This is a genomic window from Lactiplantibacillus sp. 3062 (assembly GCF_055413545.1).
On record NZ_JBVAYE010000003.1, the window covers coordinates 288,358 to 346,028 of the forward strand.

The 57,671-nt window shown below is 45.1% G+C and carries 58 protein-coding genes, 1 tRNA gene, 1 other RNA gene and 1 other annotated feature (2 of these 61 only partly in view); of the genes, 10 read left to right on the forward strand and 50 right to left on the reverse strand.

Annotation, left to right across the window (positions count from 1 at the left end):
- The 10 genes from holB to ACWQAU_RS07385 form a co-directional block, all read right to left on the reverse strand.
- Positions 1–952, reverse strand: the 5' portion of a protein-coding gene (holB, locus tag ACWQAU_RS07340; protein ID WP_003640966.1) for a DNA polymerase III subunit delta'. 68 nt of this gene lie to the left of the window's left edge; only the first 952 of its 1,020 coding nucleotides appear in the window; the start codon lies at positions 950–952; its stop codon lies off the left edge, out of view.
- Between the two features lie 16 nt (positions 953–968).
- Positions 969–1,298, reverse strand: a complete 330-nt coding sequence (locus ACWQAU_RS07345) for a cyclic-di-AMP receptor (RefSeq protein ID WP_003640965.1) — start codon at positions 1,296–1,298, stop codon at positions 969–971.
- Positions 1,295–1,960 carry a dTMP kinase gene (tmk, locus tag ACWQAU_RS07350; protein ID WP_003643941.1) on the reverse strand — a complete coding sequence of 222 codons (666 nt, stop codon included), beginning with the start codon at positions 1,958–1,960 and terminating at the stop codon, positions 1,295–1,297. Before tmk ends, ACWQAU_RS07345 begins: the two co-directional genes overlap by 4 nt.
- Positions 1,961–2,357: 397 nt before the next feature.
- Positions 2,358–2,609, reverse strand: a complete 252-nt coding sequence (locus tag ACWQAU_RS07355) for a YaaL family protein (protein ID WP_003640957.1) — start codon at positions 2,607–2,609, stop codon at positions 2,358–2,360.
- A gap of 14 nt (positions 2,610–2,623) precedes the next feature.
- Positions 2,624–3,223, reverse strand: coding sequence for a recombination mediator RecR (gene recR / locus ACWQAU_RS07360; RefSeq protein ID WP_003637790.1), 600 nt, complete (start codon positions 3,221–3,223; stop codon positions 2,624–2,626).
- Between the two features lie 15 nt (positions 3,224–3,238).
- Positions 3,239–3,547 carry a YbaB/EbfC family nucleoid-associated protein gene (locus ACWQAU_RS07365; RefSeq protein ID WP_003640956.1) on the reverse strand — a complete coding sequence of 103 codons (309 nt, stop codon included), beginning with the start codon at positions 3,545–3,547 and terminating at the stop codon, positions 3,239–3,241.
- Positions 3,548–3,568: 21 nt separating this feature from the next.
- Positions 3,569–5,266 carry a DNA polymerase III subunit gamma/tau gene (gene dnaX / locus ACWQAU_RS07370; RefSeq protein ID WP_003644909.1) on the reverse strand — a complete coding sequence of 566 codons (1,698 nt, stop codon included), beginning with the start codon at positions 5,264–5,266 and terminating at the stop codon, positions 3,569–3,571.
- 385 nt (positions 5,267–5,651) lie between these two features.
- Positions 5,652–5,738: signal recognition particle sRNA small type (gene ffs / locus ACWQAU_RS07375), an RNA gene on the reverse strand.
- Positions 5,739–5,791: 53 nt separating this feature from the next.
- Positions 5,792–6,298, reverse strand: coding sequence for a tRNA adenosine(34) deaminase TadA (gene tadA / locus ACWQAU_RS07380; RefSeq protein ID WP_003640954.1), 507 nt, complete (start codon positions 6,296–6,298; stop codon positions 5,792–5,794).
- Positions 6,299–6,300: 2 nt separating this feature from the next.
- On the reverse strand, positions 6,301–6,909 hold the full coding sequence (locus ACWQAU_RS07385) for a class I SAM-dependent methyltransferase (RefSeq protein ID WP_079111771.1): 609 nt from the start codon (positions 6,907–6,909) through the stop codon (positions 6,301–6,303).
- A gap of 222 nt (positions 6,910–7,131) precedes the next feature.
- Here ACWQAU_RS07385 and ACWQAU_RS07390 point away from each other — a divergent pair, with 222 nt between their 5' ends.
- The 4 genes from ACWQAU_RS07390 to ACWQAU_RS07405 all read left to right on the forward strand — a co-directional run bounded on the left by ACWQAU_RS07390 (position 7,132) and on the right by ACWQAU_RS07405 (position 11,361).
- The gene (locus ACWQAU_RS07390) at positions 7,132–7,362 is read left to right on the forward strand and encodes a redoxin NrdH (protein ID WP_003640952.1); all 231 of its coding nucleotides are present in this window, start codon (positions 7,132–7,134) and stop codon (positions 7,360–7,362) included.
- A gap of 138 nt (positions 7,363–7,500) precedes the next feature.
- Complete coding sequence (gene nrdE, locus ACWQAU_RS07395; protein ID WP_003643938.1) at positions 7,501–9,666, forward strand: class 1b ribonucleoside-diphosphate reductase subunit alpha; 2,166 nt, start codon at positions 7,501–7,503, stop codon at positions 9,664–9,666.
- 27 nt (positions 9,667–9,693) lie between these two features.
- The gene (gene nrdF / locus ACWQAU_RS07400) at positions 9,694–10,704 is read left to right on the forward strand and encodes a class 1b ribonucleoside-diphosphate reductase subunit beta (RefSeq protein WP_003640950.1); all 1,011 of its coding nucleotides are present in this window, start codon (positions 9,694–9,696) and stop codon (positions 10,702–10,704) included.
- Positions 10,705–10,785: 81 nt separating this feature from the next.
- Positions 10,786–11,361, forward strand: coding sequence for an LOG family protein (locus ACWQAU_RS07405; RefSeq protein ID WP_003640949.1), 576 nt, complete (start codon positions 10,786–10,788; stop codon positions 11,359–11,361).
- Between the two features lie 174 nt (positions 11,362–11,535).
- Here ACWQAU_RS07405 and mprF read toward each other — a convergent pair whose 3' ends face one another.
- Positions 11,536–14,139 carry a bifunctional lysylphosphatidylglycerol flippase/synthetase MprF gene (gene mprF / locus ACWQAU_RS07410; RefSeq protein WP_003640948.1) on the reverse strand — a complete coding sequence of 868 codons (2,604 nt, stop codon included), beginning with the start codon at positions 14,137–14,139 and terminating at the stop codon, positions 11,536–11,538.
- A gap of 303 nt (positions 14,140–14,442) precedes the next feature.
- On the opposite strand from mprF, the gene ACWQAU_RS07415 reads away from it, so the two are divergent.
- Complete coding sequence (locus tag ACWQAU_RS07415) at positions 14,443–15,111, forward strand: sunset domain-containing protein (RefSeq protein ID WP_027821465.1); 669 nt, start codon at positions 14,443–14,445, stop codon at positions 15,109–15,111.
- Positions 15,112–15,123: 12 nt separating this feature from the next.
- The gene (locus ACWQAU_RS07420; RefSeq protein WP_027821466.1) at positions 15,124–16,101 is read left to right on the forward strand and encodes a DNA/RNA non-specific endonuclease; all 978 of its coding nucleotides are present in this window, start codon (positions 15,124–15,126) and stop codon (positions 16,099–16,101) included.
- Positions 16,102–16,465: 364 nt separating this feature from the next.
- Here the strand turns inward: ACWQAU_RS07420 and rplL are convergent, their stop codons facing one another.
- The 17 genes from rplL to ACWQAU_RS07505 all read right to left on the reverse strand — a co-directional run bounded on the left by rplL (position 16,466) and on the right by ACWQAU_RS07505 (position 31,454).
- Positions 16,466–16,834, reverse strand: coding sequence for a 50S ribosomal protein L7/L12 (gene rplL, locus ACWQAU_RS07425; protein ID WP_003637775.1), 369 nt, complete (start codon positions 16,832–16,834; stop codon positions 16,466–16,468).
- Positions 16,835–16,895: 61 nt separating this feature from the next.
- Positions 16,896–17,399, reverse strand: coding sequence for a 50S ribosomal protein L10 (rplJ, locus tag ACWQAU_RS07430; protein WP_003643933.1), 504 nt, complete (start codon positions 17,397–17,399; stop codon positions 16,896–16,898).
- 29 nt (positions 17,400–17,428) lie between these two features.
- Positions 17,429–17,542 (reverse strand) — a sequence feature (ribosomal protein L10 leader region).
- 55 nt (positions 17,543–17,597) lie between these two features.
- A complete protein-coding gene (rplA, locus tag ACWQAU_RS07435; protein WP_003640943.1) occupies positions 17,598–18,287 on the reverse strand; it encodes a 50S ribosomal protein L1 in 690 nt (229 codons plus the stop codon).
- Positions 18,288–18,387: 100 nt separating this feature from the next.
- Entirely contained in the window at positions 18,388–18,813 is a 426-nt protein-coding gene (gene rplK, locus ACWQAU_RS07440) for a 50S ribosomal protein L11 (RefSeq protein WP_003640942.1), read from the reverse strand.
- Between the two features lie 101 nt (positions 18,814–18,914).
- Complete coding sequence (locus tag ACWQAU_RS07445) at positions 18,915–19,802, reverse strand: alpha/beta hydrolase (protein ID WP_003640941.1); 888 nt, start codon at positions 19,800–19,802, stop codon at positions 18,915–18,917.
- 27 nt (positions 19,803–19,829) lie between these two features.
- Positions 19,830–20,378 carry a transcription termination/antitermination protein NusG gene (nusG, locus tag ACWQAU_RS07450; protein ID WP_003643932.1) on the reverse strand — a complete coding sequence of 183 codons (549 nt, stop codon included), beginning with the start codon at positions 20,376–20,378 and terminating at the stop codon, positions 19,830–19,832.
- 104 nt (positions 20,379–20,482) lie between these two features.
- Entirely contained in the window at positions 20,483–20,668 is a 186-nt protein-coding gene (secE, locus tag ACWQAU_RS07455; protein WP_003640939.1) for a preprotein translocase subunit SecE, read from the reverse strand.
- A gap of 11 nt (positions 20,669–20,679) precedes the next feature.
- Positions 20,680–20,829: a 50S ribosomal protein L33 gene (gene rpmG / locus ACWQAU_RS07460; protein WP_003637768.1), complete on the reverse strand. Its 150-nt coding sequence runs from the start codon at positions 20,827–20,829 to the stop codon at positions 20,680–20,682.
- A 61-nt stretch (positions 20,830–20,890) separates the two neighbouring features.
- Positions 20,891–21,454: a sigma-70 family RNA polymerase sigma factor gene (locus tag ACWQAU_RS07465; RefSeq protein ID WP_003644973.1), complete on the reverse strand. Its 564-nt coding sequence runs from the start codon at positions 21,452–21,454 to the stop codon at positions 20,891–20,893.
- 545 nt (positions 21,455–21,999) lie between these two features.
- Positions 22,000–22,545, reverse strand: coding sequence for a YacP-like NYN domain-containing protein (locus ACWQAU_RS07470; protein WP_003640936.1), 546 nt, complete (start codon positions 22,543–22,545; stop codon positions 22,000–22,002).
- Between the two features lies 1 nt (position 22,546).
- Positions 22,547–23,332, reverse strand: coding sequence for a 23S rRNA (guanosine(2251)-2'-O)-methyltransferase RlmB (gene rlmB / locus ACWQAU_RS07475; RefSeq protein WP_050482337.1), 786 nt, complete (start codon positions 23,330–23,332; stop codon positions 22,547–22,549).
- Positions 23,304–23,714, reverse strand: coding sequence for a Mini-ribonuclease 3 (locus tag ACWQAU_RS07480; RefSeq protein ID WP_003640934.1), 411 nt, complete (start codon positions 23,712–23,714; stop codon positions 23,304–23,306). The genes rlmB and ACWQAU_RS07480 overlap by 29 nt, the downstream gene beginning before the upstream one ends.
- Position 23,715: 1 nt before the next feature.
- Entirely contained in the window at positions 23,716–25,128 is a 1,413-nt protein-coding gene (gene cysS / locus ACWQAU_RS07485; protein WP_013355229.1) for a cysteine--tRNA ligase, read from the reverse strand.
- A gap of 277 nt (positions 25,129–25,405) precedes the next feature.
- A complete protein-coding gene (gene gltX, locus ACWQAU_RS07490) occupies positions 25,406–26,896 on the reverse strand; it encodes a glutamate--tRNA ligase (protein WP_003640932.1) in 1,491 nt (496 codons plus the stop codon).
- A 325-nt stretch (positions 26,897–27,221) separates the two neighbouring features.
- The gene (locus tag ACWQAU_RS07495) at positions 27,222–28,397 is read right to left on the reverse strand and encodes a PIN/TRAM domain-containing protein (RefSeq protein ID WP_003640931.1); all 1,176 of its coding nucleotides are present in this window, start codon (positions 28,395–28,397) and stop codon (positions 27,222–27,224) included.
- Positions 28,398–28,412: 15 nt separating this feature from the next.
- The gene (gene radA / locus ACWQAU_RS07500; RefSeq protein WP_003643928.1) at positions 28,413–29,792 is read right to left on the reverse strand and encodes a DNA repair protein RadA; all 1,380 of its coding nucleotides are present in this window, start codon (positions 29,790–29,792) and stop codon (positions 28,413–28,415) included.
- A 1,125-nt stretch (positions 29,793–30,917) separates the two neighbouring features.
- On the reverse strand, positions 30,918–31,454 hold the full coding sequence (locus ACWQAU_RS07505) for a dCTP deaminase/dUTPase family protein (protein ID WP_003640928.1): 537 nt from the start codon (positions 31,452–31,454) through the stop codon (positions 30,918–30,920).
- A gap of 126 nt (positions 31,455–31,580) precedes the next feature.
- On the opposite strand from ACWQAU_RS07505, the gene ACWQAU_RS07510 reads away from it, so the two are divergent.
- The 3 genes from ACWQAU_RS07510 (at position 31,581) to ACWQAU_RS07520 (ending at position 33,988) form a co-directional block, all read left to right on the forward strand.
- Positions 31,581–31,889: a GNAT family N-acetyltransferase gene (locus ACWQAU_RS07510; RefSeq protein ID WP_463841231.1), complete on the forward strand. Its 309-nt coding sequence runs from the start codon at positions 31,581–31,583 to the stop codon at positions 31,887–31,889.
- Positions 31,890–31,897: 8 nt separating this feature from the next.
- Positions 31,898–32,581 carry a ribose-5-phosphate isomerase RpiA gene (gene rpiA, locus ACWQAU_RS07515; protein WP_027821469.1) on the forward strand — a complete coding sequence of 228 codons (684 nt, stop codon included), beginning with the start codon at positions 31,898–31,900 and terminating at the stop codon, positions 32,579–32,581.
- A 75-nt stretch (positions 32,582–32,656) separates the two neighbouring features.
- Positions 32,657–33,988, forward strand: a complete 1,332-nt coding sequence (locus tag ACWQAU_RS07520) for a C1 family peptidase (protein WP_003643927.1) — start codon at positions 32,657–32,659, stop codon at positions 33,986–33,988.
- Positions 33,989–34,177: 189 nt separating this feature from the next.
- On the opposite strand, the gene ACWQAU_RS07525 is transcribed toward ACWQAU_RS07520, so the two are convergent.
- From ACWQAU_RS07525 to ACWQAU_RS07540, 4 genes are all read right to left on the reverse strand, one after another.
- A complete protein-coding gene (locus tag ACWQAU_RS07525; protein WP_003640924.1) occupies positions 34,178–34,870 on the reverse strand; it encodes a matrixin family metalloprotease in 693 nt (230 codons plus the stop codon).
- Between the two features lie 419 nt (positions 34,871–35,289).
- Positions 35,290–35,967 carry a 2,3-bisphosphoglycerate-dependent phosphoglycerate mutase gene (locus tag ACWQAU_RS07530; RefSeq protein ID WP_021356512.1) on the reverse strand — a complete coding sequence of 226 codons (678 nt, stop codon included), beginning with the start codon at positions 35,965–35,967 and terminating at the stop codon, positions 35,290–35,292.
- Between the two features lie 149 nt (positions 35,968–36,116).
- On the reverse strand, positions 36,117–37,142 hold the full coding sequence (locus ACWQAU_RS07535; RefSeq protein WP_003643926.1) for a DMT family transporter: 1,026 nt from the start codon (positions 37,140–37,142) through the stop codon (positions 36,117–36,119).
- A gap of 432 nt (positions 37,143–37,574) precedes the next feature.
- Positions 37,575–38,537, reverse strand: coding sequence for an AEC family transporter (locus ACWQAU_RS07540; RefSeq protein WP_003643925.1), 963 nt, complete (start codon positions 38,535–38,537; stop codon positions 37,575–37,577).
- Between the two features lie 309 nt (positions 38,538–38,846).
- Between ACWQAU_RS07540 and ACWQAU_RS07545 the strand changes: the two genes are divergently transcribed.
- The gene (locus ACWQAU_RS07545) at positions 38,847–40,040 is read left to right on the forward strand and encodes an LCP family protein (RefSeq protein WP_003640920.1); all 1,194 of its coding nucleotides are present in this window, start codon (positions 38,847–38,849) and stop codon (positions 40,038–40,040) included.
- A gap of 67 nt (positions 40,041–40,107) precedes the next feature.
- Here the strand turns inward: ACWQAU_RS07545 and accA are convergent, their stop codons facing one another.
- The 18 genes from accA to ACWQAU_RS07635 form a co-directional block, all read right to left on the reverse strand.
- Positions 40,108–40,881, reverse strand: coding sequence for a carboxyltransferase subunit alpha (accA, locus tag ACWQAU_RS07550; RefSeq protein WP_027821470.1), 774 nt, complete (start codon positions 40,879–40,881; stop codon positions 40,108–40,110).
- Positions 40,874–41,677 carry an acetyl-CoA carboxylase carboxyltransferase subunit beta gene (locus tag ACWQAU_RS07555; RefSeq protein ID WP_003644983.1) on the reverse strand — a complete coding sequence of 268 codons (804 nt, stop codon included), beginning with the start codon at positions 41,675–41,677 and terminating at the stop codon, positions 40,874–40,876. The genes accA and ACWQAU_RS07555 overlap by 8 nt, the downstream gene beginning before the upstream one ends.
- On the reverse strand, positions 41,674–42,996 hold the full coding sequence (locus ACWQAU_RS07560; protein ID WP_015379847.1) for an acetyl-CoA carboxylase biotin carboxylase subunit: 1,323 nt from the start codon (positions 42,994–42,996) through the stop codon (positions 41,674–41,676). The genes ACWQAU_RS07555 and ACWQAU_RS07560 overlap by 4 nt, the downstream gene beginning before the upstream one ends.
- A 2-nt stretch (positions 42,997–42,998) precedes the next feature.
- The gene (locus tag ACWQAU_RS07565) at positions 42,999–43,400 is read right to left on the reverse strand and encodes an acetyl-CoA carboxylase biotin carboxyl carrier protein (RefSeq protein ID WP_079111770.1); all 402 of its coding nucleotides are present in this window, start codon (positions 43,398–43,400) and stop codon (positions 42,999–43,001) included.
- Between the two features lie 10 nt (positions 43,401–43,410).
- Entirely contained in the window at positions 43,411–44,382 is a 972-nt protein-coding gene (locus ACWQAU_RS07570) for a ketoacyl-ACP synthase III (protein WP_003640915.1), read from the reverse strand.
- 163 nt (positions 44,383–44,545) lie between these two features.
- A complete protein-coding gene (locus ACWQAU_RS07575) occupies positions 44,546–45,064 on the reverse strand; it encodes a PTS sugar transporter subunit IIB (RefSeq protein ID WP_003640914.1) in 519 nt (172 codons plus the stop codon).
- Positions 45,061–45,480 (reverse strand): PTS sugar transporter subunit IIA, encoded by a 420-nt coding sequence (locus tag ACWQAU_RS07580; RefSeq protein WP_003640913.1) that lies wholly within the window; start codon positions 45,478–45,480, stop codon positions 45,061–45,063. The genes ACWQAU_RS07575 and ACWQAU_RS07580 overlap by 4 nt, the downstream gene beginning before the upstream one ends.
- 70 nt (positions 45,481–45,550) lie before the next feature.
- On the reverse strand, positions 45,551–48,400 hold the full coding sequence (locus tag ACWQAU_RS07585) for a sigma-54-dependent transcriptional regulator (protein ID WP_011101067.1): 2,850 nt from the start codon (positions 48,398–48,400) through the stop codon (positions 45,551–45,553).
- A gap of 305 nt (positions 48,401–48,705) precedes the next feature.
- Positions 48,706–49,092 carry a DUF956 family protein gene (locus tag ACWQAU_RS07590; protein WP_003640911.1) on the reverse strand — a complete coding sequence of 129 codons (387 nt, stop codon included), beginning with the start codon at positions 49,090–49,092 and terminating at the stop codon, positions 48,706–48,708.
- 128 nt (positions 49,093–49,220) lie between these two features.
- On the reverse strand, positions 49,221–50,153 hold the full coding sequence (locus tag ACWQAU_RS07595) for a PTS system mannose/fructose/sorbose family transporter subunit IID (RefSeq protein ID WP_003640910.1): 933 nt from the start codon (positions 50,151–50,153) through the stop codon (positions 49,221–49,223).
- An 18-nt stretch (positions 50,154–50,171) separates the two neighbouring features.
- A complete protein-coding gene (locus tag ACWQAU_RS07600) occupies positions 50,172–50,978 on the reverse strand; it encodes a PTS mannose/fructose/sorbose transporter subunit IIC (protein WP_003640909.1) in 807 nt (268 codons plus the stop codon).
- 35 nt (positions 50,979–51,013) lie between these two features.
- Positions 51,014–51,988, reverse strand: coding sequence for a mannose/fructose/sorbose PTS transporter subunit IIA (locus tag ACWQAU_RS07605; RefSeq protein WP_003640908.1), 975 nt, complete (start codon positions 51,986–51,988; stop codon positions 51,014–51,016).
- Between the two features lie 290 nt (positions 51,989–52,278).
- Positions 52,279–53,133 (reverse strand): C39 family peptidase, encoded by an 855-nt coding sequence (locus ACWQAU_RS07610; RefSeq protein WP_053338705.1) that lies wholly within the window; start codon positions 53,131–53,133, stop codon positions 52,279–52,281.
- A 231-nt stretch (positions 53,134–53,364) separates the two neighbouring features.
- A tRNA-Leu gene (locus ACWQAU_RS07615) sits at positions 53,365–53,449 on the reverse strand.
- Between the two features lie 55 nt (positions 53,450–53,504).
- On the reverse strand, positions 53,505–54,380 hold the full coding sequence (thrB, locus tag ACWQAU_RS07620; protein WP_003643869.1) for a homoserine kinase: 876 nt from the start codon (positions 54,378–54,380) through the stop codon (positions 53,505–53,507).
- Between the two features lie 8 nt (positions 54,381–54,388).
- Complete coding sequence (locus ACWQAU_RS07625; protein ID WP_003640905.1) at positions 54,389–55,675, reverse strand: homoserine dehydrogenase; 1,287 nt, start codon at positions 55,673–55,675, stop codon at positions 54,389–54,391.
- A 65-nt stretch (positions 55,676–55,740) separates the two neighbouring features.
- Positions 55,741–56,187 carry a SprT family protein gene (locus ACWQAU_RS07630; RefSeq protein ID WP_027821472.1) on the reverse strand — a complete coding sequence of 149 codons (447 nt, stop codon included), beginning with the start codon at positions 56,185–56,187 and terminating at the stop codon, positions 55,741–55,743.
- Positions 56,187–57,671: the 3' portion of a Tex family protein gene (locus ACWQAU_RS07635; protein ID WP_003640903.1), read on the reverse strand. 687 nt of this gene lie beyond the right edge of the window; only the last 1,485 of its 2,172 coding nucleotides appear in the window; the start codon falls outside the window, past its right edge; the stop codon is at positions 56,187–56,189. The genes ACWQAU_RS07630 and ACWQAU_RS07635 overlap by 1 nt, the downstream gene beginning before the upstream one ends.

The window sequence follows — 57,671 nt, forward strand, 5'->3', positions numbered from 1 at the left end:
TATTGCTAGCTAGCTGGCGCTTGGCCGTTAAAGCTAGTTCTGTCGCCGCAATCAACTGCTCATCGCTGACTTCAGCCGTTAACCCGGCCAATTCTTTTTGGTACTGACCAAAGGTTAACGCTGTCGTTGCCACCTCAAAATGTAATTGCAATAGATCTTGGAACAAGGCCGCAATTAAATCCAACATAACCAGCTGATGGTCAGCGTCCTTAGCCAAACCAACTAAATTGACCTGCACAGCCACAAAACTCCGTGGGTCACCCTTAACAGCCTGGTCAAACCACCGCCACAATGCTTGCGCAGCTTGTGGTAACCAATCATCCGCTAGCAACGCCTGCGCCTGGGTCACGCTATTTGTCAGGCCCCGTAACATCTGCGCTTGGTTTGGCGCAATCCCGGCCTGTTCAAACGTCTGCTGTAACGCCTGCGCATTTAATGGTGGGAATTCGATCACCTGGGTTCGTGAAATAATCGTTGGTAGCATCAGTTGCTTATTAGTCGTTAATAACAAGGCCGTGACGTTACCACTTGGCTCCTCAATAAACTTCAATAAGCTATTGGCAGCACTCGCTGTCATCTTCTCCGCATCATTAATGATGAACAGTTTCCGGTTACCTTCGACCGCACTCTTAGAGAATTCAGCTTTTAAGTAACGAACCTGATCAACGTGAATTCGCTGACCCTCGGGAGCCACTGTCACAATATCAGGGTGCGACCCATTAGCAATCCGGACGCACTCCTCACAAGTGCCATCTGGTTCACCATCATTAATATGCAGGCAGAACAACCGTTGCGCAATCCAATGGGCCAGTTCTGGTTGTCCAGCGCCTTCCATCCCCGCGAATAAGTACGCGTGGGCCAGATGGTTCTGGGCGATGATGTGTTTAAATGCCGCTAATAAGCGGGGCTGTTTCGCCGCTAACGTTTGCGCAAATGACTCGGTTGTTGCCATTAATAATCATCCTTCATTAAAATTGGTGAAATTGTTCAATTGGTAGAACAAAGACCGTGGCGCCACCGACTTGAACTTCAACTGGATAGGCAGCTGCGCCATCCATCGTCACGTCTAGATTGACTGGTGGTGTCATAAACTGTTCCCGCGCATGACTCGTTTCTTTAATCATGGCTAAAACTTCATCCACACGGTCATCATCAATACCGATCATAAAAGTGGTATTACCTGAACGTAGGAAGCCCCCCGTCGTTGAGAGCTTCGTGGCCCGAACATTGGCTTCAATGAACTGGCTGCTCAACCGGTTACTGTCCTTATCTTGAACGATTGCAATAATTAATTTCATTGGTCTTCCCCTCCCTTGGATGCCACATAAGTCGGTAACTGTGACGCCATAATCTCTAAGGCCTGCGTCACAACTTGGTCCAATGGCTGACTTGCATCGACACGCTTAATACGGTCAGGATGATCTGCCAGCAATCTCAAATACGCTGCTTGCACCCGGTGATGGAAACTTAAGGCTTCCACGTCCAAGCGATTAATTTCATTTTGGCGATGTTGTTGAATGCGGTTTAATCCAACGGCAGCATCTACGTCAAAATACAACGTTAAATCTGCGGTTAGCCCCGCGGTCGCGAACTGATTCATATCATAAACCGCTTGTTCCCCAATACCACGGCCGGCCCCCTGATAAGCGACCGAGCTATCGATGTAGCGATCACACAAGACAAGTTGGTCGTTCTGCAATGCTGGTTGAATGGTTTGGACGATATGTTGTCGCCGTGCTGCCGCATAGAGTAACGCTTCCGTACGGTCGTCCATCGCCGTATTATGACGGTCTAAAATGATTTTTCGAATTGCTTCTGAGATTTGATTCCCGCCCGGTTCACGCGTCACAACTAAGCGATCCCCTAATTGTGGCTGTAATTTGGCCACAATCACGTTTAAAGCTGACGTTTTGCCGGCACCGTCTGGCCCTTCAAAAGTAACTAATTTTCCTGTCAACATTCCCAATCCCATCTATTTTCTTATATGTAGCAATTGTACTTGATTTTTGAGTACCTGTCTAATACGGTTACCACTAGTGAGGGTACTTTTTCACGATTTTTACGTGGGTCGGCTACTACCAATTGTGGTTTTGATGATTTATTCGGTGAATTGCTAAAAAGTTATGAGGTAGTACTACCCACGATTGATAAATACCGATTTTAGTTTGTTATTCATTAGTAGATACACATCTTCTATTCCAATTGCCGCACCTAGCATGTCTTAATCACAATGCATGACAGATTAACTGGTAAAATAATGCTAGGGTTCTAAATCAAAAACGCACGCCGTAGATTTACAAAAATCAACGACGTGCGTCTTTATTTTGAAACAAGTTATCTCTTAAATCACTAACAGTCTATTTATCAATGACCGAGCGCTGAATCGTCTGCCCATGAACTTGACGTAAACGTGCTTCACGATACAGATATAAATACTTAGCACGCGCTAAGGCGGTCTGCGTAACTAGTTCACTCGTATTATTATCATAGACCGCTTCTTGGTTCTGCTTCGCACGGTCCCAGTCCAACTTAGCGGCATTCAGGGTCGACAACAACTGTTCATCAAAAACTTCCTTGGGATGCTTGATCTTCTGTTTACGTTTAAACATGGTGGCACCTCCAATTACATTTCTTGGCGACCTTCAACTGCTTTGAATAAGGTCATTTCATCCGCATATTGAATATCACTACCAACCGACAAGCCGTGCGCCAATCGGGTCACTTTGATTCCCGCCGGCTTAACTAGCCGCGAGATGTACATCGCTGTTGCTTCACCTTCAGGCGTGGCATTGGTGGCAATAATGACTTCCTTGATGGCTTCATTTTGCTGTAGCCGTTTCAATAAACTGGCAATGTTGATATCTTCCGGACCTTTGCCATCAATGGGTGACAATACCCCATGTAAGACGTGATACAGCCCGTTGTATTCCTTAATCTTTTCCATTGCCATGACATCCTTGGCCTCTTCAACAACCAGAACGGTGCTTTGATCACGCGACTTATCCTTACAAATCACACACGGATCATCTTCGGTGATATTACCGCAAATACTACAAAAATGCAGGTCCCGTTTGGCCGCAATCAGCGACTTAGCGAACTCGGTGACGTCATCACCGTTCATATCAATTGTATAAAACGCCAGCCGCGTCGCAGTCTTGCCACCAATGCCGGGCAACTTCATATAACTATCAATCAACTTAGCAATTGGTTCTGGATACTGCATGTACTTACCTCGTTTTTACTGTAATCCCTTAGTATATTTTCCCATCGTACTTTGTGTCTGTTCATCGACCTTAGTCAACGCGTCGTTCACCGCAGCAACGACTAAGTCCTGTAACATATCCACATCATCAGGATCAACAGCATCAGGGTTAATCGTAATATCCTTCATCTTCTTATCACCAGTAAAAGTGACTTTGACCATGTCGTCTGGCGCCGCACCCGTGAAGGTTTGTTCATTTAAAGCCGCTTGTTCGGCTGTCATTTGCGCCTGCATCTTCTTCATTTGTTTCATCATACTTTGCATATTGCCCATTCCACGCATCATAATTATCAGTTCCTTTCGTCTTTAGTCCGGCTGTACTTCAACTAAATCACCGAACATGTTCTTAGCTTCTTCAACGACCGGTTCTTTGGCCGGTGCTTGTTGCTCTGATGTTGCACCTCCTGGCTGGTGAGTGGCCAAATAATCCTTACGAATTTGTGGCCACTGTTCTTTAGGCACACAGACAATCTTGGGTGCCTGTCCCATCAGCCGATCCAAACCATTTCCGAGTGCATCGATCAAGGTCTGGTCATCAATCGCTTTTTGATAAACAAACGCATAGTCAAACGCAACCACAACACCTTCTGAACTGGCCGCAACTGGTTGGGCCACGTGCATTAGGGCCCGCTGCGTCACACTCAAAATGTTCATCAAATCAGTCCAAACATCGCGCACCTTAATGAGATCATTCTTCGTTGCCGCTCCCAGAATAGGATAAATCTGACTGACATTAACCTTCTTAACAACCGGGCCATTACTCGACCGCGGCTTAGCCGGTGCGGGTTTAGTGACACTACCACCTTGAGAACGTAACGTTTTAACCTCGCTTTGCAACTGTTCAACTTGTTGTGCCAGTTTATGCACAGTGGGATCTTCAGGATTGACCGTTGCCGCAGCTACCGGTTGAACGGCCGCCTGACCATCCAACTGAGCTAGCTTGACCGTCAACACTTCTAAATAAACGTCGGGGTGCGTCGTGAACCGCATTTGTTGTTGAATATCGTTCAACGTCTTGACCATTTGGTACAGGACTTCAGCATCGATTTGCTTGGCAAATGCTTCAAATTGTTGATCATCCTCGCCCATCGCCACACTATCGACCATTTCAGGGGCCTGTTGATAGAGTAACACGTCACGCGTATAACTGATCAAATCTTCAATGAAACGGTTCGCATCTTTACCTTCTTGTAAGATTTGTCGCATCGTCTCTAGTGCCGGCTTCGTATCATGGTCGGTGACCTCACTGACATAGTTAGCCAGCAACTGCTTGGTCACACTTCCCGTCACCATTAACGCATCATCCAACGTAACCGTGTTATCCCCAAACGAAATTACTTGATCCAGAATACTTAAAGCATCCCGCATTCCACCTTCAGCAGCCGCTGCAATGACGCGTAGCGCTTTTTCATCATAGGTCACATCCTTCTCATTGAGGATGTACACCATCCGATCGTAGCTATCCTTAGCTGTAATCCGCCGAAAATCAAACCGTTGCGTCCGTGAAATAATCGTTAATGGAATCTTATGGGGCTCCGTTGTCGCTAAGATAAATATAACGTTAGCCGGGGGTTCTTCTAGCGTTTTGAGCAACGCATTAAACGCGCCAGTCGATAACATATGAACTTCATCAATAATGTAGACTTTATAGTCCGCTTGCGTTGGAGCATACTTCGCTTTGTCCCGAATATCACGAATCTCTTCCACGCCATTATTAGAAGCCGCATCAATTTCGATGACATCATTTAGTTGCCCCTTGGTAATCGCCGTACAAGTCTCACATTCATTGCAAGGTTCCCCATCAACAAGATGGTGACAGTTAATTGCCTTGGCAAAAATCTTTGCTGCCGACGTTTTCCCAGTTCCCCGGGGACCGGTAAACAGATACGCATGACTCGTCTGGTGGGTCATAATGGCATTTTTTAGTGTCTGGGTAATCATCTGTTGCCCGACAATCTCATCAAAGCGTTGGGGACGCCAAACCCGATATAGTGCCCGATACATGCGATTCTTCCTTTCTTACATCAGTCATACTTTGGTTATCATTACTTATTATAAGCCATTGTTTAAACGTCCTGAACAGTTAGCTTCCTGGTTGTGCTGCTTCCACTAACAATCAGTGTCGGTTATGCAAATTAAGCATCTAAGCGCACTTGCCAACGAGTCGATGCCCAGGCCTTTAACCACCTTTGTTAGGCGTTTAGTTATTCCTTCAACAAGCAGTGGCTTTAACTATCAGCCTGAAAAGCATCACCCAAATAACGTATTACTACTATAATAATAGGTAAATAAAAATAAACCAACCTATCAGCACGTTCAAAACTAGCACTCAATATTTAATTTAAATAAAAAGCTCTCAACCGAATGGCTAAGAGCTGTTACATTTCATAAAAACAAAAGGCACAAGATGAAGCAAACTTAGTGCTGCTTCCTTCCGGACCTGACACGATTCGTAAATCCACCCTTGCCTTTTGGCCTTGCGGCAAATACTATAATACATGATTTGCGCCACAATTACCAGCCATCGGCCTAATTTTTTTCAGCAGCTTCACGTCGTGCTTTTTTAGCCGCCTTTTTCCGTTTACGAATCCCACGGAAGAAGTTTTCCAACATCTCGCCGGCCGGACGTGCCAAGATGCGTTCATGAACCGTTACTTGATGATTTAACCGGGTATCATCCATCACCTGATACAAACTACGAACGGCGCCAGCCTTGGGATCACGGGCACCAAAGTAGAGTTCAGGTAGCCGTGCATTAATAATAGCCCCACTACACATCAAACATGGTTCCAAGGTGACATATAGCTGACAATCGGCTAATCGCCAACTATGCAAATATTCGCAAGCTTCCTGAATCGCAATAATTTCCGCGTGCATCGTTGCATCCTGACCATGCTCCCGTAAATTGTGACCACGGCCAATAATTTCACCCTGGTGAACGATCACGGCCCCAATCGGCACTTCGCCAATTAAGTAGGCCATCCGCGCTTCATGTAATGCTTCTTGCATCCAGTCTTCCGCTGTTGGTTCCGTCACGACTATCCCTCCTTTACACTTTGTAGGATGTAATACCCTTTGTCCTTCTTAATCACCTGACAATTACCAAAGGTCGTTTGCATCAATTTCTTCGCAGATGGTGCGCCCTGCTTTTTCTGTAAAACGACGGTGAGTGTTCCACCAACGACTAGCCGTGAAACGGCCCCCGTTAACATCGCATCCACCACTGCCTTACCTGCGCGCACCGGTGGGTTGGTGACAATCGCCGCGTAATTAGTCGCGGTCACTTGTTGATAGACATCAGACGTAAAAATATTGGTATTCGTAATTTGGTTCAAAGCAACATTTTTACGCGCTAAGCTTAGCGCTAACTCGTTCACATCGACCATATCAACCGTTCGTTCGGGTGATTGATACGCGAGCGCCATCCCAATGGGACCATATCCGGTTCCCAAATCTAGCATTGGGCCCGCTGACAAATCAGTTGGATCAAACGCTGCAAGTAGTGTTCGTGAGCCGTAATCCACGGTACGCTTGGAGAAGACACCGTTGTCCGTCGTAAATTTAAACGAGTGATTAAAAATTTCAAAATTCCATTGCTTTTCATCATGCACAATATCCGGATTGTGTGTATAATAATAGTTGGTCATATTTATTTTCCTCTAAATTTCTGGTCTATATCTATGATAACTGATTCAGCGAGTGAACCACAAATAATTTAAAAAACTTTTTAGTCGGTTAAAAGCTGACACTAACACAACATCTAGGGCTTGTGATTTTTACCACACCCTAGATGTTGTGTTTTTTGATTGTTTTTTTCACCACATGTTGTATACTAAATTTATCAGAAAAACGAGTTAGGATGATGAAAAATGAAAAAAGTTACTGTATTTACTAAAAACAACTGCATGCAATGCAAGATGACTAAGAAGTTCCTCACGGCGCACAATATTGCCTTTGAAGAGAAGAACATCAATACGAATCCTGAATACGTCGATTACCTGAAGAATCAAGGTTTCCATGCTGTTCCGGTCGTTGAAATCAATGGCGAAGACAGCATTGCCGGCTTCCGTCCTGATGCTTTAAAACAATTAGCTGTTTAGTTTGTTCACGCTTTTTTGCGTGGTTACATAGCTGGTTTACCCTTTAAAATATGATAAACGACCCACAATCATCAACCTACTGATTGTGGGTCGTCGATTTTGCCAGCCACAATTATACTGATAGAAAGAGGATTCCTTATGACCTTAAAAGATTTAAAAGACGTCACGTATTACGACTTAAATAATGAGATCAATATTCCCGTTAACAATCAGATTCCGCTCAACAAGGATCAGGAGGCACTTGCCGCTTTCCTTGAACAAAATGTTGAACCGAACACGATGAAATTTGATAGTCTTAAGGCGCGCTTTGACTACCTACGTGAACACGACTATTTGGAAACCCCTGCCATTGATAAGTATGATTTTAGCTTTATCGAAAAACTTTACGATTACTTGCGGTCGCAAGACTTCCACTTCAAGACGTTTATGGCGGCTTACAAATTTTATGCCCAATACGCCTTAAAGACGGATGATGGCGACTATTACTTGGAAAACTTTATTGACCGTGTGGCAATGAACGCCCTCTACTTTGCTGATGGTAATGAAGACTTGGCGATGGACCTGGCCGACGAAATCGTTCACCAACGTTATCAACCAGCCACCCCCAGTTTTCTCAATGCTGGCCGGGCCCGGCGTGGTGAATTGATTTCTTGCTTCTTGATTCAATCGACCGATGATATGAACTCAATCGGCCGGACGATTAACTCCGCGTTACAACTTTCTCGGATCGGTGGCGGGGTCGGTATTAACCTCAGCAACTTACGGGGTGCCGGTGATCCAATCAAGCATATCGATGGCGCTGCTAGTGGGGTCGTACCCGTCATGAAATTATTAGAAGACAGTTTCTCCTACTCTAACCAATTAGGTCAACGTCAAGGTGCCGGGGTCGTTTACCTTAGTGTCTTTCATCCAGATATTATTGCCTTTCTTTCTGCTAAGAAGGAAAACGCCGACGAAAAGATTCGGCTCAAGACGCTTTCACTCGGTGTCACCGTACCCGACAAGTTTTACGAGTTGATCAAGGCTGACGCTGATATGTATCTCTTCAGTCCTTACGGCGTTGAACGCGAATACGGGGTACCGTTCTCATATGTCGATATCACCAAAGAATACGACAATATGGTTAAGAACCCGAACATCCGTAAAACTAAGATCAAGGCGCGTGACCTTGAAAATGAAATCAGCAAGTTACAACAAGAATCTGGCTACCCATACGTCGTCAACATTGATACCGCGAACCGCGAAAATCCTATCGACGGTAAAATCGTGATGAGTAACTTGTGCTCAGAAGTGATGCAAGTGCAAACCCCATCATTAATTGATGACCAACAACAGTATGAGAAGTTGGGAACTGATATTAGTTGTAACCTTGGTTCGACTAACATTGTTAACTTAATGACCTCTCCAGACTTTGGACATTCTGTTGAAGCCATGGTGCGCGCGTTAACTTTTGTTACTGACCACTCTAACGTCGACGTCGTTCCTTCCATCCAAAAAGGGAACCGTCAAGCCCATACCATTGGATTAGGTGCCATGGGGCTCCATGCCTTTTTCGCGAAGAATCAGATGGAATACGGCAGTAAAGAAGCCGTTGACTTTACCAATATCTACTTCTTACTCTTAAACTACTGGACCTTAAAAGCTTCTAACGAAATTGCGCGTGAACGTCACGAAACCTTCGTTAACTTTGAAAAATCCAAGTATGCCGATGGTTCTTACTTTGACAAGTACACCACCCAAGATTGGCAACCAAAATATGACAAGACCGCTGCACTGTTTGACGGTATCTTCATTCCAACCAAAGCTGATTGGGAAGCCCTCAAAGAAGCCGTTATGCGTGATGGCCTCTATCATCAAAACCGGATGGCTGTCGCCCCAAATGGGTCAATTTCGTACATCAACGATACGACTGCCAGCCTACACCCAATCATCAACCGGGTCGAAGAACGACAAGAAAAGAAAATTGGTAAGATTTATTATCCCGCTCCTTACCTATCTAATGATACAATTAACTATTATAAGTCAGCATACGATACTGATATGCGTAAAGTTATCGATGTCTATGCGGCTGCTCAACAACACGTTGACCAAGGAATGAGCTTGACCCTCTTCATGCGGTCAACTATTCCAGCTGGCTTATACGAATGGAAAGATGGTCGCACTGATAAGATGACCACGCGGGACTTAAACATTTTACGGAACTACGCCTACCGCAAAGGGATCAAATCGATTTATTATATTCGGACCTTTACGGATGACGATGGCGAAGTCGGTGTTAACGAATGTGAAAGCTGCGTAATTTAGTATCTTAGATCTCTAGGAGGATAACAAATGGCAACAGACTTGGCTTACTACCAAAAACTGCTCAGTAATGGCAACTATAAGGCAATTAACTGGGATCGAGTTTCAGATGCAATTGATAAAAGTACTTGGGAAAAGTTAACCGAACAATTTTGGTTAGACACCCGGATTCCAGTTTCCAACGACATGGCAGACTGGCGTGAATTAGATGATGATCACCGGTGGGTCGTGGGACACGTTTTCGGCGGTTTGACGCTGCTGGATACGTTACAATCACAAGACGGTCTGCAAGCACTTCGCCGCAACGTCTTAACTTCACATGAAACGGCCGTACTAAATAACATCCAATTCATGGAATCTGTTCATGCAAAGAGTTATTCAACAATTTTTGAAACATTAAATACGCCGGACGAAATTAATGAAATTTTTGACTGGAGTGACAGTGAAGAATTCTTGCAAGCAAAAGCCCAATGGATCTACAAGCTTTACGATAACATCGACGAAGATCCATTGAAACAAAAAGTTGCGAACGTCTTTTTGGAAACTTTCTTGTTCTATTCTGGTTTCTATACGCCACTGTACTACTTGGGCCACAATCAATTGCCAAACGTTGCCGAAATCATTAAATTGATTTTGCGGGACGAAAGTGTCCATGGCACTTACATTGGTTATAAGTTCCAATTAGGCTTCAAAGACCGTTCTGAAAAGCAGCAGGCAGAATTTAAAGACTGGATGTTCGATTTCTTATACAAACTCTATGAGAATGAAGAAAACTACATTCATTTAGTTTACGATCAAATTGGTTGGTCTGATGAAGTCTTGACTTTTAGTCGTTATAACGCCAACAAAGCCTTGATGAATCTCGGCCAAGATGCCCTCTTCCCAGATACTGCGGAAGACGTTAACCCGGTCGTCATGAACGGGATTTCAACGGGGACTTCTAACCATGACTTCTTCTCACAAGTTGGGAATGGTTACCGCTTGGGTCAAGTTGAAGCAATGCAAGACACCGACTACGATATTGGTAATCCAGACGATTAATCAACACGTTAGTTCACAAAAATGCGGCGCCTATCCGGGCCGCATTTTTGCTAGAAAATTTTATCTTGGGGGTAGTTTAGAATGGCAATTCATAATATCTGTGTTTTTTGTGGGTCTAATTCTGGTTTAGATCCCGCATTTAGTGACAAAACGGTGGCACTCGGTCAATACTTGGCCGCTAATGATTACCAACTCGTCTATGGCGGTGGCGACCATGGTTTAATGGGGAAAGTCGCCAAAGCAACTATGGATGCTGGTGGCCGCGTTATCGGGATTATCCCGCATTTTCTGGTCGCAAGAGAACTTGCATTTAAGGACGTCACGACTTTTATCGAAACGCGCACGATGACCGAACGCAAGGAAAAGATGCTTCACCTCGCTGACGCCTTTATCGTTTTACCTGGCGGGTTTGGCACCTTTGAAGAATTCTTACAAATGCTATCTTGGAGTCAAATGGATATTCACCAAAAGCCGATTGCGCTCTACAACATCGACGGCTTCTACGACGACCTAGTCGCCATGCTACAAAAGACCGCCGACTTAGGGTTTGCCCCCGAGGCTAACCTCGACCTATTCATTAATGGGCATGATCTTGATGAAATTTTCGCTGGTTTCCATGATTTCAAACATGTGTTACCGCCTAAGTATACGAACTAAATAATCTAGCCTACGCAAAACAGCTCTAGTGCTTCTGCCACAATTAGTTCAGCCCTCATCATATTAGTCGGCTGAATTCTAAAGTCATCATAAAATGCCCCATCATTGCTTCTCGCAGTGATGGGGCATTTTGCTATGTCATTAACGATACTTACTTTATGACATACTATTCAATTATTTCAATCGTTTCAACAACCATACTGGCCGGTGCCGCTCAGACTTGTGCACCCGGGTATTAACGACTTGTAGCAATTGTAAAATGGTGAAAATTAGTGAATTACGTTTTCGGTACGCAATGTACTTCGGTTCCCACTCGGTCACATACTTCTCTTTGTACGACCGTAATCCCTGAAAACCATATAACTGGTAGCCATATTCGTAAATTAAATGAGCAATTTTTTCTTGAATAAAACTGTAGCGTGAAACCCCTACACCGGATAATGGTGCCATTCCCATATTGAAATAAGCATAGCCATCGTCACGCGCCTGTTCAAATAGGTGCACAAAGACCGTGTCCATAATGCCGGATGGCGCCGATTTGCTTGACCGCATTAAGTCAATTGAAGTCGTCTGATGATTTCCCTGCGGCATAATATTCGCAAACGCGACAATTCGGTGGTCAGGATCATAAACGACCGCTACGGGTGCCTGATTGAGATACTGCTCATCAAAAAATCCGAGCGAGAATCCTTTTTCCGTCTCACCTGCTAACCAACTATCCGAAACGGCTCGTAATTCAGCCATAACGTCGGCACTGAACGGTGGCTGCAAGATGGCAAACTCATAGTGATCACGGGTAAACTTATTCATTAGGGCCCGCTCACCCCGTAGCCGTTTACCAGCCAAACTAAAGTCTGCCAATTTAACGTGCCCTTCTTCACCAGTTTTGATAAAGTCAAAGCCCATTTCGTGTAGGCGCATCGTCAGCATCTCACTAATTTCGTAAAAGACTAGCGAGCAACCGTCACTATCTGCGTCATCCAATAACTGTTCCAAGGCAGCTTGTAATACCGCTTGATTACCGAATGGCTCTCCCATAATAATCAGTTTATCGGCCTTCTGCTGGTATAAGAAGATCAGTTGATCGACCCCATCGACTTGATAGTAATATGCTAACTTATCATTCAAATAAGCCAAGTGTGAGATTTCATTGCCGCCATAAGTTTCAATCACTTGTTTGACCCGAGCCGCATCCATCTTTTGACGCAATCGGGCGTTATAGCCACTCGCAAAGTAGCGGTACATAATAATCAAAATCATTGCCGCTAAGACTAACCCAATCACCCCAAATAACCAGAGCTTTTGTGATGGGAAGAACAGAGCTTCAGGAACCGCATGCCGATGATGAATTTGGGGCGCGTTATAGACCCCCACAATCGTATACAAGATAAAGGTCACCACATACACGCAGCTAACCCACAACGTTTGCCCCCACGAAAAAGCCAACCGATCACGATAATAAGCATGCCGCGACAAAGCCACTAGCGCTAGAATCACAATCAAGAAAATCACAAATTTCATCGAAATTGCATCATAAACGACGAGCCAGCGAATCGTATTCAAAATTGCAATCAGCAGGACAATCACCGTTGGCCAAAAAGCTTTTTTGACCCGGCCAGCAGTTCCCAACGCCACCCCAATCAGTAAGAAGGCCATAATAATACTGCTGGCCTGATTAATAAAGAAAAAGGTGTACGGATAAAACTGTAAGAAGAGTTTATTGTTATATGCAAAGTTAGGGACCGTTGACATCAACAACATCAAAAAACCAGAAAAGTAGAGAAAAACCGTCAGTACCATCTGAGCAACACGTTGTAATGCCTGCTTAGGAATACCCGCTAAGCGCACGTTTAAGCGATGGCCGGTGTCATGGATGAATAAGACCAACCCGATGGCAAACGGGATAATATAGTAGAATAACCGGTAAAATAAGAGCCATGCGACTGCGTCTGGTCGAGAAACTCCGACCGCACCGAGGCCAAAAATCATGAAAACGTCGAATGACCCAATACCACCGGGTACCATTGACACTTCACCGACAACCGAAGCAATCACGAATAACGGCACGACCGCTGCAAAATCAATGGGTAATCCCATAAAGTTTCCAATTAATAAGAAGAACAGCACACAGCCAGTCCATTCACCAAACGACCCACTCAATAACCGAACGACGTTGCCGAGCGTAAGGCCATCGAAGAATTCCGAATCGTTGACTCGTGTAAAAATAAAGATGGCTGGAAAATACAGTGCACCACCGACGAGCCAGATCCAGTAACTGCCATACATGTTCCCAATGCCAAAGCCATAGACTAGCACGAGTGAAATCATACAATATAATGACAATCCCGAAACTAAAAACAAAGCGATCTTGGAAATGGCAAACACGATTTGTTTCTTAGTGGCTTCGCGATTATAAAAGTTAGCACGCAGTGAGGCGCCCAGCACGCCCCCAAAACCACCGATATTCGTAAATGTATTGGTGATCCATCCAGCTTTTAAGATATAGCCAAGTGAATAGTGGTTGGGTAAAAACTTTGTAATCATGACGTCATACGTCAGCATTGGTGTCACTGCGATAATACCAATCACGACCATGCTTAACAGATGCCACCAGCTTTGCGAAGCAAGCGCATTCGCCAACTGCGCGCCACTGACTTCCTTCGCAATTTTGCCGACTTCCGTAATCACAAATAACAGGACAGAGAATACAAATAATGCTTTGATGATCCCCATGCGTTTATTGAGTGCCGTCCCGATTTTCTGTAACGTTGCCTTCAAAAAAATTCCCCCATTGGTGTGTTTGTTCTATTATCGCAATCTTAGCCTGTTTATACAACCGTTATAGGTCGTTAATAACCCCCACAGGTCTGATTTGTCGCCGTATTAAGCTATGAACATTTTAAATACCTGTTACTAAATTGTTCCGAATGGGTGTTAGTAGTTAGCACTAATTATGATTAATTATCGAAATTAATACCAGCATAAACCAATATTAATTGATTTTTAGTTACCAAACTTGCTTTACCAACCTTTACCGTTTATGTATAATTAAAGTGATACATAAACAAGGAGGAATTTCTTATGCACCATGCAAAAAAACTCGTCGTTGCACTAACGAGTCTACTCATCTTAACCGGCTGTACCACTGGTAATCAACAAGCCGCCAACCATACCAGTGTCAAAACCAAGACGGTTCGGGTTGAGAAACGGACTGCTGCTAATAAAGCCGCCTGGGCAAAAGCAAGGGCCGCTAGTCGGGCTAACGCGGCCTCAGCCAAAGCTCTTAGTTCAAACACGACCCAACTCGCAATTGCAACTAGTCAGGCTAAGCGTCAATCCGAACAACTAAAAGCAAAACATGACGACGCAATGGCCTCATCAAAATCAGCGTCACAGGCTGCCGCCAAATCAGCTGCTAGTGAAGCGGCCGCACAATCACGCTCCCAGTCAGAAGCCCAGTCCGCTTCGGCCGTCGCAGCCGCTAGCCAATCTAAGCAAGCGGCCAAGGCCAGCAGTCAAGCAGCTGCTCAAAGTCAACAAACTCAAACTAGTACCGCAACCACGAGTCGGCAGAATAATTTTTCTGGCGATACCGATACCGCCCAAACCGGACGTATCGTGGGTAACCGCAATTCCAAAATTTATCACGTTGAAACAGGGCAAAACTACCGGATGGCCGGTAAAAATGCCGTTTACTTTAGTACGGAAGACGCAGCGCGGGCCGCTGGTTTCCGTAAGTCATTTCGATAGGAGGATCACTTCATGGCATTGATCGGCACCATCTTATTATTTGCAACCCTGTACTGGTTCTGGCGCTTACATCGGCGCTACCGTGGGCGTCAATGGTGGCGGCATAGTTGGCCGGCCATTATCGCATTGCTCGTCAGCTTTAGTATTCTCGGCACATCTGATGAATCCACTCAGCCAACTGTGAAGACAAAGACCGTTACTAAGACACACTTAGTAACGGCTAATAATGACAAGCAATTGACGGCACTTCAGGCTGCCAATCGTGCTTCTGCTAGCAGCTTAAAGCAGGCTGTGAAAAAACTTTCGAGTAGTCAACAACATATTGACAAACTCAAGGCTACGAACAAGCAAGCTGGTGCAACTTCGACAACAGCACCAACCAAGGTCAATTCTGACCATAACCCAAGTAACACTACGTTGGCGAGTAAAACTTACAACGGTCAACAAACGATCACGATTAATCAGAATCAGCCCGCATTTACCGCTAAGGAGCTCAGTACGAGTCAGGGTGCCTGGCAACAATATGGCAATTTAGACTCACTTAACCGGGTGACGGCTGCTAATGCCCTCTTAAATCAGTCACTGATGCCCAAAGCTGAACGTGAGGCCCTGAATGTTCGACCAACGGGTTGGCATAACAAACGCATCAGTAGCGGTTGGCTTTACAACCGCAGTCATCTGATTGGCTATCAATTAACGGGGCAGAACAACAATATCAAGAACCTCATGACCGGAACCCGTTCTTTGAATGACCCTGAAATGACGACCTATGAAAACCAAGTTGCGGCCTATTTGAAAGAAAGTCCGAAAAACTACGTCCGCTATCAAGTGACCCCCATTTTCAAAGGTAACGAACTGTTAGCCCGCGGTGTTCAAATGCGTGGTCAGTCAGTTGGTAGCAATGCTGTCAGTTTTAATGTCTATATTTTCAATATCCAGCCCGGTATGACCTTGAACTATACTGATGGCACTAGTCAGGTCAGTCACTAACGATCATTGATCATCGTATTCAGCCTATCACGCAGCAGCCACAAAAGTGATAGTGCCCTGTCGACCAGAAGTTCAACCCAAGTGAAATTTTAAAACAAGCCCAACAGACGTACTATGCGACGTTCTGTTGGGCTTGTTTTGACTTGCTTAATCCAATACGGTTACGCCTCTAACGCCAAGTCACCGTAATCATACGGCGGTTGATATCAAGTTGCACTAACAATTAGCCTAAGTATAAATTCTCAGTAATCGTTATATGCGTGGTCATGCACGTGATGATTCGCACCAAAACCACATCCAGAGATAAAAAAAGACCACACCCCATAGTAGGGTGTGGTCTGATGACGTTCCGTTAAGTAAATAATTACTTAAGGGTAACGACACCACCAACTTCTTCAAGCTTAGCTTTCATATCGTTGGCTTCGTCTTCTGAAACGCCTTCTTTGATGATTGAAGGTACGTTATCAACAAGACCCTTAGCATCTTTCAAGCCAAGACCAGTGATATCACGAACGGCCTTAATAGCCTTAACCTTTTGGTCACCGGATTCAGTTAATTCAACATCGTATGAATCCTTAGCAGCGGCAGCGTCGCCACCAGCAGCACCGGCAACAGCAACAGGGGCTGAAGCTGAGACATCGAATTCTTCTTCGATAGCCTTAACTAAGTCGTTTAAATCTGAGATTGAAGCTTCTTTTAATGAGTCGATAATAGCATCTTTATCAAAAGCCATTTTTTGTTCCTCCATTTTATATGAACTTATATTTTAGTTTTTTTAACACACTGACAGCAAATTAAGCTGCGTCTTCGTCGCCTTTTTCAGCAACCGCCTTAACAGCGTATGCAACGTTACGAACAGGTGCTTGTAACAAGTTGGCGATCGTAGCCAATAATTCTTCACGTGATGGCATCGTAGCGTATTCTTGAACAGTTTCAAGATCAGCAACTTTACCTTCGATCACGCCACCCTTTAATTGAAGGGCATCAGCGGTCTTCGCGAAGTTAGCCAAGATCTTTGCAGGAGCAACTGGGTCTTCTTCAGAGAAGGCAACGGCAGTAGGACCAGCAAATACAGGTTTTAAGTCTTCAAATCCGGCCTTATCAGCGGCACGCACCATGATCTTGTTCTTGATAACGCGCATCTTAACACCGGCTTCACGTAATTGCTTACGTAAATCAGTTACTTGTTCAACAGTCAAACCACGGTAATCAACAACAATGGCTGATACTGAGCTCTTCAATTGTTCTGCAACTTCTTCGACTTCTTGTGCTTTAACAGCAATTGTTTCTTTACTCAACAGATTCACCTCCCAGAATTTTGGTTCAGGGATTTATAAAAAAATCCCTATGTCCACCAAGACATAGAGAAAAAACAATGTCCTCGGCAGGTAGATTAAGGCCGTTAAGCCGCCTGAGTCTTAGGTAGAGATATTACTTAACCTCTAGTAATCTATCACAGATCACCCACGGGGTCAATTGTTTTCAGAATTTAATCCTTAAAATGATGCTAAATCAACACGTACCGCTGGGGTAAAGGTTGAAGTAACAACTAAGTTTTGGATGAAAGTCCCACGTACTGAGGCTGGACGAGCTTTCACGATGGTGTCTTCAATGGTCTTGAAGTTACCAACTAACTTGTCAGTATCGAATGATACCTTGCCAACAGGAACGTGAACGTTACCGTCACGGTCAGTCCGGTAAGTCACCTTACCAGCTTTTGAATCGTTAACGGCTTTAGCAACGTCCATCGTAACCGTACCAGTCTTAGGGTTAGGCATTAAGCCTTTAGGTCCAAGAACCCGACCTAAACGACCAACTTGGGCCATCATGTCAGGGGTAGCGATTGCGACATCAAAGTCTAACCAACCGTCTTGGATCTTCTGAACTAAATCAGTTTCACCAACAAAGTCAGCACCGGCTTCTTCAGCTTCTTTAGCCTTGTCACCCTTAGCAAAAACGATAACGGTTTGATCTTTACCGGTACCATTAGGAAGGACAACCGCGCCACGAAGTTGTTGGTCGGCTTGCTTTGTATCAACGTTTAATTTGAAGGCAACTTCAACAGTTGCATCAAACTTTGCGAAATCCATTTTTTTAACCAAGTCTACCGCTTCAGTTACATCGTAAGCTTTGTCACGATCAACGAGCTTAGCGGCGTCTTGGTATTGTTTACTTTTCTTTGCCATCTAAGTGTTTTCCTCCTTGCAAATGTGGTTCAAACGGAGATTTCCTCCCACTTGACACATTCATTTTGATGAAGTGTCCGACATACTCAACAGTACTGAATTAGCCTTCGACGGTGAATCCCATACTCCGAGCAGTACCTTCGATCATGCGCATAGCTGCTTCAACGTCAGCTGCGTTTAGATCTTGCATTTTAGTTTCGGCGATTTGCTTAACTTGATCTTTGGTTACAGTTGCAACCTTCTTCGTGTTAGGTTCACCGGAACCACTTTCAACACCGGCAGCTTTCTTCAATAGAACGGCAGCAGGTGGGGTCTTAGTGATGAAGTCGAATGAACGATCTTCGTACACCGTAATCACAACAGGGATGATCATACCTGCTTGATCAGCAGTACGAGCATTGAAATCCTTTGTGAAACCCATGATATTGATACCTGCTTGACCTAAAGCTGGGCCAACTGGCGGAGCAGGTGTTGCTTTGCCCGCAGGAATTTGTAATTTAACAACGTTAGCTACTTTTTTAGCCACGAGACATTCCTCCTTAGTCCGTGATGTGGTAAATGGAGCTGAGTTTTTGCTCCTCCCACGTAAACGTGCATACGTGACGCACAAACATCATTGTAGCATATCTATTTTTCACCAGCAACCTTTTTTGTGGCTTCTGGATATAAAAACTGGACGATTTGGCGATCAACTTCATAGTTTTCATGTAATCGTGAATGGCGGGCATTCTTACCATGTACCACAAATTCTTGATACTGGTCACGCGTTGGTCGCAGTAAAAAGCGCAATGACAACGCACTATTCAGAGCGACAGCACCATCACTTTGCGCCGCATCGCCAATGTTACCCGCAATATTCAAATACGAAATCGTGTTTGGCAATCGTTGGAGCGTTCGCAAAAAATAATTATAAACGGGCGTGGTCTTAGTTGGTCCGGTCGCCGTCAACGGGTGGTTTTCAATCGGATACGTATTCTGCCCGACCTCACTATCATTAAACGGCGCACCAATTGTGACAACCTTGCGGACTTCCGGTAAATTGACCAGTTTGGCAGCTGTCGTCAAGTATTGAAAGAGCACCACACCACCCATCGAATGAGCGACTAAATTGATCGTCTGAACGTGCTCATGCGCAATCAAATACTGCACAACTGCCAAGACGCCTGCCGCCTGTTGCCGTACAGCAACGCGTGGCGTGGCAAAAATCAACTGTACCATTGGGCGGTAAGCGTCTAGCTCACCAGTCACATGGGGATGATTATGTCGATCAATCATTACGACTAATGACTTATTGGCGATGCCACCGGCCGTAAAGCGTTGTAGCATGCCACCAAAAGAGAACCGGTTGCCCGCATACCCTGGAATAAATAGCGTCACGGCGCTATCATCTGCTGAATTAGCCGACACCGACTGCCGCAAATGCTGCGGTCGCCCGTATTGCCAAAATTTAAAGGTGATACGCCCCAAAATACCGAGCACTAAGGCGCCGATGATGACTAAAATTACTTCTGCCAAGATGGTCCACCAGCTTACTTAAATTAATTACCGAATCTGATCAACTTGATCGAAGTCCAATTCAGTACTTGTTTCCCGACCGAACATATTGATATTAACCTTGAGCTTCATCTTTTCGTTGTCAATTTCAGTAATTTCACCAGAAAGGCCAGAGAAAGCGCCATCGATGATGGTAACTTGTTCGCCAACTTCAACGTCCAATTCGGTATGCCGAGCACTCATGCCTAGTTGATGCAAGATTTGTTCCGCTTCTTCAGGCAACAATGGCGTTGGTTTACTACCTTGCCCATGTGATCCTAAGAACCCAGTAACACCTGGCGTATTCCGAACAATATACCAAGCTTGGTCCGTCATGACCATTTCAACCAAAACGTAACCAGGGAAGATCTTCTTCATTTCAACTTTGTCTTTCCCATTCTTGACTTCATGAGCTTCTTCTTCGGGAACAACGACCCGGAAAATATTGTCTTCCATTCCCATAGATTGAATACGGGATTCCAAGTTAGAACTAACCTTATTTTCATAACCAGCGTAGGTATGTAAGACATACCATCTTTTCTCAACAGACTCGACCATTATTATTCTCCTTTAAAATGTCTTTTGGCAAAATAAAAAAACCTCGTTTGCACGAAGTTTTCTTTCAATGCCATTATTATAACAAAAATTTGTTCAAAAAGCCATTAATGCCAGCTTGTTAACATTTGTAATAATAATTGGATAATCCAATCAAATAAAGCGAAAAACGCCACGAAGAACAGTGATGTTGAGACAACTGTCCACGAATCACGACGATTTTCCCGCCAAGTTGGCCAGGTCACTTTTTTCATTTCATGTCCAACTTGACCAAAAAATTTAAATAAGCGCATGTCTAATCCCCCTACCGCGTTTCACGATGAAGTGTGTGTTTACCACAATATTTACAAAATTTCTTAACTTCTAAGCGGTCAGTTCGATTCGGGTTAGCATCAATCGTGTAGTTCCGCGAACCACAAACGGTACATGCCAGTGCAACTTTTTTCTGTGCCATCGACAAAACCTCCATAATAAATCAGGTATAACATTAGCATGGAACTTTTCGAATGTCAATTTCAGGCAGCGTCTTGTAAAAAGTCACGCATCTTCTTGCGGCATCGATCCGTGGCGTTGACCACTTGATCAACTTCCACTTGCCGACTCAATGCAATCCGTTCTGGCGATTGCCCTGCCAATAGATCCATAAAAACCAATCCTTCAAATGCCGAACAGATTGCTGGAAAAATCCGCACCTGCTCACGAACATGAACCACATCAAGGGTCGAGGCCCTTAGCGTCTGAATATTGCATAAGATATCCTCATCATTAACATCCAGTGATAAGATATCCCCTTCCGGACGACGCTTGCGAGCCTGTGTCCGTCGAATATGATCAATAATCTGATTACTCAATAGCACCCGGTAATAAGTGCCAAAGCTACATTGCCGTAGCCGTTGATACTTTTTAGCCGCTCGATAAACTGCAATTCGACCTTCTTGAAGCCAATCATCCTCGTCAAAGTTCCGGACATAGTATTGCCGTCGCAACCGCCAAACAACTGGGACATACTGCTGGGCTAATGCATTAATGCTTGCATCATCACCATCTGCTGCTAAGTGGATCAATTGCTGTTCATTCACGTGACATTCCTCGCTTCTGACTAGTTTCAGAAACTGCACCCCTGAGCATCTGTAATGCTAATATACCGGGTTAATTGTGCCGTCACAAGCGAACGAACGTTTCAATTCAGCCACCTCAGCACTCACAGAAATCTTCTTATACGCGGCTATCAAAACTACTATGATCGTCCCATTCATCAACCTAATAGTGCTATATCGCACTAATTATTAGTAATATCAAAATATTTCTAACGCCAAAGACAAGTGCGACCTACTTAAGCCCGTTGGAGACGAGTACGCGCGTCCGCTGGAGTTGCACGAAGCCACTACGCTGTCTAACCAACCGATTAATGCAATCGCCAGCGCAAACTCCGATAACACTAAAACTGTTATGACAAGCCATCCTAACATCTAGTGAACAGCAGCTGAACTGGGGCATTTGATTACTAGATATTTTAATACTAGAACTGCTTTCGAGCCTTAAATTGCCACTGGTTATCTTTTGCAAAATTTAAATATTAATTATGACGATTTAGAAACAGCCCACGCTCGCGGCAACCACCTAATTACTTGTGATGATGTTTAACGTGATTGCGTTCTAGTTGTTGGCGGTACTGATCCAAGGCCGATAATTGATCATCATTCCAGGGTGATTTACGAACGGCACCTAAATCCTGGGTGCGCACGGCAGTATGACGCACATCTTTCAGCGCAGTCTTGACGCGGTGTCGTAATTCCAAGGCTGGTACTCGTAATGCACCTTCCGAAAAGATTACCCATTGTTCTGCCTGATCACTAGTCGCAACCGTCACTTGAAGTACTCGCGATTGCTTTTCACCCGCGTACTTTTCGATATAACTGTCAGCGGTCTGGTCTTTACTCGTCCAAATAATCTCAAGATCAGCTTGGCGATAACTCTTAGAATTACCCGGAACGTACATCGCATCAAAAACCAGGCTAATATTAAGGCCCGTAATTTTTTTATACTCAGTCAACATGCTAATTAACTCGTCACGAGCTTGCGGCAACCGGTCCGTTTGTTTTAAATGATTGAGTTCTGGCCAGTTGCCAATCATATTGTAAGCATCGACAATCAATAATTGTTGTTTCATCTTATTTTCCCAGTGGATGCCGGGACGTGTAGCCTTGATAAATCAGAAGGCTGGCCGCCACACTGGCATTCAAACTTTGAACATGACCAATCATTGGAATGGTCAACATTTCGTCCACACTCTTCTTAAGTAATGGTGAAATTCCCTTACCTTCATTACCAATAATCAAACCAACGGCACCGGAAGCATCCCACTGTCGGTAGTCCGTCCCGTTCATATCAGTCCCAAAGATCCACAGACCGGCTTCTTGCAATCGTTTAACCGTTTGAACCAAGTTCGTCACCCGCGCAACTTTCACGTGTTCGATAGCCCCCGTTGACGTCTTGGCAACCGTACTGGTTAACCCCACGGCGCGCCGTTTCGGAATAATGATGCCATGGGCGCCAGCTGCATCGGCCGTCCGCATAATCGAACCTAAGTTATGGGGATCTTCGATATTATCCAAGATCAAGAAAAATGGCGCTTCATTCTTAGCCTTAGCAACAGCAAATAAATCATCAATGGTGGTATATTCAAAAGCAGCCACCCCCACAGCTACCCCCTGATGGTTGGCGTTGTCGGTTAAACGGTCTAACTTTTGTTTCGGCACGTACTGTACGATCAAATTACGTTTCTTCGCAATCTTGGCAATGTCATTCAGTACATCGGCCTGTAGACCGCTTTGAATAAAGACTTTGTTGATCTGTTGATCACTCTTGATTGCTGCCATGGCGGGGTGCCGCCCGATTACAAAGTCAGCTGCTGTTTGGTCTTGTTCGTTATTTGACACTGGAAACCCTCCCTTCATCAACTTGTTTAATACACCACTGTGCCAGTTCTGCAATTCGGTCCGCCTGCTGAGTCAATTGTAAATACCCAAAAACGGCTTCAAAACCGGTTGAGATCCGGTAAGTGACGACATCGGTATGTTTGGCCGACGTATGACTCTTGGCATTCCGTCCACGCTTAAAAACGTCCACTTCAGTTGGCGTTAAAACTTCTTCGGCCTGCATCCGTTCGATCAGTGCCGCTTGCGCTTTGGCTGAAACATAGTGGGTCGCATGGTGGTGCAACTTAGTGGCTTTAGTAAAACCACTTTCAATCAAATGTTGGCGAATAAACGGTTCATACACCGCGTCACCGAGGTACGCGAGTGCAATCCCGTTTAATTGTTGATAATCAACTTGCATATTATTCCTTTCTAAACCGCACACCCTGAGGCGTATCTTCTAAAATAATCCCCTGAGCTTTCAAATCATCACGAATCTGGTCGGCCTTAGCAAAATCCTTAGCTTTACGAGCAGCTTCTCGTTCATCGATCAGTGCTTGAATCGCGTCATCAGCCAGCGTCGCATTAGCCGTTTCAAAAGTGACGCCGAAGACGCCAGTCAACTGCACTAATGCCTTCTGTAAGGCAATCAACGTCTCTTTTTGAACCGTTGCCTGGGCTGCATAGACATTGGCTAACTTAGCTAATTCATACACAGCAGCCACCCCGTTTTGAACATTGAAATCGTCATCCATTGCGGTTCCAAAGTTAGTGATGAGTGTCTGTAACTGTTCTGCCACCGCAGTATCCGTCCCGTTCGTCGCATCTTGCAACCGGAACGTGAGATTACGATAAGCATTACGTAACTTATCCAAGTTATTAGCTGCTTCGTCTAAGTTGGCCTGCGTATATTGAATCGGTCGCCGGTACTGGGTCGTCGCCATGAAGAACCGTAGCACTTGCGGATCAACCGTTTTAATAATATCGTGAACCGTCACAAAATTACCTAATGACTTACTCATCTTTTCGTTGTCATCACCAACCGTCACAAAACCGTTGTGTAACCAATAATTGGCAAACGTCTTGCCGGTCTTCGCTTCACTCTGGGCAATTTCATTTTCATGATGTGGGAATTCAAGGTCCTGACCACCACCATGAATATCAAACGTATCGCCCAAGTACTTAGTAGACATGACCGAGCATTCAATATGCCAGCCGGGCCGACCCGCACCCCATGGCGATTTCCATGAAATTTCACCGGGCTTGGCCGCTTTCCAGAGTGCAAAGTCAATTGGATCTTCTTTACGATCGGTTTCTTCATCGGCAGTATGCTGACTGGCACCCACTTCTAAATCATCGATTCGCTGGTCAGATAACTGACCATACTTTTTAAACTTCCGTGCGCGGTAATATACGTCGCCAGCTGATTCGTAAGCATAGCCCTTTTCAATCAATGCTTGTACAAATGCAATGATTTCTGGGATATTCTCAGAGGCCCGCGGGTGAACCGTCGCTGGTTCAATATTGACCGCAGTCGTATCTTCCATAAAAGCTTTAATAAATCGGTCAGCAACTGCTGGTACCGTGGTGTGATCTTCAGCGGCACGTTTGATCAGCTTATCATCCACATCCGTGAAGTTGGAGACATAGTCAACGTGGTAACCGCAATATTCAAAATACCGTCGGATAGTATCAAAGGCAATTGCAGAACGCGCATTACCGATATGAATATAGTTATAAACGGTCGGCCCACAGACATACATTTTCACGACTCCGGGGGTGATAGGCTTAAACGGTTCTTTTTGACGCGTTAACGTATTAAAAACACTTAACATATTGGCGACAACTCCTTTCAATTGAATCATTACTTTTGATGATAGTTTACCATGTTTGAAACACAAATAAAAAGCATCCCTCGCACGGCGGAACCGAAACTCCACCATACAAAAGATACTTTCACATGCAGTCACGCGCCACTGGGTAACTTTCGCGATACTGAGATAACGCTCACCCGGGGACTAGCTTGCTGACCGCACGATGTATTAATTGCGTTGTCTTGCTGACGACGACCGCCACTTACGACAACCAACTAATATTTTAATAATCCATTCATTACTTGGCGAGTTCCGCAATCATAGCATCGAGATGCTTTTTGGTCGTTTCACGCCCTAATAATTCAATCGTTTCTGGTAATTCTGGCCCGTGCATTTCGTGAGAAACGGCGATCCGGATCGGCATGTATAATGCCCGGCCCTTGATCTTCGTATCCTTTTGAATGCTCTTGATCGTCTTTTGAATTGCGGTTGCTTCGAAGACGTCAATATCTTCGATTCGTTGCCGGAATTCCTTCAAGACAGGGAGTGCCGTGTCATTATCAAGTTCGGCCTTAGCTTCATCATTGATATCAGCCGGACCATTGAAGAAGAGATCTGCTAAATCAACGATTTGACCAGTATAGCTCATCTGGTTCTTAAATAATGAAACCAACGTCCGTGTCCATTCAATCTGGCTCATATCTGGGCGTTGTGGTAACCGGCCAGCCTTGATCAATTGGCGAATTGACATTGCAAAGACTTCGTTTTCGTCAGCCTTCTTAATGTACTGGTTGTTCACCCATTCCAACTTCTTGCCATCAAAAGCTGCTGGTGACTTGCTCAACCGCTTTTCATCATACATTTTGATGAATTCGCGCTTACTGAACAATTCACTTTCGCCAACTGGTGACCATCCTAGTAGGATGATGAAGTTAAGCATTGCTTCTGGTAAGTAACCCAATTCACGGTATTGTTCGATAAATTGCAATACGGTTTCGTCACGCTTGCTTAACTTCTTACCGGTTTCGGTATTGATAATTAAGCTCATGTGGCCAAACTTCGGTGGTTGCCAACCAAAGGCTTCATAAATCATCAATTGCTTAGGCGTGTTGGCAACGTGGTCATCACCACGGAAGACGTGGCTAATTTCCATCATATGGTCATCAACAACCACCGCAAAGTTGTACGTTGGCATCCCGTCACGCTTCTTGATGACAAAGTCGCCACCAACCGTCTTGGATTCAAACGAAACTTTACCTTTAACCATGTCATCCCAAGCATAGGTCGTATTTTCTGGGACGTGGAAGCGAATAACGGGTTGGATACCAGCCGCCTTAGCAGCCGCGATCTTCGCCTGTTTTTCGTCTTCCGTCATGCCAGCAAATTCGTAGACGTAGTGTGGCATTTCCTTACGCGCTTTTTGAGCTTCACGTTGTGCCGACAATTCGTCTTCCGTCATGTAAGATTCGTAAGCTTTACCTTCATCAATTAATTGTTGAATCAACGGGTCATAGATTGATTTCCGTTCTGATTGACGGTAAGGGCCAAAGTCGCCACCCTTATCCGGACCTTCGTCCCAATCAATCCCTAACCACGTCAAATTGTCCATCTGACTCTTTTCACCGTCTTTAACATTCCGCTTTAAATCGGTGTCTTCAATCCGAAGAATGAACTTTCCCTTATTATGCCGGGCAAATAAATAGTTAAACAATGCAGTCCGAGCATTACCAATGTGTAAATGGCCAGTTGGACTTGGTGCGTAACGCACACGAATCTTGCTCTTTGCCAATGTGATTAACGCCTCTTTCGTATTTTTTCATCTTAAATGTTACGCCGGAACCTTTCTATCGACCAGAATATTCCGACTTTCACTTGCTTTTCCAGTTTACCATGTTTACCGCTAAAAATTAAGGTTTCAGACTGAACCCATTGTAAAAATATCGAAACAGGCCCTAATCGTACACTAACAACATCCCAATTTATTGATAATGAGCATTAACCCTCCTATTTTGTTGCGATTCGGCCGCCTCCCTTACGACGTCCTGGATTAGTCATCATTGAACAAAAAAACGGTAGCCCCCATCAAATGAGTTGCTACCGTTGAATCGCTTAACCTAGTGCCGATTATCGCGATTATTATTTCGATTATTACTATGATTATTGTTGTGCTTATTATTTCCATCCGCATGATCCGGAATTCCGCGATTAGCGTGCGCTAAACGGGCAAAAATCATTCGACCAGCATCCGTTTGTAAGGCGCTCGTTACAACGACATCCACCTTTTCATTGATGTAAAACTTCCCATCTTCGACGACAACCATCGTCCCATCGTCCAAGTAACCGACCCCTTGTTGGCGTTCGCTACCATTTTTGACGACCATGACATTCATCTCTTCACCAGGAATAACCCGTGGTTTCAACGACTTAGCCAACTGATTAATATTGAGAACTTGTACGTTTTGGAACTCAATCACCTTATTCAAGTTGTAGTCATTCGTCACGATCACACCGTTGACTTTTTTAGCCAATTGAATGAGTTTACTATCAACTTCTGGAATATCCTCAAAATCGCCCTCGTACATTTCAACCGGGATAATATTTTCATTTTGTAGCTTATTTAAAATATCTAGCCCGCGACGACCCCGCACACGTTTAATACTATCAGCTGAATCCGCAATGTACTGTAATTCATACAAGACGAAGTTCGGTACTAACAGTGTCCCTTCTAAGAAACCAGTCTTGACAATGTCGTAAATCCGGCCGTCAATCAAGATGTTGGTATCTAGAATCTTATAATGATGATAGTTCTGATCTGGCTGAGCATCAGTAATCTCCGGACTTGTTTCCTTTTCACGACGGCGGAAGTTGAAAACTTTCCGCCACTCATCGATCCGGGTAGTCCCGACTCGCGCACCAATGTAACCAAAAAACAACATCAAAATAATTGGGACGACCGTGTTCAATAGGAATAATGGACTACGATTAAATAATTGCGAAATCAGAACCGCGATCAATAACCCAATAATAAATCCGATACTGCCAAATAAAAGTGTCATTGGGTTTTGCTTGGATAAGTTCTTTTCGACTCGATCCACCAGTCGTACAGCGGCATTGGCTAAGAACAATGACAAAACCCATAGAATCAGCGCCCCCAACAAAAAGTTGGTAAAAACGTTATTCAATAACACATTTGGTTGCGACAAAATTGTCGTCCACAAGAACGGCAGGTAAGTTAGTCCTAACGTACCCCCGACGACAATAAATACTAGTCGCACCGTTAACTTCTTCATGGCATCAGCCCCTTTTTAATAATTTGGTTGTTGTAATGCTAATTGGAGCGCTTCTTTTAGCGTGGCAACTCCAATTACTTCGATTCCAGTTGGGATATCCCAACCTTGCAGATTATTCTTAGGAATAAAGATACGTTTAAAACCTAGCTTAGCCGCCTCACCAACTCGTGATTCAATCCGGTTGACCCGCCGAATCTCACCAGTCAAACCGACTTCACCAACAAAACAGTCACTCGGACGAGTCTGCTGGTCACGATAACTAGAAGCCACACTGACCGCAATAGCTAAGTCAATCGCCGGTTCATCTAACTTAACGCCACCGGCCGCTTTCAAATACGCGTCCTGGTTCTGAAGCATTAGACTCGCCCGTTTTTCCAACACTGCCATAATCAAGGAGACTCGATTATGATCCAAGCCACTTGCGGTCCGCTTCGCATTACCAAAGACCGTTGGCGTTACCAGCGCTTGAACTTCTACTAAGATTGGTCGTGTTCCTTCCATTGAAACAACGATGGCGGAACCCGTAGCATCCTTCAGACGTTCTTCCAAGAAAATCTCTGACGGATTGGCCACTTCATACAAACCGCCCGTCCGCATCTCAAATATTCCCAGTTCATTCGTTGACCCGAATCGATTCTTGACTGCCCGTAAAATGCGGTACGTATGATGTAAATCACCTTCAAAGTACAAAACGGTATCAACCATATGTTCTAAGATCTTAGGCCCCGCAATGGCACCACCCTTAGTCACATGGCCCACAATAAAAATGGTAATGCCGTTAGTCTTCGCAATTTGCAGTAGTTCAGCCGTAATTTCACGGATTTGTGATACTGAACCAATCGCAGAGTCCATATCAGGTTCTTGCATCGTTTGTACCGAATCAATGACCACAAATTCTGGATGCGTCGATTCAATCGTTGAACGAATATTCGACATATCAGTCTCAGGATAAAGATAAAAGTCTTCACTGCTAACAGCCAGCCGGTCCGCCCGCATCTTCACTTGGGAGGCACTTTCTTCACCAGTCACGTATAGTACAGAACCACCCGTCTCGGCCAATTGCCCCGAAACTTGCAGTAGTAACGTTGACTTACCAATACCTGGATCACCACCGATCAAAACTAGTGAACCTGGCACAACACCGCCACCTAAGACCCGGTTGAACTCTTTCAGCTTAGTCTTGACACGCGGTGTCTTAGTCAGCGACACTTCTTTGAGTCGTTGTGGCTTAGCCGACTTACCCGCAAAGCTCACCCGCGACTTGCGGTCCGGTTTTGTATCAAAATGTTCTTCAGTTAGTGTATTCCATTCACCACAGTTCGGACACCGTCCTAAATATCGCGGTGTTGAATAACCACAGTTAGAACAAACAAACTGAGTTTTTGCTTTTGCCACGTACACACGTCTCCATTTCTCCGCCAACATATCAATTTAATGTTGGGTATTGGGATTTCTAAAATATTTACTTCATCCGCGCCACACTGTCATGAGTCATGATTAAAAGGTGCCAATTAGATAGATTTCTGTTCGTCAGCAATGACTATCCTATTCCGACCTCCGGGGCTGGGTGACAATTGCTGGAACGTAAGCCGACGTCGATTTGAGCTAACGCATAACCCGTGTCATCTCAAATACGAGTCTTATTCTAAGCCGGAAGAAAGACACTTCCACCTAAGAATAATTTGGCTACTGAGCATTGTCACCCAGCCCCTCCAGTCGGGAAGCCGCTCGAATGGCAAATGAACGGCCGCTTAACTTGGTACAATTGGTTGCTGACTACTTTGATACGAAAACTTTGAGCGAAACATCAGAATGTATTCTCTACTTTGTCGAAACGTTCAATGTATTATGACTGGTAACTCAGAAATAGTAAGTCATCACAACATCATTTTCAGCCTGACAGTTGATTGAGAAAATTGCCGTTTATGAAAAACAACGACCAATTCATCAAAAGTTGGGTACATCTTCATCAGCTATTCGAATACCATCCCGACTGGAAGGTGTTTCTGACAATGCCCAGTACTGCAAGAGTGTGAGGTTCAGATGAGTTGAGACTGAGGATTAGCCTAGCTAGGCCGTTAAGCGGTGAATTCCCGCTTGGCGTCATAGCGTAGCTAACCGGAAGTCTCAGTCTGACCCGAACACGTTTCACCAATATGGCATAAAAGCGTGAAAGGCCAGTATTTAAGACGTGGGCTTCGGCTCAAATCTGTGCCCACCGCGTTCCGGCAATTGGCAGAAATGTCTGGAGGTCGGTGTAGGACGAATTAACTAAGCAAGTTTACGCTAACTCGAACTGTTTCCAGCGAACCTAAGCTGGCTGCTTTTAAATTTAAAAAAACGGCACCTTTTAATCATGATTCTTACTAAACAACCAGCCAGTACGATGCAGACTTAAATAATCAATCAAACTCAATTAACTGGATCGTCATTTTCATGCTATGGGTATAAGTTTATTTTACCATTATTAATCATTAAAGCCTTTAAATCACCTTGGCTTTACCGATTTTTTATTATTTCCTATTTATTGGTCGAACCGAAGCCCCCAGAACGTGTCGTTGTCACATTCGTTTCATCCGTAACAGTCAGATAAGGGGTAAAAATCCCTTGGGCAATGCGTTCACCCTTTTTAATGTGAACGTCGCGAATCCCCATGTTGATTAATTGGACGAAAATCGCACCTTCGTTCTTGGGATTGTTATAGTAGTCGGCGTCAATGACGCCAATCCCATTCGGTAGAATCAAGTTACGCTTCAAGGGGTTGCTGGAACGATTGGCTAATAGTAAGTATTCGCCATCATTCATAAATGCCTTAATACCCGTTGGAACAAGCCATGGTTTAAGGACTTTAGCCGCCGCATCCAAATCGGCTGCAGAACTCGTTTCACCATGATGTATTTGCCAAAGTACTTTAATAAAGTTCATTTTCCAAATTGACGGTAACGTAAAATCTTCCGCCGCTTCGAAGTCATAGCCAGCTGCTTGCTTGGTGGTGCGGTAAGGTACATGTAACCCCGCCTGCGCGTATTGACTTACAATTTCAAATCCCCGTGCCATTTCAAATTCCTACTTTCTCAACATTAATTTAGTGTTCACATTTTACCATACTTTTATTATAGAAGTTTCGTTGACAAAACGGGCAATTACCGGTTTAATTACGGTAGATATAAAACCCTTTACAAGGTGGTGAAATCAATGGAATTCACGCGTGAAGCACACCGCTTTTATTTTAATGACGATCACGGCAAGTTGGCTGGTGAAATTACCTTCCCCGCCATCAATAATGATCAGACCTGGGTCATTGAACATACCTTTGTTCGTGACGATTTTGGTCATCAGGGCATTGCCGGCCAATTAACCAAAGCCGTTATTGACGCCGCTCGAGTTGAACACAAACGTATTCAGCCACTGTGTACCTACGCTAAGGCTTACTTTGATCGGCACCCTGAAGCTGCCGACATATTAGTCACTAGTTCTCAATCAAAGGAGTAATTCATATTATGAATCAGGATCAGTTAAAACAACTTGTTGGTCAAAAAGCCGTTGAATACATTCAAGACGGCATGCAGGTCGGCCTCGGAACCGGCTCAACCGTTAAATTCATGGTTGATGCTCTGGGTGAACGGGTCAAAAATGAACATTTAAACATTGTCGGCGTCTCAACCTCCGACCGAACCGCTGCCCAAGCTAAGGCGCTCGGTATCCCGATGAAATCCGTTGACGAAGTCGACCATCTCGACTTAACGATCGACGGTGCCGACGAAATCGCCGATGATTTCCAAGGCGTTAAGGGTGGTGGCGCCGCCTTACTCTTCGAAAAAATCGTTGCCATCAATTCTGATAAAGTCATGTGGATTGTTGATGAAAGCAAAATGGTCCATCAATTAGGTGCCTTTGGCTTACCCGTTGAAGTGATTCCTTACGGCAGCCAACATGGCTTTGAAAAAATGGCTGCCCGGGGCTATAACCCAGTATTCCGTAAAGTCAACGATGAACTCGTCCGGACCGATTCTAATAATATTATCATCGATTTACACATCGACCCAATCACGGATCCCCACGCTTTAGCCGAAGATTTAATTCACATGGTTGGTGTGGTTGAACACGGCCTGTTCTTAGACATGGTCAACACTGTCATTGTCGGTCATGCCAATGGTCCCGAGGTTATCGAAGCGCGACCATAGTTTTGTGCGACTCCCCGCTTGCCCCACCCGTCATAAACCGATACAATTAGAATTAGATTAAAGGAGAGTGATCTTTTGAGTAAAGCAATCAGTATGAACCAAATTGCTAACTTTCAAGCCGACTTGGACCAACGTCCCGAAGCAAAAGTCATCGAACGTAGTGTCACTAAGAACGGTATCTTAGCAAGCAGTCAAGATATTCAGGCCATGAGCCAAACCACACCAGTATTTTCCATTGATTTGGATACAGGTGACGTTGCGAACCAAAAGCAAAGTGGTCGTTGCTGGATGTTCGCCGCTTTAAACACGATGCGGCATTCATTAGCTGAAAAATTCAACTTGAAACATTTCGAACTATCACAAAACTACACCTTTTTCTGGGATAAGTTCGAAAAAGCGAACTATTTCTATGAAAACGTGTTGGCAACCGCTGACCAACCAACTAGCAGCCGTAAAGTTGCTTGGTTGATGACCACGCCACAACAAGATGGTGGCCAATGGGATATGCTCGTTGCCATTATTCAGAAGTACGGTATCGTGCCTAAGAGTGTCATGCCTGAAACTTACAACAGTTCAAAATCGGCTGAAATCAACAGCACACTTAACTTAAAGTTACGTAAAGATGCCGTTGAATTACGTGAACTAGTGGCTGCCGGAACTAGTGACGACGCGATTCAAGAACGCAAGGAAAAAATGTTAAATGAAGTCTATCGCATGTTAGCCTATGCCTTTGGCGAACCCGTTTCACATTTTGACTGGGAATATCGTGATGATAAGAAACAATACCACATCGACCAAAACTTGACGCCACAAAGCTTCTTCGAAAAGTACGTTGGCTGGAATTTGGACGATTACGTTTCAATCATCAACGCCCCAACCGACGACAAGCCTTATAACCATACCTACACGATTGAAATGTTAGGTAACGTCTTAGGTGGCCGTGAAGTCAAACATTTGAACGTGTCTATGGCCGACTTCAAGCAATTGGCCATCAAGCAATTACAAGCTGGCCAAAGTGTCTGGTTTGGTTGTGATGTTGGTCAATCCTCCGACCGCCAAAAAGGGGTCATGGCTACCGATGTCTACAGTAAAGATGAATTATTCGACGTTGACCTTTCAATGTCGAAGGCTGAACGTCTTGATTACGGCGAAAGTCTGATGACCCACGCCATGGTTATCACCGGTGTCGACCTCGTTGACGGCCAACCAACTAAGTGGAAGGTTGAAAATAGCTGGGGCGACAAAGTTGGGACTAAGGGCTTCTTCGTCATGAGCGATGCTTGGATGGACGAATACTGCTACCAAGTTGTTGTTAACAAGGAATTCTTGTCCGATGACTTAAAGGCAGCCCAAGCCGAAGAACCAACTGTTTTAGCACCTTGGGATCCAATGGGTGCATTAGCCTAATTAAGTTTAATGGGCCATCTAAATTAAGCACCATCACTGCTTTAGCGTGATGGTGCTTTTTGGACTGCATTAGACTTAACTACCGCTCAAGGAACTACTAACAACAAACAATAAAAAAATCGACCAAACTCGCGTGAGTTTAGTCGATTTTTTTATTATTACGTTTACTTATAGCAATCACTATTATAATTATTTATACATCTGTTTAAGCGTACTAATTTCACGAGTCGTAATATGTGCTGCTCGATGCGACTGGTAATACATCACCGCACTCTTGTTGTTCTCGTGCTCTAGTCCCAGTGCATGTCCCAATTCATGGGTCGCAACGGACAGCTTATATTCTACCGAATGATTGCTGGCTGGAAAGCGATTCGTATAAATCACACACTTCGCCGAATCCATCCAAGTTGTTCCTTGCGAACCACTTTGATAGTACGTCCGCCAAGTCCGGCCGATTTCCGATCCGGTCGTCTCCGTCTCGTCTTCACTCTCGCCCAACGTAATCTGGGCTTTCGCTTGGTCCTTAGCCTCAACTAACCTCACCGCGTTAGTGTTATTCCAACGTTCCACGGCTCGTAGCCAAATCGCTCGATACACCTTGCTGTCACTCGTGATCCGATACGTGATGACCCGACTCTTAAAACGGGCCTTATAGTTCAAAACCTTAGTCCCGTTATTTATATAATCATATTGATAGTTATCCATCTGATCATTGTAGTAGACCTGATCATGCGTCGTATCGTGACCACTAGCCTTATCCGCTTCAACTCGCGACGCATTCGGGTTGATCAGCGTACTGATTTGTGGCGCGAACATCAACAGCATCCCGCAGAAACCCAAGCTCATTATAATTAATAATAATAAATTTTTATGTTTCATCATAACGTTACCCGGCTTTCTGATCAGATTTTTGGCTGTCAAGCGCGCCAAATCGCAACTTTGTCCAACTGATATGTTACAGCGTTCACCATTCTATTACAAGTTATATATTATATTTATTTATGAAAACTGAAGGATTTTATTACATTAAAAATATTTATATTAACTCAAACAGTTATGAAAGCACTGTTATATCAACTTTTTAAGCCTGTATCATTTTTTGAGTACTCGTCGGCAATTATTATCAATGATTATAATTACTTATACTGGGCATTTGTTTAACACTTTAACTAAAAAAAGAGCTTCAGCGTCTGCTGAAGCTCTTAACTCAGGCTCGATTAATCTGATAATGGTCTAAAAAAGCAGTCCAGATTAGCACTTATTTTCAATAAAAGTACCGCTTAGGAGAACTATTACTAAATTTAATACTCTTCTTTACCGATAACGTGCAGTTGCTGATCAAGGTGATAACAAATTGGCACCCCGTTAGCAACTTCGACACCATCAATCCCAGTATCACTAATATGCTCTAAATATTTGATCATCGCACGCAACGTACTACCATGCGCCACCACGAGTTGGCTTTGACCGTCTAACAGCCGCGGTGCAATCTCATCGATCCAATAAGGCATGATGCGGTCGTAAGCCATCTTCAAGCTTTCTCCCCGCGGTTCGACGGCGGCACCGTACTTGGTGTAACGTCGATCATGGTCTAGTTCAGCTGGTGTCAACAACGGCGGCACCGTATAAAAGCTCCGCCGCCACTGTTGAACTTGCGCCTTACCGTACTCTTGACGAGTCACATCCTTATTTTGACCACGTAAGGCACCGTAATGTCGTTCATTTAACCGCCACGTCTTATACTCAGGCAGCCATAACTGATCAATTTCACTTAACATAATATTCGCGGTAACGATAGCCCGTTTTAGGACTGAGGTATGCACAGCGCCAAACTGCAGTCCCGTAGCTCGTAATCGCTTGCCAGCTTGATGAGCCTGTGCAATACCCACTGCTGTTAGCGGGACGTCACTCCAACCGGTATACGTATTATCCCGATTGGCCGTACTCTCACCATGGCGAACCAATACTAGTTCTGTCATTCTCTTTCCCACCTACTATCTTCAATACTTCCTATGATAATCGATTTGGTTCATTTTTCAAAGTCACAACCAGCTGTTACGTGCGATAACGCACTTGCCACAAAAAAACGGTCAAGCTGATTAATATCACCCTGACCGTCCACGATTAATTAATTTTCTTGATTTGAAACGGCGTGCGCGGCTTTGATGACATGTTCATCATCAGTGGCGGCCGCTGTTGGCTGCTCAATCGCACCCATCGTATCCCGTTCACGGAACCGATTACCGACAAAGGTCACGACGGAACCAATCAAAATCACAACAATTCCGACCACTGTCGTCCACAAAATTTGTTCATGGAGGATCAACGCTGCTAAGATTGGCGCCAACCCCGGCTTAATGAAGAATACTAGGGAAGCCGTTGAAACATCGGTTTGTTCCATTGCCAAGAAATAAAACGCGAAGCCCCCACCAGTAACACAAACGCCGATAAAAAATAGTAACCAGAAATAGTTGAGATTAACATTCACCAAAACCGGAATGGCAGCAAATTGCCGCAAACCGATGGCCGTCAACCCATTGGCGACAGCCGGAATCTTAGTAATCCAAGCTAAAACTAGAAGTTCAAACGCACCAGCAAAGAAAGTAAAACAAGTCATCGTCAGCCCATTCAAGCCCCGTTTAACAGACCCATAACGCGAGATGATACTGTACAGCCCAAAAGTCACGGCAGACCCGATGGCTAATAGCAGCCCGAGCCCATTCGTCAAATGGGCCGGATTAACAATGATCAACAACCCAATCACAGAAATCACGACGGAGATCAAGTTAGCTCGACCCAACCGTTCTCGCAGAATTAAATAGGAGAATAATAGCGCAAATACCGGATTACAACTAAACAATACGGCCACAGTCGAAGCTTGATCGACCGTAATCGCGAGTTGGTAAAGCGACATACTGACAATGACACACACTAGCCCGGTTAAAGCAAATAGCCGCCAGTCAGCACTCACTAACTTTCGTCCGGTTTGCTTTAATGCCCGCAATGCAAATGGCAGTAACACAATTGCCCCAATAAAAAATCGAATTAGATTCAATTGGATTGGGTTAAAGGCACTGCCGGCCATCTTTAGCGCAATTTCCATCGAACTAAACATTAAGGTCGAAATTGCAATGTAAAGATATGCTTTCTTCACGAAACGTTCGCTTCCTTCTTAATCAAAATTTAATACGCAACGGTTCTCAGTATAGCACCATTTTCACGTGACTTTCAAATCAGCTCAGTATACTACCTCGCTTTTATCCACGGGAAAACGCCGTTTAACGCGGAATCAGGCGTTATTTTTTTCAATTTTTAATTGCTTTTGAAAACAATTTTCATCAGGCTTGAACCATTCAATGGCATCTTGCCGCCTCAACCATCATCCAGCACGCACTCATCAGCTTGTCATCAAAAACTACCAGCGAGACGTGTTGGGACAGCCCTGAGCAGAAAGTATCTAATTGGTCAAACCTTGTTGACCGAACTAAATTGAGTTTTCATCATTAATAACCAGCAAAAAAGCACCCGCAACGCCTGTCACTAGTGGCACGCATTCGGGTACTTTTAATTTTAAGTCACACAATAATTAACGAATAAAGTTGGCTTGAACGATCACCATCAAAATCGGAATAACGATTAGGCTCAATAGTGTCGTTTCTGTCACCATGACCGCGGCATAATCGGCATCTGCCCCGTACAGTTTGGAGACAACTGGTGCGTTCGTCATGACGGGCATCGCGGACTGCAGAATGAAGACTTGCTTCATCTCCAATGGAATCGACATTGGAATAAGCATCAGCGTCATCAGTACCGGCGCAAGGATAAAACGCCCAAGTAAAATTCCCAAGCTATCCCGGTCGAAGCGCATGCTGCTTAACCCGGCGTTGGCCATTGAAATCCCAATAAAGATCATGGACAGCGGAATCGTTAGACCGCCGATATATGAGAAATCATCCATCAAGAATTTTGGAACGTGAATGTTTCCTAGAACAAGCAAGACACCAATCATAAATCCTAGTAATGGCGGTGAGAAGATCTTGGTCAGTGTCTGCTTCAAGTCAAACTTAGCGGTGCCAGTACCGTCACGTTGAATCAAATAAACGCCCAGCGTCCAGAAAATGGTGGTATTGGCCATGTAATAAACTAACACGTATGGCAATGCGCTATTCCCAAACAAGGCTTGATTAACCGGTAGCCCAATAAACACCGTATTGGAGTTCAAAAACATGGAGGCAAATAAGCCGCGATGACTCTTTTTAATATTTAAGGCTCGCATCACCCCGAAAGAAATGCCAAACAAAATAGCCATATTAAGAACTGGAAAACGTAATCCTGGCAACGTTGATAATAATTTATGCGCTGTAAACTGCTTTGTGATCGTTGCAATCATATAGGCTGGTAGCGCAATTTGAGTGACCAATCGGGCAATCAGCTTAGTCGCACTTTCATTAAACCAGCCCCAGCGTGCCAACAAGTAACCAACTGCAATCATCACGATGATCGTCATGACACCTTGAATACTCTGCACGAATGTCTGTAAAATTTGCACGCTCAGTCTTCCCCTCTTAACAAATTGCTCATCATTGAATATCGCCATCAAGCTATGTAAAATAATAATTCAATGAGAATTATTCAAGTATACCACTGTTTTATGATGGCTTGTACCGTAATTTATAGATGGAAACGTTTGACGCCGGTCACAATATTACTTATAGTGTTCTATAATTGTGTTACTACTGATGCCAGTAATTTTTTGATTATTAAAATCTTTTTAAATTACTAACTTTAAGGACCAATGATTTGCTAAACGTCATAAAATGACTATTGAGGGAAAAATCTAAAGTGATGAGGAACGAATATGTCAGAAAATAACAATGATAATGAAATGGGACCACGCCAACGCCGCTATCGTGAACAGCAACAGCGTAACCCACATTTGAAACCACACAAAAAACGTCCTTGGTTAATTACTTTACTAATCGTCGTTGTCCTGTTGATCGTTACGGGTGGCTGGTGGGGCTACAAGACCTGGAATGCCGCTAAGGATACGATGAATACGACCTACCAGTCGACCGGCTCGACCAAGCTTCGGAATGTTGATGCCGTTATTAAGAAGGGCAAGCCATTCTCGATTCTACTGTTGGGAACTGATACTGGTGCACTAGGTCGCGGCAAGGACTTCTCAGCCCGGACTGATACCATGATTGTTGCGACAATCAATCCTAAAAAAGAAAGTATGACGCTCACTAGTATTCCACGGGATACGCAAGTGATGATCGATGGGCAATCACAAAAAATTAACGCAGCCTACACCATTGGGGGCGCAAGTGGTGCCGTCAAGTCAGTAGAGAAGTTACTGGATGTTCCAATTGACTTCTACGTCTTACTGAACATGGGTGGTTTAAAACAGATCATCAACGCGATGGGCGGCGTGACCGTGACACCTAAGCTGACTTTCAAATACGGTAATGCCAACGTTAAGAAGGGCGTTAAGATCAAACTTAATGGTGCAGCGGCACTTGATTACTCACGGATGCGTTATGACGATCCTCAGGGTGATTATGGTCGTCAAAAACGGCAACGGCAGGTTATTATGGCCATGGTTAGTCAGTCTAACTCACTTGGGTCAATTGCCAATATTGAAAAGATTACGAAAAAACTCGCTAAGAACATGCGCACCGACTTAACTTGGAATGACATGGTCGCACTCGATACGAAGTACAAGAATGCGTCTCACCATGCCAAATCATATACCGTTCAAGGTACTGACGCGACGATCGATGGGCTCTCTTATCAAGTTGCCTCTTCGTCAGAACGTTACAAGAATTCGAAGCGCATCCGTAAAGCGCTGGGACTCTCAAACAGTAATTTAACAGAGTCAGTCTTCTCTGAGACAGCTTCAATTACAACGGGTAGCTCAAGTTCCAGTTCAAGTTCATCAAGTACCACAACGTCTAGTGATACCACTACTTATGGCACTAGTACGACACAAGATACAACGACGCAGGACCAGACCACGACTCAAGATCAAACCACGACTAATCAGTACTAAGCAACTATTAAAAAATGGGTTTCTTCAGAATAAAAATTCTGAGAAGCCCATTTTTTGATGATTATTTTTAATTGACCGGCCAAGATTGTAAAAAGTGTTGAAACTTTGCTTCGCGCTGTTCAATTAGATTCGGTGCCGGCAATGCTTCTAGTGCGGCAAGTTGGGTCTCAATCGCCTGGTTGATCGCAGCGACTAATGTCTGATCCTGATGGTCAATAACCAGGTCAACTAAGCCGCGCGACTGCAAAGCGCTAGCTGTCATTGGTAATAAATCGATGGCGTCACTGCTAGTTTGTTGCCCATGTAAAATCGCTGTGACTGCCTCGGGAGAAGCAACGTTGAAAAGTGCATCATCTAGCATGATAATGCGGTTGGCGTTGGCAAAGGCTAACGCCCCACCGCTATGGCCCTCACCGAGAAATACAACAACGTTCGGTACGGTCAGCTGACCAGTCGCCGCAATCAAGTCCGCAATGGCCTGACTCTGACCATAGCGTTCCGATCGGGGACTCGCATCAGCACCTGGCATATTGATTAAGCTAACGACCGGCCACCCAAATTTAGCCGCATGGGTTACGACTCTTAACGCCGTGCGATAGCCGGGAACAGTTAATGCTCCCCCGTTTTTTCGACGCCGGCTCGCAATATCAACACCCCGGTCAACGCCCAGAACAGCTAATTGGCGACCAGTGGCAGTGCGCCCAAAGCCAGCCGTTAAAGCCGCATCCTGACCTAATAAACGGTCTCCCCGTTGTTGCGTCATTGTCGGCAATAACGCTTGAATGATAGTCGGCGCACTGATCCGATCAGCCGCCCGTAATCGCTGTAATCGTTTATCCATGGGCTGACCTCCCAATCCCATAATTCGCTAATGCTTGTCCTAGCGTTGACCGCAATTGAGGTCGTTCAACAACTGCATCCACCATGCCATTTTTAAACAGCTGATCCGCCGTTTGAAAATCCGCCGGCAGCTTGACAGGCAAAGTTTGTTGGATGACCCGGGCTCCGGCAAAGCCAATCTTAGCACCCGCTTCTGCGATAATCAGGTCACCCTTAAACGCAAAACTCGCCGATACGCCCCCCATAGTGGGATCTGTCAGCACTGTGATCAAGGGTAACGGCGTTGCTGCTAACCGTGCTAATTCTGCCAGAATCAAATTCATTCCGACCAAGGCATAAACACCTTCTTGCATCCGAGCACCACCTGAGGCGGTCACAATGATCAGTGGTAGCCGTTGGGCCCGCGCTTGTTCACTAGCATGCAATAAGCGACGTGTGACCGCCGTGTTTAACGTCCCCATCATAAAATGACTATCCATCACTGCTAAGATACAGGGTTGTTGCTCAATCAGGGCCGTTCCACAGACAACAGCCTCGTTTAACCCGGTCTGGCGTTGAGCCCGCCGCAGTTTGTTCGTATAGTCCGGGAACCCCAGCTGATTGACAGGCCGCTCAGTCATCGTCAACGGCTGAAACGCCCCTTCATCGACGAGTTGTTCTAATCGTTGCGCCGTCGTCAATCGTTGCCAATAGTGACAATAAGGACATTGCTGATAAGTGCCCCATTGACGTTGGTGGACGTGCCGACCGCACTTAGGGCAGGCTTGCCAGGTCCCAGAAGCTGGATAATGACTCATTTCGACGCCTCCCAACGTGCTAGACTGTGAATCGTGTACTGATCATGAATGTAGGCGGGCCGGGCCACCGTTTGCTGTAGAAAAGTTAAGTTCGTCGTGGGTCCCGTCAATGTTACTTGCGCTAAGGCCCGTTGTAAGTTGCGCACGGCTTGCTGACGGTTCGCACCGGTGACCATCAACTTGGCAATTAAACCATCATACATGGTTACTAGCCGATCGCCCTGATGATAATCCGTATCCACTCGTACATCGGCTGGCCAGCTCAGCGTTTCAATCCGCGTCTGCTTAACCGGTAAGGTCGCGGTCAATCGAGCTTCGATCGCCGTACACTTGGGCTGCAAGCCAACATGCTCTGGAAAATCAACCGTGACGCCAGCCGCCTGTTTGATTTGTTCAGCCACAATATCAATTCCGGTGGTTAATTCTGTCACCCCGTGTTCAACCTGTAAACGCGTATTCATTTCCATGAAATAGAACTGACCATCCGCAAATAAGTATTCAATTGTGCCCAAGCTTTGATAATGTGTACCCGCTAATAACTGCCGGGACAGATCGTATAAGGTCCGGCGTTGTGTCTCAGTCAAAATACTTGCCGGACTTTCTTCGAGAACCTTTTGCTTGTGCAATTGGAGGCTACAGTCACGATCACCAAGAATGAATAATTTCGTCCCCGTGCCGAGGACTTGAACTTCAATGTGGCGGGCAGTTGTCAGAAATTGCTCTAAATACATCGCATCGTTCAAAAAGGACGCAGCAGCTTCTTGACGCGCAGCCCGCAATTGTTGATGGAGTTCATGAACGTCGGTAAGAACTCGAATACCCTTGCCACCGCCACCATAACTGGCTTTCAAAACTAGCGGAAAACCGATCTTGGCGGCCGCGTGTTTAATATCCGGCCATGCTAAGCCCTGTAATGATTGACCTGCTAGTACCGGAACGGCTTGTTGCCGTGCAAAATCCTTAGCGCGGGCCTTATCACCCATCAACTTAATTTGCTCAGTCTGCGGGCCAATCCAGGCAATGCCACATTCCGCACACATGGCGGCAAAATCCGCATTTTCAGCTAAAAAACCATATCCCGGGTGAATCGCATCGGCGTGCGTATTAATTGCAGCCATTAGAATCGCTTCGGCATTTAAATACGATCCACTGGCAGCTGCAGGTCCGATACAGACCACTTCATCCGCTAATTGTGTGTAACCCGCATGCCGATCAGCAGTTGAGCAAACGGCGACCGTCTGAATATTCAATTGTTGACAGGCTTTGATAATCCGTACGGCAATTTCACCGCGATTCGCGATTAACAGCTTGCGAAACATAGCTACCGATCCTTTCGCATTGTAAATAACGGTTGTTCATACTCAACAGTGGCGTCGTCAGCAACTAGTACTGCTGTTAACGTCCCATCGGTCGGACTAACTAATGGATTGAATAATTTCATACTCTCAATCTGGCCTAGTTCTTGACCAGCTGTTAGTGACTGACCACCCTTTAAATCTGGTGCCAAGTGGACCACCCCGACCATCGGACTCGGCAGTGTAACGACTTCATCTTCAGTCTCCGCAACTATGCTGGCAGGCGTAGCGGCTACGGGAGTTACCGTTTCTGAAGCTAACGCTGGTTTTGTCACTTCAATCTCCAAGTCGCCGGCTTTAACGCGAATTTGCTGATAACCCTGTCGCGCGTATTTCTCAACTAATCGATCTAAATCTTTTAATTCCATCTGCACACCCCTACTTCTTGATCAAGACTGAGCCATATGCTAGCCCGCCACCAAATGCTGTTAACAACACTGGCCCAGTTAAGGTATCAAAAACATTGGCTAAGGCCATTGCCACCCCAGCTGAGGACGTATTACCATAATGATCAACATTATGTGGAAACTTCGTCATTGGTAACGCCAAGTTAGCCGCAATTTTTTCAATGATCCGTAAATTAGCTTGATGACAGATCACGTATTGTAAATCACTGGGTGTCAGTTGCGCACTCGCAATTAACCCACGCATCTGTTCTGGAACAACCGTCGTGGCAAATTGAAAAACATCCCGTCCAACTTGGTAAAACGCATCCGTTTGCGGGTAGTTCGTTGCGGCAACTTCAGTAATCGGCCGTACTCGTCCAGAGTGAATGACCGTAGCGTTTCCTTGCGATTCTAATTTCTCAGCGATCAAGCTGTTTTCATCTGGATTGTCAGTAGCTTGTAATAACGCGCCACCAGCACCGTCCCCAAAGAAGACGGCTGCCGTCCGGTCTTGAAAGTCCATCATCTTGGAATTAACTTCCGCACTGATCACCATCACATTTTGGTATTGCCCACTGCGAATAAACTTGTCAGCCGTTGCTAGGCCAAACGTGAACCCAGCACACGCTGCACTCAGGTCGAACGCAAACGCATTATCAGCGCCAATATTAGCTTGCACTAAACAAGCCGTCGCAGGTGTTAAGGCATCGGGCGTAATTGTCGTAACTAGGATCAAATCAATGGCACTGGCAGCTAAACCACTTTTTTGTAGTAACTGCTGGGCGACCTGGGTGGCTAAATCCGAGGTGTTTTCATCATTCATCGCGTAGTGTCGGGTTTTAATCCCAGTATGCGCCTGAATCCATTCGTCGCTAGTGTCCATAATGGCTGCTAATTCGTCATTATCAACAACGCGTCCCGGAACATATTGTCCCATGGCGGTTAATTTTGTATAAGTTGGCATTTTTAAACCCCCGCTACTTTCCGTTTCGATTAGTTTAATTTTATCAATAAAAGCCTATCCGTCAAAGTTTACGGCTGTATTTTTGGTAAATCCTTAGAAACCTAGCCAAAATGAAAGAACAGTGGTGCCCATAACCGACACACCACTGTCCATCATAACTTTGTTAATACTTATCTGGCGCCATAAAGCCATTTTTAGCTAATAGCGGCATCACATCAACCCGTTTATCCGTCGGGACTTTCTGCGCAAACACCTTTAATCCCGCTGCTTGTAACGCATATAATGCCCGTGCTTCGGCTTGACCGATTGCAATAGCATTGGTGACCATCACCATGCCCGCTGAAAAAGCTAGACTACCAATATCAATGCCCGTTTTGCTAAAATCAAGTCCCCCCGCTACTAAGCGCGCCATGTTCTGGGGCGTATCAGTTAGGATTAGTGGCTTTACTTCATCAAATAGCGAGTCTTGATAAATCTCGATCATTTTGTCAACTGTAATCACATTAGCTTTCACACCAGGGGGCGCGGCTTGCACAATTAGAATCTTGCGAAGTGCATCCTGGGCAACTTCGTCTGAGACGACCAAAATACGGTTAGGACTGACCGTCTTGGTCCACACCGTGGCAACTTGCCCGTGGAGTAGCCGACTATCAATGCGTGCTAAACGAATATCCATCGTCATAGCGGCTCATCTTCCCCATCGTCCTGTAACAACTTGAGATGCTTAATCCCAATCTTTCCAGTCTCTTCAAGGTGGGCAATCACCTCATCAATTGGCTTATCACGAACAGTGTAAGCCTCAATCAGCATTGGCAGATTCAGACCGGTAATCAGACCCATGCGCTCTGTATGTTCGGCAACGATCCGACTAGCGGCGTTAAATGGCGAACCGCCCCATAGGTCAACCAAGAATAAAACTTGATCATCCGCGTCAAATCTGGCAACCGCAGCAGCTAATTTATCAGCTAATTCATTAGGTTCTTCGTCCAGTTGAAAGGTAACCGTTTGGACCTTATCTTGCTTGCCAAAGATCATGTAGGATGAATCGACAACGCCCTGCGCAAAACTCCCATGACTGACAACGACAAATGCTAACATCTACTTTCCCTCCTCAGTCGGTTAAATCTACTCAATAAGATACATGCAAAAAGCATGCCAAGTTAGTGTATCAACTCATCGCGACCTTTGCCTGATGAGTCTCCAATAATTGCACAATATAATAATTTTCAGCATCTGAGAAGGTTAACTGTAGTTGATCTGTCAATTGCTGATTGGCCTGTTGCACAAGTGGGTACCACTTCGATGCCATAATGTCTGGCATCTCTTCGGTGGGTGCCGAAATTTCATCTTTGATGGCCGTTCGTTCTAGCGCACCCGCTAAGTGCATAATCAAATCAATGCGAAAAGCATTCGTCATTACACCATCCAAGTGCGTCGCAATCACTTCGCTATACTCCCATAAAATTCCCGTTAACTTCTTAGGATTTAAAAACGTGAAGTAATCGCCTAAGTACCGTTCGCAGAGTTCCGGTGTCAACTGCTGACTTTCTTCCGCCATGGTCTGTGGCGAATCGATCCCCGTCGCTAACTGATCAATAAACTTTTCGCCACCACCTTGTAGCAATTCTTCCAATGAAATAAAAGGGACGTCTAATTCGGGTTTTGTAATCCCAGTTGCCGCAATGATTTGATAATTTTGACTGATTTGTTGTATCCGTGTCTTCATTTCGACCACTGAGATTGGGAATACCGTGATACCTTCGATAAAGTTTTGAGCTAATAAACTGTCTAAAATTGACTTGATACGTTCAGCCGTCCCAACGCCGGTCGCACAAATTGCAATAATCGCCCGTTGTGCCGTCTTATCCGTCGCTAAGGCGGGCTTGACTGTTGCGCGCTGACTATCCGTTGGTAGGTTCCGTGAAATTCGCGAATAACCTTTGAAACCAACGAGCTCCTGATACATAGAATCCAGATCACTATCGACCAGGCTAGCCTTCCGAACGGCTTCCAAAACAACCGGCGTGGTCACCATGTCAATCGTTCGCGTCGCAATTCCCGTCTCCTGCTGAATTCGTTCCCCGAAGGTCGTTAACGACCCCATATCGACTAGTAACAAAATTCCTTTCCCAGAATCAAGCTTTTCTACTCGTCGCTTGACATGATCATAGGCGACACTCGGGTCCATATCGAGAGGCATGTCGAAAGCCTGAACATCATAATCATCTAACAATTGTCCGACGACCTGTGCCATGGAAGACGCGGTACTCATCCCGTGCGCTGCCACCAACACGCCAACTTTGCCGTTAAGCTGCATCGATTTTAACGAGATGAGCAAAATGGCCAGATAATAAACTTCGGACTTGGGAATCGGTAAATGATACCGTTCCTCTAATCCTTGCTTGAGCGCCTCCGCTGCTTTGATTTCAGCCGGATATTCACGCACCATCGCTAACATATCCGAACTCATTTGACGCATGGGCTTGCCTGCCTGGATGCGTTTGATAAAGGAACTGACGTGCAAGCTCACAGCGTAAATAAAGTTATCCTTGAAATTATAACCTAGCATGTCTTGAACCGTCATCTGCGCCGTCTTGGTAAAATCAATGACGTCCTGATCAACGATCTCGGCTAACTTGTTTTCTGGTGAAACTTCTAACTGATTTTGTTTATAAAATGATTTTAAATGCACATTGATATCGGTCGTGATGAAACGATTGATGTGTTCTTTATCAAGGCCTTCCCGTCGGAGTAACGCTGCTTTATCACCAATAATCTCATATAAATTATATGGTAATTCATAATTATCGTTCTTATTACGAAGCGGCGTTGGACCATCATTTGGCTTCACGATGAGAACCGGGTCCAACAACTCAGAGATGGCCCCCAGTTCGTGACGGTTAGAGGCTACTGTCATGAGACCGCTACGGATATTTTGTGGCAAATCATCCATCGTGATTGTGATTTCACTGTCATTTTCGATGCTATTGACAAAACCCTGGGCACACACCAGCTGAATGTTCGACTTCAACTGACCGACGTTCCCAAATGTGACTGAGCCAAGTAAGGCCTGCACCACGTCCTCCGTTAACCGAATCTGTTTATTGATTCGATTAGCTTCCAATGACAATAATGCCTTCAGTAATTCTAAACGTTCCTTGGCTGAGCGATGATTGAACGCTGGTAGCTGAATCGTAATCGGAATTCGCCGAACAAAGGTCTGCAGTAGGGTACTTTCTGGGTCCTCGGTCGTTGCACAAACTAAGCGGACATTGGCATGGTGACTCTTCGCCGTCTCACCGAGTCGTGAATAAGTCCCGTGATCCATGAAATAAAAAATCATTTCCTGACCTTCTGGTGGTAGACGGTGCACTTCATCTAGGAACAACATGCCCCCATCCGCTTCTTGGATCAAACCGTCCTTATCTTCATTAGCACCTGTAAAAGACCCCTTAACATAACCAAACAAATGCGACATCAATAATTCCGGATTATGCGCATAATCGGCACAATTGAACGTAATCAGGCCTTGCGGGTTCGTTAAGACTTGTTGGGTTTCCGCAAAACGATACATGGCGTTTGCAAAGTAAGTTTTACCAGAACCAGTCGGGCCAATGATTAATGTATTTAATCCCCGCGGTGGGTAAAGAATGGCCGCTTTCGCCTGTTCCACTTGATTAGCAAGGCTCTCATGCGAGCCAATCATGCTGGCAAATATATCATTTACAACCGGTTTAGGCACAGACGTCGCGACGGGCGCTGTCGGTATTCGCTCTGTCGTCGCTCCATTCGCTACGCCACTAGTTGTTGTGGCCGTTGTGGCTGTTGCATTCACCGGAACATAGTGCACAGGCCGCCCTGTCAGCTTGTGCAACTGGCCTTCTCGCACCAGTGCATTTAATTCCTTGCTGACGTTTGAACGCGCTATCATTAAAGCGGTCGCTACCATTTCCGTCGTCAGTCCGTGTCGATCGCTATGTTGACGGACGTATTCACAAATCTTGGATTTTCTGGTCAACTTCGCCACTCCTTTTCACCACTATCAAATAGCTGATCCGTTTTGATACACTATAACACACTATATTCTACCATAGTTCCCGACTCAGTTACTTTTTAAGACTTGTCAGTACAACTATTTCTGTTTCATGGTATTGAAATTCCATTTATGACGCACCTTAACGTGCTCAGATACTGCTTTTGATGCGTCAAAAAAAGCTTAGACACTGCAACGCGCTAACCCCACCCGTTGATACCTAAGCTTCTTAAACTAACTATTAAATAATCACCAATCCGTCGGCAAAGAACCCTCGACAGCATTGGTCATTATTTCAAATACTTATCTTTTTTACCTTTACCCTTGAATATTCTCCCAAGGACTTGGAAAAATGTCAGTGATTTTACAATTCGATCAGGCTCAATATATTGCCGAACGGCTCGTAACACTTTCTTAGGGTCCTTAGCTGAGAAAGTAATCATACCGTTCCGTTTCGTTTGAAAAGAGAACCGCGGAATCCAACGGCCACCAAACATTACGGATACGACCACATATTTCACTTCAGTCCAAGGGATTTGAATAAAATTACGAACATTGCGATCATCATAAAATTCAAAGCCGTTATCACCGACCATAATTTTACCGTAATCGGTCAATCCCATATGTGAATTACCGTTCGTAACTAAATCAACCTTAGTATTGATTGATTGCACCATATTAATCCCTCCTCGTATCCATCCTCATACCGATTATACGGCGAGTTTGTCAGTTATGCAAAGTACGCTTGTAAATAAAAAGGATGAGCTCCCACGAGTCCATCCTTTAAATATGACATAAGCAAGTATTACATCCAACCAATAACGTGCATTAGAACCCCAAATACGAAGAGGCCAAGAATGATAATGATTGGTGAAACTTTCTTCTTTAATAACCACATGCAGAGGAAGGTTAACAGCAACGCCATCAAACCAGGAATCAATTGATTCAAGTTATCTTGTAAGGTGGTTACCTTGTATTTGTCAAGTGAACGGCCAGCAGCTTGTTGTGTTAAAGCTTCCTTAACACCAGAAGCACCCTTTGGCAGTTTATCCCAGTCAATGTACGAACCAGCTTGTTGCTTAATGGTCGAAACTTTAACTGGACTGAAGTCAACAACAACCCACCGTTCGATTAACGCCGCCAAGATAAACATCCCTAGCATGGAAGCACCACGGGTAATATCTTGTAAAATACCACCAGATAAGTCATCAGTAATCTTAGAACCGGCTTTGTAACCGAATTCTTGGGTATACCACATGAAGCCCATCCGAATTGCATTCCAAACAACGAAGTACAAGATTGGTCCAACAATGCTACCAGAAATAGCCAATGATGCAGCTAAGGCACCAACGATAGGCTTAACCGTGTACCAGAACACTGGGTCCCCAACACCGGCTAAAGGTCCCATCATACCAACTTTAACCCCTTGAATCGTAACGTCATCAATAGGTGCCCCATTGGCACGTTCTTCTTCAAGCGCTAAGGTAACACCAATAACTGGTGAAGCCACGTATGGATGGGTATTGAAGAATTCCATGTGACGCTTCAAAGCAGCAGCACGGTCTTCTTTAGTTGTATATAATTTCTTGATTGCTGGAATTAAAGAATAAGCCCAACCACCGTTTTGCATACGTTCGTAGTTCCATGAACCTTGGAGGAACGTTGAACGCCACCAAACATGCAGACGATCACTTTTACTTAATGTAACTTTTTTAGTAATATTTGTAGTTTCAGACATCTCAGTTTGCCTCCTTCTCTAATACTTGTCGATAATGTCGCCAACCGGATCACCCGTGTTGGAGCCACCACCATTGCCAGAGTTACCTTGCTTTGAAAGTGCCAAGTACATTAAGGCTAAGGAAATACCAATTGCACCTAAACCAATCAAAGTAATTTCACTGATCGCAGCTAAAACAAAACCTAAAGCGAAGAATGGCCAAACTTCACGAGAAGCCATCATGTTGATAACCATTGCATAACCAACGGCAACAACCATACCACCACCGATTGATAAACCATCAGTTAACCAGCTAGGCATAGCGTTTAACATTGCCTTCACTGGCGTAGCACCAACGGCCAAAATCAAAGCGGCTGGAATCGCAATACGAAGTCCTTGCATGCAGATCGCAACCCATTGCCAGAAGTCAATTTTACTAAAACTACCTTCTTCAGCGGCACGGTCCATGATGTGGACAATCCCAGTTGCTAACGTACGAGCGATGATCGTTAAGAGTAACCCAGCAACGGCTAAAGGAACGGCAATCGCAATAGCTGAAGTAACTCCGGCACGGCCTTGACCACCTAAAACTAAAATAATTGCAGATGCAATTGATGCTAACGCAGCATCAGGTGCAACGGCGGCACCAATGTTGGCCCAACCTAAGGCAATCATTTGTAAACTCCCACCTAAGATAATACATGGGACTAATTGTCCGGTTACTAATCCGATTAGGGTACATGCAACAACTGGTTGATGGAAGTGGAATTCATCCAAAATACCTTCCATACCAGCTAAAAATGATACAAGTACGACTAAAATCACTTGAATTACGTTCAAATTCATGATTTAATCCTCCATCTTTTCTGATATTCTTGGAACTACTTTTGTTCCTTCAACATATTTTCAGCTTTGTTCAAAATGTTATCCATATTTTCTTTACCATCACTTGGAACCTTCCGAACATCAAATTCGATGCCGTCTTTTTCAAGTTTACGGTAAGTGTCGATATCATCTTGATCAAATGCCAAAACCTTGTTTGGTTGAACTTTACCAGCCGAATGAGCCATCGAACCAATATTCAATGTCTTAATTGGCACACCACCCTCGATTGCACGTAATGCATCTTGTGGTGTTTCGAATAAGACCAACGCCTTTTGACCACCAAAGTGCTTGTCATCTTTAGCAATCTTAATCATTTGAGCAATTGGAATAACGTGCGCTTTGACACCAGATGGCGCTGCTTGCTTGATCATGTTAGTCCGCAGTTCGTCTTTAGCAACGTTATCAGACGCAACAATGATCCGAGTTGGGTTAACTGTCTTACTCCAAGCAGTAGCAACTTGTCCATGCAAGAGTCGCGAGTCAATCCGTGCTAACCCATATTCCAACTTCCCTGGCCGGCCAGCGTTATTGTTGGTCGTTGCAGCGGCAGCAGCCTTTTCTTCCTTAGGTGCTAATGCTTCAGGACGAACCTTTACGCCATCCTTAGCAGTTTCAATGATATGCGTGGCAATTTCGTGTGCCGAATCCATTGAAAGTCGTGAAGCATACGCTTCAATTAACATTGGCAAGTTCAAACCGGCAACGATTGCCCATTTGTCCTTGTGTGCTTCAAACAAGCCGTTAACTTGATTGAATGGTGTACCGCCCCAAAGGTCGACTAAGAATAAGACTTGCTCTTGATCGTCGAATGAAGCAATGGCTTTTTCCAACTTAGCCTTGATGTCGTCAGGGCCTTCGCTAGGCATCAACGTAACGGCTTGAACGTTTTCTTGTTCGCCGAAAATCATTGATCCAGATTGATAGATGCCTTTAGCGAATTCGCCGTGACTAGCAATGATAATGCTTACCATCTTTGTACCTCCTATTTTTTCGTTACAGTCATATAAAACGAATAAATAATATCTAAATTGCCTGTAACTATTTATGTTTTTGATACTGTAAGCGCAATCTTTTTCGCACTCACTTATATATATGCAAATTCCGTGCCAAAATACACTAAAGCTAAAAGCCCTTATTTCAGGCTAGAAGTTGATACACTAGTGTGATACAGTATTAAAAACGATTATTTTGTGTGTCAAATAGCGTATTTTTAATATAAAATTATGAAACAGTAACTAATGTTAACTATGGTATCAATTTCTTAATAGCTCAGTGCCCGACGACCATTTAATTGCCACATCGTCTCAAACGCTTGGTTATCCATCTGTCCGGATTGACCACGCCAAGGATCATTGTACCTAATAGTTGCCGTTGTATATCCAGTGAGCGTCACTGTATGACTCGCAAAACCATCGAGTCCCTGAACCCAAGCGACTACCGGATGACGTTCAGCGAGCTGCACTTTAAGTCGTTGCAGGCCCACCCCACTGAGATCTACAGCGGACGGCAGATAGTGGCGGATCGTTGGTAACAAGCCTTGGGGGTAGATGTAGAGACCAATACCATAGGCCGAAGCAGGATCGCCAACAAAGCCAGTGTTAGGATTCGAACTGCGCGGCACGTGGCTGGCAAACTGTTCCTTATTAATATTAACGCCGGCATACTGCAGCATCATGGTAGTCGCTGTCATCTCACACCCCGTTGGCAACTCCGGTAGCTGGTCAATCAGTGGTACCCGCAGTTGAACCGACGCCGTACTGGCGGGTTTTAGCTGATTAGCAGCTATCCAGCCGCTCTGCTGATGACCATTATGCACATAGTAGAAGCGTTGGTAATGCCCGTTGCGATAAATATCAGCTTGCTCAGTACGCGTCCACTGTGTATGCTGGTGATACTTTAAATGTAAATTAACACGCAATTGGGCACGCTGATGACGCACGACGGTTAAATGGTAACCGACACCGTTCTGACTATTCGTCTGATAGACCCGCGGCTGCACCACCTGAATCCCTGTAATCGGATAAGTCGTTACGGCCGCTTGTGCGGGGTAAACCACGCCACTAACCAGCAAGCCGCCCACCAAGATACGCCACCACCATCTACTCATTCTAATCAATGCCTGGTCCTCGCCTTCTCTTAATATCGTAATCAGTAGATTAACCGTTTTCATTATAATGCTGGTAATCATGAGATTAAACAATAAGGTACGGCAAATTTGGTGAACATAGTTGAAGTAGTTGGCAAAAAAGCAAGCCTGGAATAACGTGACCAGTCCAATTTACCGCAACAAAAAAAGAATCGATCCTTCAAGGCTTAACCTATCGAAATCGATTCTTATATTCGTTAGTGCGGCCAAGAAGATTCGAACTTCCACCGGGTTAACCCCGACAAGATCCTTAATCTTGCGCGTCTGCCAATTCCGCCATGGCCGCATCACAACTCACAAAAAATATCATAACAAAATTTTGCGAGTCTGACAAGCTTATTTTAAGATTTTTGTACTTTTACACCAGTTGCATCTATTGGCAATAGGAATAATTGGCCAGTGAGTGTTGTATCTTGGCTCAATTGTGCCTGCAACGTAGCGAGTTGACCGTAATCACCCAGAGTAATCACCGTCGGCCCAGCACCACTCAAATAAGTCCCCGTTAATCCCAGAGCGTGGGCATGGTCTCTAACCGTTTGTAGTGCCGGCACTAGCTTAGCCCGATACTGTTCATGGAACTGGTCCTGTTCTAGCAGCGGTAACGCCACGTCCCAATTTTGAGTTGCTAGAGCAGCCACTAACGTATTCGCCACACTACTACCAGTAACGGCTTGGTGGTACGCCAATTCAGTTGGCAAGGCTTGGCGACTGGCGGTCGTCAATAGCGGTTCGTTAGGCACGTAGACACTTGCAAAAAGCATCGGTAACGGTAACTTCACCGCACGGACGCGTTCATCAGTGTTCGTCGCCACAACCAAGCCTCCTAATAGGGCTGGTGCAACGTTATCTGGATGACCCTCCAGTTGAGTGGCAACTTCCAGTAGCTCAGCAGAAGAGCGCGTTGCGCCGGTCAATTCGTTTGCCAGCACTAAGCCGGCTACGATGGCCGTCGAGCTACTACCCAATCCGCGCGCTAACGGGATTTTTGAAGCCATCTGTAAATGCTGTGGTTGTAAATCTGGTACCAAATGCAACGCCGTTTTAATAATTAAGTTGCGTTCATCCGTCGGCACATCCGCCCCAAAGGGATGGTCAATCTGCCAATGGTCACTAGGTTGCAACACTTGTAGCGTTAATTGCATGTCTAGCGCCAGACCGATTGAATCAAAACCGGGACCAAGATTAGCGGAAGTCGCCGGAACCGAAATCGTTAACATGTCCTCACCTACGCATTCTTTAAAACTTTATAACTCGCTAATAGTTGCATATTCTCTTGTTCACCGATTTCACGAGTGATATCTGCTAACTGTTGATCATTCATGGCATGGGTAATGATCACAACACGAGCGTTGCCGTCACCTAATTGATTTTGAATGATTCGACTAAATGAAACTTCTGCGCGGGTCATAATCGCCGTCAATTTCATCATCATCCCCGGCACATCACGCATCTTCAAGGCAATAAAGTGAGGATACACAACATCTTCAGGCGTTGCTAAGACTGTCTCCTGGCGATAAGAGTTAAACGTGTTGCCAGTCGTATTCAACGCAATATTTTTCGCAACCGTTGTAATATCACTCAGCACACTGTTGGCGGTCGGGAGTTCTCCAGCGCCGGGACCGTAAAACATCGTGTTCCCCACAGCCGTTCCCGTTACCATTACAGCATTATTCTCATTTTGCACCGTGGCAAGTGGATGCTGATCAGAAACGAGCACAGGCCCGACTGAGACCGCAATGCGATCGTCAATTTCTTCCGCAATCCCGAGTAATTTAATTGTATACCCAAGCTGGTGAGCTTCCGCAATATCCTCTGGGCTGATTTTCGTAATTCCCTGAACTTGAACGTGGTCGAGGGAAAGACTCATCCCAAAGGCAAACTGCGTTAAAATAATCATCTTGAACGCCGCATCAAGGCCTTCGACATCATTAGTGGGATCACTTTCGGCAAACCCCAAGTCTTGTGCTGAGCTCAAGGCTTGATCATACGACCAATGCTTAGTCAGCATCTGCGTCATGATGTAATTAGTGGTCCCGTTGACGATTCCCATGACCCGTTGAATCCGGTCAGCGGCGAAACTATTATCAATCGTCCGTAAAATTGGAATCCCACCAGCAACACTAGCTTCATAGAACAGGTCACGATGATTTTCACGAGCAATCTGAACCAACTCCCGGCCATATTGCGCAATCAAGTCCTTATTGGCCGTCACCACGTGTTTGCCAGCTTGCAAGGCTTGCGTAATATATTCCTTCGCCGGATGAATTGAACCCATCACTTCAACCATAATTTGAATGGACGGATCATCAAGCAGGGTCGCGATTTGGTCGGTCATCTGAACGTCCCCCAAATCAACTTGTTCGTGCTTTTTCAAGTTGTGGACAACTACGCAGGCTAGTTCCAACTTACGACCGGTAATTTCTGAAATCTTTTCCTGATGCGCTTGAAGCATTTTTACAACGCCGGTCCCGACTGTGCCTAGTCCGACCACACCAATTTTAATCGTTTCCATCTTAATCCCTCCATATCAATAGTTAAGCTAATTCTATCGGAAGCGTACCACTTTAGCAAACCTTTTCAGACTAATTTAATTGGCCCCTGACAACGACCACACGTATAGCGGCGAGTGTCCATGCGGCGCTTGCGGTAATACCGCTGGCCACACCGTTGGCATTCATAAATATACCGATACGGCCGGGCCGTCGCCTGCTTCGGCGCTGGTGCATAGCGCGAGCCATCCACTTGCGCGAGTAATCGTTTAAAGTCTGCATCACGATGCCGATATCCCCGCTTAGTCAAATGTAAATGATAATGGCACAATTCATGCTTGATGACGCCAATCAAGGTGGCCTCATCAAAATCAGTCAGCATCTTCGGATTGATATCAATATCATGCGAGGCCAACTGATAACGACCACCCGTCGTTCGTAACCGAGCATTAAAATAAGCGCGGTGCTGGAACGGACGGTGAAAATCATGCATGGAAATGGTCGCAACGAGCTGCTGTAACTCTAAATCAGTCATTATGCTTCAGCCGGTGCAATCATCGTCAAAGCGATGCGCTGCCGCTGTTCATCAACTTCTTCGACCCACACCGTTACGATGTCGCCAACTGCCACCGCCTGACGCGGATCTTTCAAGAACTTATCCGTTAGTTTGGAGACATGTACGAGGCCATCTTGCTTGACACCAATATCCACAAACGCCCCAAAGTCGACCACGTTGCGTACGGTTCCTTGCAACTGCATCCCTGGTTTTAGATCACTCATCTTTAAAACGTCTTGCCGGAGTAACGGTGCGGGCATCGTATCACGAACATCACGCCCGGGCTTTTGCAAACTACTAATAATATCCTTTAAGGTCAGTTCACCGACACCGGTGCTGGTCGCAAGTTGCGCTAAATCTAATTGATTCAACTGTTGGGCTTTAGTCGTCCCAACGTCCGTCGTCTTCAATCCAGCCGCTGCCAATAACGCTTTGGCTGCGGGATAACTTTCTGGATGAATATCCGTGTTATCAAAAACATTCTTGCCGTCAATGATTCGCAGGAAGCCGACCGCTTGTTCATAAGCTTTCGGTCCCAACCGCGGCACTTTTTTCAATTGTGGTCGGCTCGTGAATTCGCCATTTTCATCCCGATAAGTAATCACATTTTGGGCAATCGTGCTGGATAGCCCCGAAATATGCGTCAATAGCTCCGAACTAGCGGTATTCAAATTGACCCCAACTTGGTTAACCGCGGTCTCAATCACCGTATCTAGCTGCGTTGTCAATTCCTTCTGGGGCACATCGTGTTGGTATTGCCCCACTCCCACTGACTTCGGATCGATTTTGATCAATTCTGCCAGTGGGTCTTGTAGTCGCCGGCCGATACTGATCGCACTACGTTGTTCAACGTGTAGCTCAGGAAATTCAGCACGCGCCTTAGCACTAGCAGAGTACACGGAAGCCCCGGCTTCGTTAACGATGACATAATAAACCGGTCGGGTCATAGTCTTCAATACCTGTGCCACAAACTCCTCGGATTCGCGGGAAGCCGTCCCGTTACCAATCGCAATCATTTCAACATGATACTTCTCTAAAAAGGCTTTAAACTCACCCGCAGCAGCTTCCCGTTTGGCAGTTGGGGCTGGTTTGTGTGGATAAATCACAAGCTTATCTAAGAACTTACCATTCGCATCCATCACGGCTAATTTACACCCCGTCCGGTAAGCGGGGTCGAACCCTAATACCACGCGACCTTTTAATGGTGCCTGCATTAATAAGTGGTACAAATTATCGCCAAAGACTTTGATGGCCTGTTCATTGGCAGCCGCACTCAATTCGTTGCGAAGTTCACGTTCGATGGCCGGGCCAATAAAGCGTTTGTAGGCATCCTGATAAGCAGCTTCTACTAGTTCAATCGCTGGGCCGTGGTGCTGACCAATAAAACGAAAATGACAATACCGGTCAATTCCAGCACGATCAACATCAATGCTGACTTTCAATACTTTTTCGGCTTCCCCACG

Bases quoted from the DNA above. Each gene is read 5' to 3' on its own strand.
- ACWQAU_RS07345 (WP_003640965.1), bottom strand. From the start codon at position 1,298: ATGAAATTAATTATTGCAATCGTTCAAGATAAGGACAGTAACCGGTTG.
- tmk (WP_003643941.1), bottom strand. From the start codon at position 1,960: ATGTTGACAGGAAAATTAGTTACTTTTGAAGGGCCAGACGGTGCCGGC.
- ACWQAU_RS07355 (WP_003640957.1), bottom strand. From the start codon at position 2,609: ATGTTTAAACGTAAACAGAAGATCAAGCATCCCAAGGAAGTTTTTGAT.
- recR (WP_003637790.1), bottom strand. From the start codon at position 3,223: ATGCAGTATCCAGAACCAATTGCTAAGTTGATTGATAGTTATATGAAG.
- ACWQAU_RS07365 (WP_003640956.1), bottom strand. From the start codon at position 3,547: ATGATGCGTGGAATGGGCAATATGCAAAGTATGATGAAACAAATGAAG.
- dnaX (WP_003644909.1), bottom strand. From the start codon at position 5,266: ATGTATCGGGCACTATATCGGGTTTGGCGTCCCCAACGCTTTGATGAG.
- ACWQAU_RS07385 (WP_079111771.1), bottom strand. From the start codon at position 6,909: ATGACCAACTATTATTATACACACAATCCGGATATTGTGCATGATGAA.
- ACWQAU_RS07390 (WP_003640952.1), top strand. From the start codon at position 7,132: ATGAAAAAAGTTACTGTATTTACTAAAAACAACTGCATGCAATGCAAG.
- nrdE (WP_003643938.1), top strand. From the start codon at position 7,501: ATGACCTTAAAAGATTTAAAAGACGTCACGTATTACGACTTAAATAAT.
- nrdF (WP_003640950.1), top strand. From the start codon at position 9,694: ATGGCAACAGACTTGGCTTACTACCAAAAACTGCTCAGTAATGGCAAC.
- ACWQAU_RS07405 (WP_003640949.1), top strand. From the start codon at position 10,786: ATGGCAATTCATAATATCTGTGTTTTTTGTGGGTCTAATTCTGGTTTA.
- ACWQAU_RS07415 (WP_027821465.1), top strand. From the start codon at position 14,443: ATGCACCATGCAAAAAAACTCGTCGTTGCACTAACGAGTCTACTCATC.
- ACWQAU_RS07420 (WP_027821466.1), top strand. From the start codon at position 15,124: ATGGCATTGATCGGCACCATCTTATTATTTGCAACCCTGTACTGGTTC.
- rplL (WP_003637775.1), bottom strand. From the start codon at position 16,834: ATGGCTTTTGATAAAGATGCTATTATCGACTCATTAAAAGAAGCTTCA.
- rplA (WP_003640943.1), bottom strand. From the start codon at position 18,287: ATGGCAAAGAAAAGTAAACAATACCAAGACGCCGCTAAGCTCGTTGAT.
- nusG (WP_003643932.1), bottom strand. From the start codon at position 20,378: ATGGTCGAGTCTGTTGAGAAAAGATGGTATGTCTTACATACCTACGCT.
- secE (WP_003640939.1), bottom strand. From the start codon at position 20,668: ATGCGCTTATTTAAATTTTTTGGTCAAGTTGGACATGAAATGAAAAAA.
- rpmG (WP_003637768.1), bottom strand. From the start codon at position 20,829: ATGGCACAGAAAAAAGTTGCACTGGCATGTACCGTTTGTGGTTCGCGG.
- ACWQAU_RS07470 (WP_003640936.1), bottom strand. From the start codon at position 22,545: ATGAAACAACAATTATTGATTGTCGATGCTTACAATATGATTGGCAAC.
- rlmB (WP_050482337.1), bottom strand. From the start codon at position 23,332: ATGAAGGGAGGGTTTCCAGTGTCAAATAACGAACAAGACCAAACAGCA.
- ACWQAU_RS07480 (WP_003640934.1), bottom strand. From the start codon at position 23,714: ATGCAAGTTGATTATCAACAATTAAACGGGATTGCACTCGCGTACCTC.
- cysS (WP_013355229.1), bottom strand. From the start codon at position 25,128: ATGTTAAGTGTTTTTAATACGTTAACGCGTCAAAAAGAACCGTTTAAG.
- ACWQAU_RS07495 (WP_003640931.1), bottom strand. From the start codon at position 28,397: ATGAAGAAGTTAACGGTGCGACTAGTATTTATTGTCGTCGGGGGTACG.
- ACWQAU_RS07505 (WP_003640928.1), bottom strand. From the start codon at position 31,454: ATGGCACGGGGATTTGAAATTGTAAGTCAATACGCGCAGGCGGGGTTA.
- rpiA (WP_027821469.1), top strand. From the start codon at position 31,898: ATGAATCAGGATCAGTTAAAACAACTTGTTGGTCAAAAAGCCGTTGAA.
- ACWQAU_RS07525 (WP_003640924.1), bottom strand. From the start codon at position 34,870: ATGATGAAACATAAAAATTTATTATTATTAATTATAATGAGCTTGGGT.
- ACWQAU_RS07530 (WP_021356512.1), bottom strand. From the start codon at position 35,967: ATGACAGAACTAGTATTGGTTCGCCATGGTGAGAGTACGGCCAATCGG.
- ACWQAU_RS07545 (WP_003640920.1), top strand. From the start codon at position 38,847: ATGTCAGAAAATAACAATGATAATGAAATGGGACCACGCCAACGCCGC.
- accA (WP_027821470.1), bottom strand. From the start codon at position 40,881: ATGGATAAACGATTACAGCGATTACGGGCGGCTGATCGGATCAGTGCG.
- ACWQAU_RS07555 (WP_003644983.1), bottom strand. From the start codon at position 41,677: ATGAGTCATTATCCAGCTTCTGGGACCTGGCAAGCCTGCCCTAAGTGC.
- ACWQAU_RS07560 (WP_015379847.1), bottom strand. From the start codon at position 42,996: ATGTTTCGCAAGCTGTTAATCGCGAATCGCGGTGAAATTGCCGTACGG.
- ACWQAU_RS07565 (WP_079111770.1), bottom strand. From the start codon at position 43,400: ATGGAATTAAAAGATTTAGATCGATTAGTTGAGAAATACGCGCGACAG.
- ACWQAU_RS07570 (WP_003640915.1), bottom strand. From the start codon at position 44,382: ATGCCAACTTATACAAAATTAACCGCCATGGGACAATATGTTCCGGGA.
- ACWQAU_RS07575 (WP_003640914.1), bottom strand. From the start codon at position 45,064: ATGACGATGGATATTCGTTTAGCACGCATTGATAGTCGGCTACTCCAC.
- ACWQAU_RS07580 (WP_003640913.1), bottom strand. From the start codon at position 45,480: ATGTTAGCATTTGTCGTTGTCAGTCATGGGAGTTTTGCGCAGGGCGTT.
- ACWQAU_RS07590 (WP_003640911.1), bottom strand. From the start codon at position 49,092: ATGGTGCAATCAATCAATACTAAGGTTGATTTAGTTACGAACGGTAAT.
- ACWQAU_RS07595 (WP_003640910.1), bottom strand. From the start codon at position 50,153: ATGTCTGAAACTACAAATATTACTAAAAAAGTTACATTAAGTAAAAGT.
- ACWQAU_RS07600 (WP_003640909.1), bottom strand. From the start codon at position 50,978: ATGAATTTGAACGTAATTCAAGTGATTTTAGTCGTACTTGTATCATTT.
- ACWQAU_RS07605 (WP_003640908.1), bottom strand. From the start codon at position 51,988: ATGGTAAGCATTATCATTGCTAGTCACGGCGAATTCGCTAAAGGCATC.
- thrB (WP_003643869.1), bottom strand. From the start codon at position 54,380: ATGTTAACGATTTCGGTTCCGGCGACTTCCGCTAATCTTGGTCCCGGT.
- ACWQAU_RS07625 (WP_003640905.1), bottom strand. From the start codon at position 55,675: ATGGAAACGATTAAAATTGGTGTGGTCGGACTAGGCACAGTCGGGACC.
- ACWQAU_RS07630 (WP_027821472.1), bottom strand. From the start codon at position 56,187: ATGACTGATTTAGAGTTACAGCAGCTCGTTGCGACCATTTCCATGCAT.